The sequence below is a fragment of the Flavobacterium sp. BFFFF1 genome (genome assembly GCF_002256285.1).
GTDB lineage: Bacteria > Bacteroidota > Bacteroidia > Flavobacteriales > Flavobacteriaceae > Flavobacterium.
Window position 1 is genome coordinate 149,745 of the sequence record NZ_NKJE01000004.1, and the last position, 57,671, is coordinate 207,415.

General features: G+C 45.7%; 48 protein-coding genes and 1 tRNA gene (1 of these 49 only partly in view). 11 read left to right on the forward strand and 38 right to left on the reverse strand.

Annotated features, from left to right (window positions below; all coding sequences use genetic code 11):
* The coding region (locus CFE23_RS03960) for a urocanate hydratase (RefSeq protein WP_291084316.1) at positions 1 to 1,517 on the forward strand (1,517 nt) is incomplete at its 5' end.
* A gap of 188 nt (positions 1,518 to 1,705) precedes the next feature.
* Positions 1,706 to 2,236, forward strand: a complete 531-nt coding sequence (locus CFE23_RS03965; protein ID WP_291084319.1) for a DUF4136 domain-containing protein — start codon at positions 1,706 to 1,708, stop codon at positions 2,234 to 2,236.
* Between the two features lie 730 nt (positions 2,237 to 2,966).
* On the opposite strand, the gene CFE23_RS03970 is transcribed toward CFE23_RS03965, so the two are convergent.
* From CFE23_RS03970 to CFE23_RS04055, 18 genes are all read right to left on the reverse strand, one after another.
* Entirely contained in the window at positions 2,967 to 5,030 is a 2,064-nt protein-coding gene (locus tag CFE23_RS03970) for an alpha-ketoacid dehydrogenase subunit alpha/beta (protein ID WP_291084322.1), read from the reverse strand.
* Between the two features lie 109 nt (positions 5,031 to 5,139).
* On the reverse strand, positions 5,140 to 6,216 hold the full coding sequence (locus CFE23_RS03975) for a branched-chain amino acid aminotransferase (protein ID WP_291084332.1): 1,077 nt from the start codon (positions 6,214 to 6,216) through the stop codon (positions 5,140 to 5,142).
* A gap of 21 nt (positions 6,217 to 6,237) precedes the next feature.
* Positions 6,238 to 7,566, reverse strand: coding sequence for a dihydrolipoamide acetyltransferase family protein (locus CFE23_RS03980; RefSeq protein ID WP_291084335.1), 1,329 nt, complete (start codon positions 7,564 to 7,566; stop codon positions 6,238 to 6,240).
* Between the two features lie 144 nt (positions 7,567 to 7,710).
* The gene (locus tag CFE23_RS03985; protein WP_291084338.1) at positions 7,711 to 8,307 is read right to left on the reverse strand and encodes a transferase hexapeptide repeat family protein; all 597 of its coding nucleotides are present in this window, start codon (positions 8,305 to 8,307) and stop codon (positions 7,711 to 7,713) included.
* Between the two features lie 74 nt (positions 8,308 to 8,381).
* Positions 8,382 to 9,137, reverse strand: coding sequence for an enoyl-CoA hydratase/isomerase family protein (locus CFE23_RS03990; RefSeq protein ID WP_291084341.1), 756 nt, complete (start codon positions 9,135 to 9,137; stop codon positions 8,382 to 8,384).
* Between the two features lie 123 nt (positions 9,138 to 9,260).
* A complete protein-coding gene (gene paaZ / locus CFE23_RS03995; RefSeq protein ID WP_291084344.1) occupies positions 9,261 to 11,759 on the reverse strand; it encodes a phenylacetic acid degradation bifunctional protein PaaZ in 2,499 nt (832 codons plus the stop codon).
* Positions 11,760 to 11,797: 38 nt separating this feature from the next.
* The gene (pcaF, locus tag CFE23_RS04000) at positions 11,798 to 13,000 is read right to left on the reverse strand and encodes a 3-oxoadipyl-CoA thiolase (RefSeq protein ID WP_291084346.1); all 1,203 of its coding nucleotides are present in this window, start codon (positions 12,998 to 13,000) and stop codon (positions 11,798 to 11,800) included.
* Between the two features lie 92 nt (positions 13,001 to 13,092).
* Positions 13,093 to 13,506, reverse strand: coding sequence for a hotdog fold thioesterase (locus CFE23_RS04005; protein WP_291084349.1), 414 nt, complete (start codon positions 13,504 to 13,506; stop codon positions 13,093 to 13,095).
* Positions 13,507 to 14,655, reverse strand: coding sequence for a 3-hydroxyacyl-CoA dehydrogenase NAD-binding domain-containing protein (locus CFE23_RS04010; RefSeq protein ID WP_291084352.1), 1,149 nt, complete (start codon positions 14,653 to 14,655; stop codon positions 13,507 to 13,509).
* 60 nt (positions 14,656 to 14,715) lie between these two features.
* A complete protein-coding gene (locus tag CFE23_RS04015) occupies positions 14,716 to 15,495 on the reverse strand; it encodes an enoyl-CoA hydratase-related protein (RefSeq protein WP_291084355.1) in 780 nt (259 codons plus the stop codon).
* 67 nt (positions 15,496 to 15,562) lie between these two features.
* On the reverse strand, positions 15,563 to 16,063 hold the full coding sequence (gene paaD, locus CFE23_RS04020; RefSeq protein WP_291084358.1) for a 1,2-phenylacetyl-CoA epoxidase subunit PaaD: 501 nt from the start codon (positions 16,061 to 16,063) through the stop codon (positions 15,563 to 15,565).
* A gap of 131 nt (positions 16,064 to 16,194) precedes the next feature.
* Complete coding sequence (gene paaC, locus CFE23_RS04025) at positions 16,195 to 16,944, reverse strand: 1,2-phenylacetyl-CoA epoxidase subunit PaaC (RefSeq protein WP_291084361.1); 750 nt, start codon at positions 16,942 to 16,944, stop codon at positions 16,195 to 16,197.
* 70 nt (positions 16,945 to 17,014) lie between these two features.
* Entirely contained in the window at positions 17,015 to 17,296 is a 282-nt protein-coding gene (gene paaB, locus CFE23_RS04030) for a 1,2-phenylacetyl-CoA epoxidase subunit PaaB (protein WP_108369341.1), read from the reverse strand.
* A gap of 69 nt (positions 17,297 to 17,365) precedes the next feature.
* Positions 17,366 to 18,310: a 1,2-phenylacetyl-CoA epoxidase subunit PaaA gene (paaA, locus tag CFE23_RS04035; protein ID WP_291084364.1), complete on the reverse strand. Its 945-nt coding sequence runs from the start codon at positions 18,308 to 18,310 to the stop codon at positions 17,366 to 17,368.
* 109 nt (positions 18,311 to 18,419) lie between these two features.
* Positions 18,420 to 19,493: a 1,2-phenylacetyl-CoA epoxidase subunit PaaE gene (gene paaE, locus CFE23_RS04040; protein ID WP_291084367.1), complete on the reverse strand. Its 1,074-nt coding sequence runs from the start codon at positions 19,491 to 19,493 to the stop codon at positions 18,420 to 18,422.
* 80 nt (positions 19,494 to 19,573) lie between these two features.
* Positions 19,574 to 20,143 carry a TetR/AcrR family transcriptional regulator gene (locus tag CFE23_RS04045; protein ID WP_291084370.1) on the reverse strand — a complete coding sequence of 190 codons (570 nt, stop codon included), beginning with the start codon at positions 20,141 to 20,143 and terminating at the stop codon, positions 19,574 to 19,576.
* A gap of 299 nt (positions 20,144 to 20,442) precedes the next feature.
* A complete protein-coding gene (locus CFE23_RS04050; protein ID WP_291084373.1) occupies positions 20,443 to 24,753 on the reverse strand; it encodes a T9SS type A sorting domain-containing protein in 4,311 nt (1,436 codons plus the stop codon).
* A 74-nt stretch (positions 24,754 to 24,827) separates the two neighbouring features.
* On the reverse strand, positions 24,828 to 26,240 hold the full coding sequence (locus CFE23_RS04055; RefSeq protein ID WP_291084376.1) for an SUMF1/EgtB/PvdO family nonheme iron enzyme: 1,413 nt from the start codon (positions 26,238 to 26,240) through the stop codon (positions 24,828 to 24,830).
* 342 nt (positions 26,241 to 26,582) lie between these two features.
* On the opposite strand from CFE23_RS04055, the gene CFE23_RS04060 reads away from it, so the two are divergent.
* Complete coding sequence (locus tag CFE23_RS04060) at positions 26,583 to 26,951, forward strand: VOC family protein (protein WP_291084379.1); 369 nt, start codon at positions 26,583 to 26,585, stop codon at positions 26,949 to 26,951.
* 194 nt (positions 26,952 to 27,145) lie between these two features.
* Complete coding sequence (locus tag CFE23_RS04065; protein ID WP_291084381.1) at positions 27,146 to 28,210, forward strand: acyltransferase; 1,065 nt, start codon at positions 27,146 to 27,148, stop codon at positions 28,208 to 28,210.
* A 48-nt stretch (positions 28,211 to 28,258) separates the two neighbouring features.
* On the opposite strand, the gene CFE23_RS04070 is transcribed toward CFE23_RS04065, so the two are convergent.
* The 14 genes from CFE23_RS04070 to alaS form a co-directional block, all read right to left on the reverse strand.
* Complete coding sequence (locus tag CFE23_RS04070; RefSeq protein WP_291084384.1) at positions 28,259 to 28,903, reverse strand: response regulator transcription factor; 645 nt, start codon at positions 28,901 to 28,903, stop codon at positions 28,259 to 28,261.
* Positions 28,900 to 30,846: a sensor histidine kinase gene (locus tag CFE23_RS04075; RefSeq protein ID WP_291084387.1), complete on the reverse strand. Its 1,947-nt coding sequence runs from the start codon at positions 30,844 to 30,846 to the stop codon at positions 28,900 to 28,902. Before CFE23_RS04075 ends, CFE23_RS04070 begins: the two co-directional genes overlap by 4 nt.
* 60 nt (positions 30,847 to 30,906) lie before the next feature.
* Positions 30,907 to 31,191, reverse strand: coding sequence for a hypothetical protein (locus CFE23_RS04080; protein ID WP_291084389.1), 285 nt, complete (start codon positions 31,189 to 31,191; stop codon positions 30,907 to 30,909).
* 130 nt (positions 31,192 to 31,321) lie between these two features.
* Positions 31,322 to 31,846, reverse strand: coding sequence for a DUF6252 family protein (locus CFE23_RS04085; protein ID WP_291084391.1), 525 nt, complete (start codon positions 31,844 to 31,846; stop codon positions 31,322 to 31,324).
* A gap of 205 nt (positions 31,847 to 32,051) precedes the next feature.
* Positions 32,052 to 32,699, reverse strand: a complete 648-nt coding sequence (locus tag CFE23_RS04090) for a response regulator transcription factor (RefSeq protein ID WP_291084394.1) — start codon at positions 32,697 to 32,699, stop codon at positions 32,052 to 32,054.
* Positions 32,700 to 32,710: 11 nt separating this feature from the next.
* Positions 32,711 to 34,651, reverse strand: coding sequence for a sensor histidine kinase (locus CFE23_RS04095; protein ID WP_291084396.1), 1,941 nt, complete (start codon positions 34,649 to 34,651; stop codon positions 32,711 to 32,713).
* On the reverse strand, positions 34,644 to 36,674 hold the full coding sequence (locus CFE23_RS04100) for a tetratricopeptide repeat protein (RefSeq protein WP_291084399.1): 2,031 nt from the start codon (positions 36,672 to 36,674) through the stop codon (positions 34,644 to 34,646). The genes CFE23_RS04095 and CFE23_RS04100 overlap by 8 nt, the downstream gene beginning before the upstream one ends.
* A 53-nt stretch (positions 36,675 to 36,727) precedes the next feature.
* The gene (locus tag CFE23_RS04105) at positions 36,728 to 37,027 is read right to left on the reverse strand and encodes a hypothetical protein (protein WP_291084402.1); all 300 of its coding nucleotides are present in this window, start codon (positions 37,025 to 37,027) and stop codon (positions 36,728 to 36,730) included.
* 129 nt (positions 37,028 to 37,156) lie between these two features.
* The gene (locus CFE23_RS04110; protein WP_291084405.1) at positions 37,157 to 38,581 is read right to left on the reverse strand and encodes a hypothetical protein; all 1,425 of its coding nucleotides are present in this window, start codon (positions 38,579 to 38,581) and stop codon (positions 37,157 to 37,159) included.
* A 73-nt stretch (positions 38,582 to 38,654) separates the two neighbouring features.
* Complete coding sequence (locus CFE23_RS04115; protein WP_291084408.1) at positions 38,655 to 40,481, reverse strand: PQQ-binding-like beta-propeller repeat protein; 1,827 nt, start codon at positions 40,479 to 40,481, stop codon at positions 38,655 to 38,657.
* Between the two features lie 18 nt (positions 40,482 to 40,499).
* Positions 40,500 to 40,877 carry a hypothetical protein gene (locus CFE23_RS04120; protein WP_291084411.1) on the reverse strand — a complete coding sequence of 126 codons (378 nt, stop codon included), beginning with the start codon at positions 40,875 to 40,877 and terminating at the stop codon, positions 40,500 to 40,502.
* A gap of 132 nt (positions 40,878 to 41,009) precedes the next feature.
* Positions 41,010 to 41,522 (reverse strand): DUF6252 family protein, encoded by a 513-nt coding sequence (locus tag CFE23_RS04125; RefSeq protein ID WP_291084414.1) that lies wholly within the window; start codon positions 41,520 to 41,522, stop codon positions 41,010 to 41,012.
* 154 nt (positions 41,523 to 41,676) lie between these two features.
* Positions 41,677 to 42,633: a GSCFA domain-containing protein gene (locus CFE23_RS04130; protein WP_291084417.1), complete on the reverse strand. Its 957-nt coding sequence runs from the start codon at positions 42,631 to 42,633 to the stop codon at positions 41,677 to 41,679.
* 447 nt (positions 42,634 to 43,080) lie between these two features.
* The gene (gene alaS / locus CFE23_RS04135; protein WP_291084420.1) at positions 43,081 to 45,708 is read right to left on the reverse strand and encodes an alanine--tRNA ligase; all 2,628 of its coding nucleotides are present in this window, start codon (positions 45,706 to 45,708) and stop codon (positions 43,081 to 43,083) included.
* A gap of 195 nt (positions 45,709 to 45,903) precedes the next feature.
* Here alaS and CFE23_RS04140 point away from each other — a divergent pair, with 195 nt between their 5' ends.
* From CFE23_RS04140 to CFE23_RS04160, 5 genes are read left to right on the forward strand one after another with little or no spacing between them, the layout of a single operon-like run.
* Positions 45,904 to 46,881, forward strand: coding sequence for a M23 family metallopeptidase (locus CFE23_RS04140; RefSeq protein ID WP_291084423.1), 978 nt, complete (start codon positions 45,904 to 45,906; stop codon positions 46,879 to 46,881).
* On the forward strand, positions 46,881 to 47,213 hold the full coding sequence (locus tag CFE23_RS04145) for a MerR family transcriptional regulator (RefSeq protein WP_291084426.1): 333 nt from the start codon (positions 46,881 to 46,883) through the stop codon (positions 47,211 to 47,213). Before CFE23_RS04140 ends, CFE23_RS04145 begins: the two co-directional genes overlap by 1 nt.
* A 52-nt stretch (positions 47,214 to 47,265) precedes the next feature.
* Complete coding sequence (locus tag CFE23_RS04150; protein ID WP_291084428.1) at positions 47,266 to 47,853, forward strand: LemA family protein; 588 nt, start codon at positions 47,266 to 47,268, stop codon at positions 47,851 to 47,853.
* A 3-nt stretch (positions 47,854 to 47,856) separates the two neighbouring features.
* Positions 47,857 to 48,294: a TPM domain-containing protein gene (locus CFE23_RS04155; RefSeq protein ID WP_291084431.1), complete on the forward strand. Its 438-nt coding sequence runs from the start codon at positions 47,857 to 47,859 to the stop codon at positions 48,292 to 48,294.
* Positions 48,295 to 49,041, forward strand: coding sequence for a TPM domain-containing protein (locus tag CFE23_RS04160; RefSeq protein WP_291084434.1), 747 nt, complete (start codon positions 48,295 to 48,297; stop codon positions 49,039 to 49,041). It begins immediately after the preceding gene.
* Positions 49,042 to 49,273: 232 nt separating this feature from the next.
* On the opposite strand, the gene CFE23_RS04165 is transcribed toward CFE23_RS04160, so the two are convergent.
* Entirely contained in the window at positions 49,274 to 52,057 is a 2,784-nt protein-coding gene (locus tag CFE23_RS04165; protein WP_291084437.1) for an outer membrane beta-barrel protein, read from the reverse strand.
* Positions 52,058 to 52,278: 221 nt separating this feature from the next.
* On the opposite strand from CFE23_RS04165, the gene CFE23_RS04170 reads away from it, so the two are divergent.
* The gene (locus tag CFE23_RS04170) at positions 52,279 to 52,470 is read left to right on the forward strand and encodes a hypothetical protein (protein ID WP_291084440.1); all 192 of its coding nucleotides are present in this window, start codon (positions 52,279 to 52,281) and stop codon (positions 52,468 to 52,470) included.
* Positions 52,471 to 52,497: 27 nt separating this feature from the next.
* Here the strand turns inward: CFE23_RS04170 and der are convergent, their stop codons facing one another.
* Positions 52,498 to 53,808: a ribosome biogenesis GTPase Der gene (der, locus tag CFE23_RS04175; RefSeq protein ID WP_291084443.1), complete on the reverse strand. Its 1,311-nt coding sequence runs from the start codon at positions 53,806 to 53,808 to the stop codon at positions 52,498 to 52,500.
* 134 nt (positions 53,809 to 53,942) lie between these two features.
* On the opposite strand from der, the gene CFE23_RS04180 reads away from it, so the two are divergent.
* Positions 53,943 to 54,254, forward strand: coding sequence for a hypothetical protein (locus tag CFE23_RS04180; RefSeq protein WP_291084446.1), 312 nt, complete (start codon positions 53,943 to 53,945; stop codon positions 54,252 to 54,254).
* A 51-nt stretch (positions 54,255 to 54,305) separates the two neighbouring features.
* On the opposite strand, the gene CFE23_RS04185 is transcribed toward CFE23_RS04180, so the two are convergent.
* The 4 genes from CFE23_RS04185 to CFE23_RS04200 all read right to left on the reverse strand — a co-directional run.
* Entirely contained in the window at positions 54,306 to 54,698 is a 393-nt protein-coding gene (locus CFE23_RS04185) for a hypothetical protein (protein ID WP_291084449.1), read from the reverse strand.
* Positions 54,699 to 54,870: 172 nt separating this feature from the next.
* Complete coding sequence (era, locus tag CFE23_RS04190) at positions 54,871 to 55,752, reverse strand: GTPase Era (protein ID WP_291084452.1); 882 nt, start codon at positions 55,750 to 55,752, stop codon at positions 54,871 to 54,873.
* A gap of 56 nt (positions 55,753 to 55,808) precedes the next feature.
* Positions 55,809 to 55,881: transfer RNA gene (locus CFE23_RS04195), tRNA-Met, on the reverse strand.
* A gap of 129 nt (positions 55,882 to 56,010) precedes the next feature.
* A protein-coding gene (locus CFE23_RS04200) for a T9SS type A sorting domain-containing protein (RefSeq protein ID WP_291084456.1) crosses the window boundary here: on the reverse strand, positions 56,011 to 57,671 show its final stretch. It continues 3,796 nt past the right edge of the window; the window shows 1,661 of its 5,457 coding nt (coding positions 3,797–5,457); its start codon lies beyond the right edge, outside the window; it ends in the stop codon at positions 56,011 to 56,013.

Sequence of the window (57,671 nt, forward strand, 5' to 3'; positions counted from 1 at the left end):
ACCCGATGGGCCTGTTCCCATCGCACAGGGAAGCACCAAGGGTTGTTGTTACCAATGGCATGATGATCCCGAACTACTCCAAGCCTGACGATTGGGAAAAATTCAATGCGCTCGGCGTCACCCAATATGGCCAGATGACCGCAGGCAGTTACATGTACATCGGTCCACAGGGCATCGTTCATGGCACCACAATTACCGTTTTAAACGCCGGGAGGAAAATTGCCAAAGCAGGCGAGAGCCTTGCCGGAAAATTATTTGTTACTTCAGGACTGGGAGGTATGAGTGGCGCACAGCCGAAAGCCGGAAATATTGCCGGTTGCATTACAGTATGTGCAGAAGTCAACCCGAAAGCGGTCGAAACAAGACACTCTCAAGGCTGGGTAGATGAAGTCGTCACCGATTTGAATGAACTGGTGACCCGCGTCAACGCGGCGAGATCAGCAAAAGAAGTGGTCTCAATTGCATTTTTAGGCAATATTGTCGATGTATGGGAAAAATTTGATGCTGAAAATCTTCATATTGATTTGGGAAGCGACCAGACGTCGCTGCACAACCCATGGGCGGGCGGCTATTATCCAGCCGGCCTTGATTTTGAAGAGGCTAAAAAGATGATGGCCGAAAATCCCGACCTATTCAAGGAAAAAGTTCAGGAATCATTACGCAGGCACGCAGCGGCGGTTAATAAACACACTCAAAAAGGTACTTACTTTTTTGACTACGGAAATGCCTTCCTGCTGGAAAGTTCCCGAGCCGGCGCCGACGTTTTTGCTAAAAACCATATCGATTTCAAATACCCAAGTTATGTGCAGGACATTTTAGGACCGATGTGTTTCGATTATGGATTTGGCCCATTCCGATGGGTTTGTGCTTCTGGAAATCCCGAAGACCTACAAAAAACCGATGCCATTGCCTGCGCAGTGCTGGAGGAGATGGCAAAGACAGCACCATCTGAAATACAACAGCAAATGCAGGATAACATCCAGTGGATTAAGGGTGCGCAACAGAATAAACTTGTCGTGGGTTCACAGGCGCGTATCCTGTATGCCGATGCGGAAGGACGTATCCGAATTGCGGAAGCGTTTAATCAGGCCATAAAGCGTGGAGACATCGGGTATGTGATACTGGGCAGAGACCACCACGACGTTTCAGGTACAGATTCACCCTATCGCGAAACTTCAAATATTTATGACGGTTCCCGCTTCACCGCCGATATGGCGATTCAAAATGTCATTGGCGACAGTTTTCGCGGTGCCACGTGGGTATCCATCCATAATGGGGGCGGTGTCGGTTGGGGCGAAGTCATAAACGGTGGCTTTGGCATGGTTCTTGACGGTTCGGCAGACGCGTCACGGAGATTAGAATGCATGCTGTTCTGGGATGTCAACAATGGCATTGCAAGGCGCAACTGGGCCAGAAATGACGAGGCGATTTTTGCGATAAAACGGGCGATGGAAACGCAACCTTTATTACGGGTAACCATCCCTAACAAAGTGGACGACACAATCCTTGATTTCTGATAAATGAAGGCCAATAGCATTACTTTGTTAGTCCTTGGAACCGGGTTGCTTCCCATAGCGCTTTACGTAGAAAACCTTTACGTTCGGTTTAGCCTGGTATTTGCGTCTATATTCATTAATGTATATGCGATTGTGAGAAGTTTTAGGGAAAGAAAAGACAACAAATAAATAACTTAATATTGGACGCTATGAAAATGAACAGAATGATTCCATTATTTTTAATTGTAATCCTAAGTGCCTGCTCTTCCGTGAGAGTGGCAAGCGATTACGACAAGTCTGTAGATTACACCTCCTTCAAAACCTATGCTTTCTTAAAAAACGGCATAGATAAAGTTGAGATTTCGGATTTAGATAAAAAAAGGATTTTACATGCGATCGAAGACCAAATGACTGCTAAAGGTTTATCCAAAAGCGAGACACCCGATTTGATGGTCAATATTTTCACAAAAGCGAGGCAGGAAGTGAATGTAAACCAATTCTACTCAGGCTGGGGTTATGGTTGGGGATTCGGCTGGAACCCATGGGGATTCAACAATACCTATGTCACCACAAACACCGAGGGCACGCTATTCATTGACCTGATTGATGCCAAAAAGAAAGAACTCGTGTGGCAGGGAGAAGGCAGTGGTTACCTCACGAAGGACCCTAAGAAAAAAGACGAACGCGTTAGCGAATTCGTTTCCAAAATCCTCTCTCAATTTCCGCCCTCCAAGAAATAAATATTGCATTTATATTGACCGTAAGCAGAAGAAAACCCGCCGATAAAGATTTAGCGGGTTTTTTGTTTGGACTTCTTCAGTATAATATGCAATCGTTGCTTCATTATACTAGTTCTTTCCATTTGGCAATATCACATCTTTTTAAATTTCCTCCATTGCGCGTCGCAACTTAAAAGCAATGCCGATTCCATTAAAGCCAGTGCATCGTCACAATAAGTTATATACTCGCTCGCTTTCGACAAATGAGGAAACAAAAATTAACAAAACTTACGCAAATCCCGTACATAAAAAACACCGCCTTTTTGTAGGGATGCATCTTCCCCTTCCCTGAAGGTAAGATATAGTTTTCCCGGAACATGTCTTTACGGAAAAATCGGAATTTTTCTTAATTTACGATCGGAAGCAATTGTGATATGTAATTTGTGGAGGCAATTGTAGCCCGGATTGTAATGGAAAGCTTTTTGAAAAGACGCCGCATTTTGCGGTTTTCAAAAAGCAACCAGCGGAAGCCCTTTTGAAAGCCTGCAAAAAAGAGGGGATTTGAAAAAACCCGCAGTGAAAAGCCGACCCGAGCTCCAAAAAAGAGCGAACGGGCGATGCAATTGGCTACCAATAATTCCGATCGCTACAGCCCTTGTGATTTTAAAGTTTCATTTTTTGTTGTTCCACATTCAATGTTCAACATTTAAAACAATGTTCCATGTTGACTAACGAATATGCATGTTGAAGTTTAATACGACAACAACTCCTCCATCTTAACCTTCACCTTCTCCATGGACGGAATCATTGTTTGCTCCAAAGTCATGTTCAGCGGAATTGCAGGCATATTTTCAGAACCAATAACCATCACCGGCGCATCAAGGTATTTAAAACATTTCTCCTGAATCAGGCCAGAAAGACTCCTTGCGAACGAATTGTTCACCGGCTCTTCCGTTACCACAAGGCATTTTTTACTTTTCCGAACTGACTTTAAGATGGCCTCTTCGTCCAATGGATATAACGTCCGTAAGTCGATAATTTCGACCTTATCTTTCATGTCTTTCGATGCGTTTAATGCCCAATGCACACCCATACCATAGGTAATTACCGTCATCGTCTCTTCGGCATCCTGCGCCCAGATCTCCTGGATGACATTCGCTTTGCCAAACGGCATTATATAATCTTCCGATGGCTCATTCACACGCGCCTCTTCAGTGCCTTTCACCTTAGACCAATACAACCCTTTATGTTCCAGGATTACAACCGGATTCGGGTCATGATAAGCCGCTTTCATCAATCCCTTTAAATCAGCGCCGTTGCTTGGATAAGCAATCTTGATGCCCCGTATATTCGTCAAAACACTTTCCACCGATGACGAATGATAAGGCCCGCCGCTGCCATAAGCCCCAATCGGCACACGCAAGATCATCGATACCGGCCATTTGCCATTGGTTAGATAACACGAACGGCTGACTTCAGTAAACAACTGGTTCAATCCCGGCCAGATATAATCGGCGAACTGTACCTCTACGATAGGCTTCAAACCGACTGCCGACATACCCACCGTGGAACCCACGATGAAGGCTTCCTGGATGGGCGTATTAAATACACGGTCGTCACCAAATTTCTGCGCCAATGTCGCCGCTTCCCGGAATACACCACCGAGCCTTCCACCAACATCCTGCCCATATAACAAACATTCCTTATGTTCTTTCATCAATTCCTCGACGGCAAACAAGGCACAATCCACCATGACAACTTTATCTTCCCTGTCCGGACTTCTTTCTCCCTTCTCTTCAGTTACCGGTGTTGGGGCGAAATCATGCGTAAACAAATCTTCGGGTTTCGGATCCTCGGCCTGTAAAGCTTTATCATAATCGGCCTGTACTTTCGATACAGCCGTGCGGTTTATCTTTTCTATTTCCGATGAAGAAAATCCGGCATCTGACAGTTGTTGTTTCAACACCGGAAACGGATCCCTTGACTTCGCCTCTTCCAAATCATCGCGGTACCATTCCATTCGTACACCCGAAGTATGGTGGTTTAACAACGGTACTTTCGCATGCACCAAAAACGGCCTGCGTTCTTCACGCATCGTTTTCAACACTTTCTGTATCGTCAGGTAACTCTCCGTAAAATCCGCTCCATCAATTGTAATGGCCTCAATACCGTGAAATCCCTTCGCATATTCAAACGCATTTTGTGCTCGGGTTTCCTTGGCATTCGCCGAAATATCCCAACCGTTATCCTGTACTAGATACAATATCGGCAATTGTTTCAACGCTGCCATCTGGAACGCCTCTGCAACTTCACCTTCCGTTACTGAAGCGTCGCCTAACGAGCAAACGACAATCGGCAGTTCCTTAACATCGTCCTGAATCCCCATATTTTCTTTATACCAAAATCCCATAGCTGCGCCCGTTGCAGGAATGGCCTGCATCCCAGTCGCTGACGATTGGTGCGGAATTTTCGGTTTATCGGCAGCCCTTAAACTCGGATGGCAATAATACGTCCTTCCGCCCGAAAACGGATCGTCTTTTTTCGCCATCAACTGCAGCATTAAATCATAAGGCTGCATTCCAATACCCAACAACATCGCGTCATCCCGGTAATACGGAAAGGCATAATCCTGCGGCAATAACTGCATCGCTACTGCAATCTGAATGGCTTCGTGGCCACGGGATGTGGCATGTACGTATTTCGAAACCGTCTTGAAATTCTCCTCATACAGTTCCGTCATCGCTTTCGCCGTTGCCATCGTAGCAAACGCCTTTTCTAAAATAATCTTACTTAAAGTGCTTTCCGCAATCTCCATTTTTATTTTTTTTATGTGGGCAGCATTTCCCGCTTTCGCCTTTATCTTTTTTGCTTTGTCACCCCGAGCGCAGTCGAGGCGATCCCGCAAGCAAAAAAGGATACCGGCTCTATCGGGGCTGCGGTATTCCCAGTTCCACCGGAACAATCCAGCCAAATTTATCTTCCACTTCCTGCAACTTAATTTGATTCAGTGTTTCTTTCACATCCTCCGACACCGGATTTCCGGCAGGAAAGGTAATCCTCATATCCTGATACCCTATTTCCTCTACCATCGCAATACCAACTGCAGTTCCAGCCCCGAACGCTTCTTCCAGGCTTCCCTGCTCCGAAGCTTCAATAATCTCGTGCATCGCAATCGGTCGCTCCGTCACTTCGTATCCTTTATCGCGCAATAAATCAATTACACTCATCCTGGTAATTCCTGCCAAAACGGAACCGCCAAGATTCGGCGTAATCCATTTACCAGCGATTTTAAAGAAGATGTTCATCGTCCCGACTTCCTGTATGTATTCAAAATCCCTTGCGTCCAACCACAACACCTGGTCGTAACCTTTGGCCTTTGCCAACTCCGTCGGGCGGATGGCAGCCGCGTAATTTCCCGCAGCTTTGGCTTCTCCTGTTCCGCCATTCGCAGCACGGATAAATTTGGTTTCCGCCCACAACTTAATCGGTTTACTGAAAAATGGTCCGGCGGGCGACGCAAAAATGATGAATTTGTATTTCGTCGCGGCACGCATCCCAATAAACGCTTCATCGGCATACATAAAAGGGCGTAAATACAATGCGCTTCCTTCACTCGTCGGAATCCAATGATGCTCAATCGCTAAAAATCGTTTCAGTCCTTCCACGAACAAATCTTCTGGAAATAATGGCATTCCCATACGGTCCGCGCTGAAATTCAGTCGTTTTGCATTTTCGTCCGGACGGAAAAGTAACGGCGAGCCATCTTTTCCTAAAGTCGCTTTCATGCCTTCAAAAATCGCCTGCCCGTAGTGCAAAGCCATTGCTGCGGGATGTGTCGGAATCTCATGCAACGGTTCGATGCGCGGGTTTTGCCATTTGCCGTCTTCATAATCACAGATAAACATGTGGTCCGTAAAGGCATGCCCCATGACAATATTGTTAATATCGACTTCATGCAATTTTGAAGCGGTCGCTCTGGTCTCTTTGATGGTGTAAGACATAGTGTTTATATTTTATGCAAATCAGATTGCGGTATTGATATCAAATTGTTCTAAATAATCGCCTACTTTACGCAGGAACGATCCTCCTAAAAATCCGTCGACCACGCGATGGTCAAATGAAAGTGATAAATACATCATGCTGCGTATCGCAATTTCATCACCTCTTTCAGTTGTGATCACTTCCGGGCGTTTCTTGATAATCCCCAACGCTAAAATCGCAACTTCAGGTTGGTTGATAATCGGGGTACCCATTAAACTTCCAAACGTCCCCACGTTTGAAATCGTAAACGTACTGCCCTGTACTTCATCGGGTTTTAATTTATTGTTACGCGAACTTTCTGCCAGATGATTTACAGTGGCTGCCAATTCCGGTAACGCTTTTTCATTGGCGTTCCTCACCACCGGAACAATTAAGTTCCCATTAGGAAGTGCGGTTGCCATCCCGATGTTGATGTCCTTGTGCACGATGATATTCTTACCATCCACAGATACGTTAATCATCGGAAAATCGACAATGGCTTTGGCGACAGCATCCACGAAAATCGGTGTGAACGTGAGTTTTTGGTTGTGCTTTTCAGCAAAAACATCTTTATTTTTATTCCGCCATTCGACCAGATTCGTCACATCCACTTCAATATAAGAGGTCACGTGCGGCGAGGTCTGTTTCGAATAGACCATGTGGTCCGCAATCATCTTGCGCATGCGGTCCATTTCAACAATGCGGTCTTTTCCTTCCGTAAAATTAATAACCGGTTTCGGATAAGTAGATTTTAGCCCCTCGACTGCGCTCGGGGTGACAGTGGCAGCGATACTTTTTAACGGATATTTTCGATTTTTCAGATAATTGAAAACATCACTTTTTTGAATCCTTCCGTCAGCTCCTGAACCGGGAATGCGTTGCACTTCCTCCAATGACAGGTTTTCCTTTTGTGCAATGCTGATGATTAATGGTGAAAGGAATGCCTCCGGATTTGACTTTGGGCGTTGGTAGTTGGCGTGCTCCAATTTCGTTGCTGGTTGTTCAACATTCACAACTACTTTCTCTCCCTGAGCGTTCCGCCCTGTACCATGCTCTGTCTTTCCAATGGTTATTTTCTTTCCCGGCGTCTTTCCGTCCGTTTCGATAAGTGCTAATACCTCACCGACTTTCACCACGTCATTTTTCCCGAAACGGATTTCAGTAATGACACCGGTTACCGGCGACGGCACTTCGCTGTCTACTTTGTCAGTCGCAACTTCGAGTAACGTTTCTTCAGCCTCCACGCTGTCCCCGGCATTTTTCAGCCAGTTGATGAGGGTTGCTTCCGAAATACTTTCGCCCATTTTGGGCATTTTAAATTCTACAATCATAGTCGAAAGTTGAAAGTGCAAAGTGGAAAGATCTGGCATTGCGGCTAATCTTTGCCTTTGACTTCTCTGATTTATATTTTATTTGAAAGTGGAACGCCAGTTACCGAAAGCCTTTTGACTTTCGACTTTTGACTTTCGACTTAATTATTTCTTCCTGAACTCTTCTAACGTCATGTAATTCGTTTCCTGAATCGGTCTGTCTTTTGGGATTTCCCGTAATGGTTCAACCACTTTCAGTGTTTCATACAGGTCCTTTGGCAACTGTTGGTACAACTGTGTTCCTTTGGTCTTCCAGGCAATCATATCATCGCTGATGTCCTTGACAATCACCGCCGGATTTCCAACCACCATTTTGCGGTTCGGAATTTTCATTTCAGCCTTGATAAAAGTCAACGCCCCGACGATGCATTCGTCACCCAATTCGGCGTCATCCATAATCACCGCGTTCATCCCAACCAAACTGTTGGCTCCGATGTTGGCGCCGTGAATAATTGCGCCATGACCAATGTGTGCTCCTTTTTTCAACGTGATATTCTTTCCCGGAAACATGTGGATCGTACAATTTTCCTGCACGTTACAACCGTCTTCAATGATAATTCCACCCCAGTCACCCCGAATGGCGGCGCCAGGTCCCACATACACATCCTTACCGATAATCACGTTGCCGGTAACTGCAGCCTGCGGATGGATAAAGCTGCTTTCGTGGATGACGGGAATAAACCCTTTGAATTCGTATACCATGGTTATTCTAAAGTCTAAAGTCTAAAGAGTGCTGCTTTGGCTTTCCTCTTTTGACTTTAGACGTTCAACTATATTTATTTAAATTTCTCCAATGTTTTCTTCGTAAAATCACTCAACACCAAACGTCCGCTGATGGCGGCGCGCTCGGCTAAAAGGTTGTCCCAATCGTCAGTGCCTTTCCAGAATATTTTCTTCATTTCGGTCATGGCCTCGGGATTGTAGGTGCATAAGTGTTTTGCAAACGCGTCTACAGCTGCGTCCATTTCGTCTATACTTTCAAAAACCTGTGCAAAAAGCCCTTTGCTCCTCGCCCATTCCGCTTCATAAAATGTATTGGCATCGATAGCGATTTGTGACATCGCTGAAACGCCCATCTTTCTTTCAATTGCGGGTGAAACCACAAATGGGCCAATCCCAACGTTGAGTTCGCTCAGCTTTATCGCTGCAAATTTCGTTGCAAAGCAATAATCGGTGGAAGCTGCAATCCCCACGCCGCCGCCGACCGTCTTTCCCTGAATGCGTCCAATGATGAATTTAGGGCATTTGCGCATCGCGTTGATGACATTCGCAAAACCGGAGAAAAATACTTTTCCGGTCGCAGCGTCATTGATGTTGATCAATTCCTTGAAGCTGGCTCCGGCACAAAACGTGCGGTCGCCGCCGCTTTTGAGGATGATGACTTTGACATTGTCGTCGTTTCCTGTTTTTGTAATCGTTTCCGCCAATTGCGCGAGAATATTTCCCGGCAATGAATTCTGCTCCGGATGGAAGAATTCGATTGTCGCAATGTTGTTTTCTATGTTTGATTTTACGTATGCTTCTGTTGACATGTCGTCGATATTTAATTTATACTTGAAACCCTAGCCCCGATAGAGCCGGTATCCTTTTCAGGAATCCCCGCAGCGAAGCGAAGGAATTTACTGAAAAGATAAAGGCGAAAGCGGGAATAGCTCCTAATCCAAAATCCCAAATTGCTTAAAATGGTGGTTAAAGTGTTTCGTAGCCAACAAATCCCACTCAAATTTATCCATCATGCCAAACACCACATTCTTGGTGCGGGCTTCCGGATTTTCCTTAAAATACTGTTCATAAGCGTCCATCGCTTCCAGCAATTTCAACTTGGCAGTCGCCAGATCTGCATGTACCAAGTCCTCATTGCCTTCCGTTTTCATTAACGGATGCTTGTGGCCCAGCGGCATCGGGCGGTGGTTGAAAATCGTCTCGCGGTATTTGTCCAGATGTTCTGCCGGTGTCGCGATCTCGAAATCACCTTTTTGATTTGCGGCAAAACGGTATTGGTGCTCCATGTGCTCGACCATGTGCTGCGGTGTCATCGTACCCCAATTGGCTTTGTGGTTTACGGTAAGCTTCGTCAGGTATTCGTCAATATTACTTCTGTTGATCTCTTGAAATGGCGATTTTTTCTGTACCATCGTCAGGATGGTGGCAATCGCGGTGAGTTCGTCATTTTGGTCGAAGACTTCCACGAACCATTTTACGATTCCGCTTGGCAATTCCTCACCGCGGCTGTCGCGTTCCACTTTCTGTTTGCACGTCAAACGCACATACATCGTATCGTTGTGGTAAATCGGACGTAGGAAACGGCATTCTTCCAGTCCGTAATTCGCAGCCACCGGACCTTTATTGGGCCATACAAATAGGCCAGCAGCGGCGGCTAAAATGAAATAACCGTGCGCGGTGCGTTTTTCGAAAATACTTCCTTTCAGGGAGGTGATATCGGTATGGGCATAGAAATGATCCCAGGTTAAATTGGCAAAATTGATGATGTCGGTGTCGGTGACGGTACGTTTGTGTGTTTTTAACGACATGCCCGGCTCGATATCATCCCAATAATATTTAAACGGATGTTCCGGTGCTTCCTTGTACGCCGAATTCGGTTGGTAAATGCCGGTAATTTCCGTTAAAGTCGTTGGCGATCCCTGGATGGCGCAACGCTGCATATAATGTTTCACACCGCGCACGCCTCCCATTTCCTCACCGCCTCCGGCACGTCCCGGACCACCGTGCACCAACTGAGGTAATGGCGAACCATGGCCGGTGCTTTGCTTCGCGTTTTCGCGGTTCAGCACGAGGATTCGTCCGTGGTGTGATGCCGCGTTGACAACGTAATCTTTAGCTATTGTATCTGAATTGGTAACAATCGAAGACACTAACGAACCTTTGCCAAGTTTCGCCAATTCTACCGCTTCTTCGATGTTTTTATAAGGCATTAGTGTGGCAACGGGCCCGAAAGCTTCGGTTTCGTGAACCAGGGTATTTTTAAACGGATGGTCTTCGCGCAACAACATCGGGCTAATGAACGCGCCTTTTGAAGCGTCGGCACCTACTGTTGAAATTTTATCGTAATCGCCATACACAATCGAGGCCGTTTTAGCGATTTCTTTCGTCCTTAACCTGACTTCATTGACCTGCTCCTGACTTACCAGCGATCCCATACGGACTTCCTTCAGCCTTGGATCACCGATTGTGACTTTATCCAACGCTTTGCCAAGTGCGATCTGGACATCTTCGATGAGTTTTTCCGGAACGATGATACGGCGGATCGCGGTACATTTCTGCCCACATTTCACGGTCATTTCAGAACGCACTGCATTGACGAACAAATCAAACTCGGGTGTTCCCGGAATAGCATCTTCACCTAAAACGGAGCAGTTCAGCGAATCGGCTTCCATATTAAATGGCACGGATTCATTGATCAGCCTGGCGTTTGATTTTAGTTTACGGCCGGTATCGGCAGATCCGGTAAAAGTGACTACATCCTGCGATTCCACAAAGTCAAGAATGTTGTGTGCGCTTCCGCAGATGAGTTGCAGTGCGCCTTCAGGCAAAATTCCTGAGGCGATGATTTCTTTTACAACCGCTTCAGTCAGGTACGACGTTGAAGTGGCCGGTTTGACAACTGCGGGCATTCCTGCCATCCAGTTTACCGCACATTTTTCAAGCATGCCCCAGATTGGGAAGTTGAATGCGTTGATGTGTATGGCAACGCCGGGTTTAGGAACCAGGATGTGGTGTGCCATAAAACGTCCGCCACGGGATAAATCAATCGCGTCGCCTTCGACATCATAAGGCTGGTTTGGAAATAATTTTCGCAATGACGCATTGGCAAACAAATTGCCAAAACCACCTTCAATATCAATCCAGCTGTCTACACGCGTAGCCCCCGTCTTGTAACTGAGTTCGTAAAAGATTTCCTTTTTCTTTGTGAGGTATAAAGCCAGTTTCTTGAGCATATTGCCGCGCTCCTGGAACGTCATTTTGCGTAGTTTTGCACCTCCGGTGGTTCTTCCGTAATGGAGGATTTCGCCGAAATTCAGTCCTTCTGCGGAGGCGTTTACGATAACGTCTCCTGTCACCGAATCAAATAATGGGACCCCTTCGCCAAGGCCTTCCATCCAATGGCCGTTGACATAATTCTGTAATTTGCTCATACCTATAAATTTAACCGCAACATTTTCTGTTACTGGGTTTATGCTCTTTCTATAATCATCGCGTAGCCCTGCCCCACGCCAATACACATCGTGACCAATGCGTATTTCTTGCCTGTCAGGCTCAGCTCCAATGCGGCCGAATACGCAATCCGCGCACCGGTAACGCCAAGCGGATGTCCGATGGCTATCGCTCCGCCATTTGGATTGATCCTTGGGTCGTCATCTTTTAATCCCAATGCGCGGATGCACGCAATACTTTGTGCTGCAAACGCCTCATTGAGTTCTATCATATCGATTTGGTCTAACGTTAAGTTTGCTTTTGCCAACGCCTTTTTCGTCGCTTCAACCGGGCCGATACCCATAATTCTTGGCTCGACGCCAACCACCGCTGAACTTACTATTCGCGCCAATGGTTTTAAATTATATTTTTTTACCGCTTCCGCAGAAGCTATTAAGACTGCCGCCGCCCCATCGTTTAATCCTGAGGCATTTCCCGCAGTCACCGTACCTTCTTTTCGGAACGCGCCACGCAATTTGGCAAGTCCTTCCATGGAGGAATTCGGTTTGATGAATTCGTCCTTATCAAATACGATTGGATTGCCTTTGCGCTGTGGAATTTCAACCGCTACAATTTCTTTTCCGAGACGTCCCGATTGTTGTGCTTTCGCCGCTTTCATTTGGCTGTGCAGCGCGAATTGGTCCTGGTCTTCTCTTGAAATCTGGTATTGGTCAACGAGGTTTTCAGCAGTTTCGCCCATCGCGTCCACGCCATACATCGCCTGCATTTTTGGGTTGATGAAACGCCAGCCGAAGCTCGAGTCGTACATTTTAGAATCCGTTCCATAAGCAGCTGATGGCTTGGACACCACGAGCGGTCCGCGCGTCATATTTTCGACACCGCCCGCAATAAACAAATCGCCATCGCCCGCTTTAATCGCGCGGTTCGCATGGATTACCGCGGATAGCCCTGAACTGCAAAGTCGGTTCACGGTTTCGCCCGGAACGGTTTGCGGTAAACCCGCCAATAGTAATGACATACGTGCTACGTTTCGATTATCCTCACCGGCTTGGTTTGCGCAGCCCATGATCACGTCGTCGTAATCGCTTTGCGGAATTTCGGGATGTTTTTCAGCCAAAGTCTTTATGACCAAAGCGCCAAGGTCGTCAGCGCGCACTGCGGCTAAAGTTCCCTGGTAATTCCCGATCGGCGTCCGTACGCCGTCTATGATGTATGCTTCCATTATTTTAAATAATAATCAATAATTAATAAGGAATAGTGGCGTGAGCAGTAAATTTGACTTCAGCCGTTCTATACATTGTTAATTGTTAATTGTTAACTATTAATTGTCCATTGCCTATCGCTTCGGAACACCGTTCCCTTAAACAATGCGACGGTAATATTTCCTTTTTTTATCTCGACGGTATAAAAACCGAATTTATTCTTTAATGCATTTTCTTTGGCCACTGCCGAAATTAGATCGCCTTCCTTCAGCGATTCGATGTGGTTGATCGACGTGTCAATGCTCAACGCCTGTCGTCCATGCGAATTTGACGCAAAGGCCAAAGCGCTGTCTGCAATCGCATACGTAATCGCACCGTGCGCGATCCCGAAGCCATTCAGCATGTCTTTCCTGATGGTCATGGACAAAGTACATTCGCCTTTAGCAACGTGTTCAACGGCAATCCCCAGCCATTGGCTGAAGGCATCGTTGTCAAACATTTTATGTACGATTTCGTTCGGTGCCATTTAAAAAAACATTTTATTTTCCTGATTCATTTTCCTCAGCAACGGACTGCAGCGGTAACGGTCTTCCTGGTACTCATGGTATAAATTATCCATCGCCGCCACGCACCAGCCGATTTCCATTTCATCCGCCCAGGCGAGTAGTCCTTTTGGATAATTGACGCCTTTGGTCATGGCGTTGTCAATGTCTTTTGCGGAAGCGATATTTAAAAATAAGGCTTCGGCGGCATCATTGATCAGCATAGCCAAAATGCGCTCGAATATGTACTTGCCTAAAGCCGCATCTTCTTTGGGTTTTGGCATTTCTTCATTGTAATTATAAAATCCGCGGCCCGTTTTCCTGCCTAAGAATCCGGCTTCCGTTAAACGCTTTTGTGTAAAAGAGGGCTTGTATCTTGGGTCAAAATAAAATGCCGTAAAAACGGTTTCGGTTACGACATAATTTACATCATGCCCGATGAAATCCATCAGTTCAAAAGGCCCCATACGGAAACCACCGAAGGTTTTCATGGCCCAGTCTATCGTGGCAAAATCGGCTTTTCCTTCTTCGTAAATGCGTAACGCTTCGCCATAAAATGGACGGGCCACGCGGTTTACAATAAATCCGGGTGTGTCTTTGGCTACGGCAACGATTTTATTCCAACCGGAAATAATTTCTACTGTTTCATCCAATACTTCCATGCCTGTCTGTACCGCCGGAATTACCTCAACCAACTGCATTAATGGCGCAGGATTGAAGAAATGGACTCCGATGACACGCTCCGATTTTTTACAGGAAGCGGCAATGGATGCAATAGATAATGACGAGGTATTTGAGGCTAAAATTGTATTTTCAGAGACAACTAATTCAAGTTCGCTAAATAATTTGCGCTTGATGTCCAGATTTTCGATGATGGCTTCGATAACCAAATCGGAATCAGATAAATCTTCGATGGCATTGGCATAAGTAATATTTCCATGAATCCTCGCTTTTTCTTCGGCGTTGATTTTGCCTTTTTCCAGAAGCGTCGCCATCGTTTTTTCAAGAGCGGCCCTGCTTTTTGCAATCGCTTCCAGATTCGTATCGTAAATTTTTACAGAACAGCCGGCCGTAGCCGCAACTTGTGCGATGCCACTTCCCATGGTTCCGGAACCGATTACTGCTACTTTCATTTTTGGGTGTTGGTTTTTAGGTTTCGGGTTTTGGGCCGAAACCTGAAATTCAATTTTGTTTTAATTTCCTTTAAATTCGGGTATGCGTTTCTCTACGAAAGCGGTTACGCCTTCATTGTAATCATTGGTGGAACTGGCTTCGATCTGCAACTTAGATTCGAGGGCGAGTTGTTGTTCCAGATTGTTGGTCATGGATTCATTGAGTAATCTTTTGGTCAGGCCCAACGCTTTTGTGGGCATGGTTGCCAGTGTTGTCGCGAGCTTCAAAACTTCTGCTTCAAATGTTTCTGGTGTGAACACTTTGTAGATCATGCCCATTTGCAGCGCTTCCGCAGACGATACTTTGTCACCTAACATCATCAGCGCCATGGCTTTTTGGAAGCCGATTAATCTTGGCAAAAAGAACGTTCCTGCGCTGTCCGGTACGAGACCTATTTTACTGAATGCCTGGATGAAGGCTGCATTTTCGGAAGCGACAACAATGTCACAGGCCAATGCGATATTGGCGCCTGCGCCTGCAGCGACGCCATTTACAGCCCCTACGACCGGTTTTTCAATCGTCCTTATTTTTTGAATAATCGGGTTATAATGCTCTTCGAGGATTTTACGGAAACCCGGCATTAATTCCGGTGTGGTCACTTCTTTTAAGTCCTGTCCGGCACAGAATGCCTTTCCGGCTCCGGTGATTACAATTGCACGAACGTTGTCGTCTTTGGCGCATTGGTCTAAAGTGTCCTGCATCAAAAGCGCCATTTCCCGATTGAAGCTGTTAAATACTTCCGGGCGGTTTAACGTGATAAAACCGATGTTATTTTCAATCTTTAGAAGGATGCTACTCATTATTAATTTATTTTGCTGCGCTCCATACAATTCGGCCGCGCCTCGGGTGTTCATTATCAATTATTAATTACTTAAGGCATTTAAAATAATCAAATGGTTCCTGACAGTCCTGGCATTGGAAAAATGCCTTGCATGCTGTGGAGCCAAACTGGCTGATCATTTTTGTATTTTGTGAGCCACATTGCGGGCATTTTACTATCTTCTTGTTTCCGAGTAAAGCTTCGACATCGGCTTCCGGTTCGAGCGGGGCCGCGATGCCGTAATCATCGAGGGCTTTTCTGCCTTTCGGTGTGATCCAGTCGGAGGTCCAGGCTGGTGACAGCACCAATTTTACTTTGGCCTCGATACCTTTCTCCATCAGCGCTTTTTTGATATCGTCTCCAATCACATCCATCGCGGGGCAGCCGCTGTACGTGGGTGTAATTTGTATTTCTGCAATGCCATCATTCATTTCGGCAGACCGCACGACACCCATGTCCATAATTGACAACACCGGAATCTCAGGATCGGAGACCGAAGCGAGGATTTCGGCAAGTTTTGGGTCGATATGTTGTTGCGTTTCTGTCATTTCATTTTAGTTGGAGGCCCTAGCCCTGATGGAAGCGGCATCCTTTTAGCGGTTCTCGATACGTGCTTTACAAGCACACTCGAACTGACGCTAAAAGATACAGCGGACAGCAGGTTCCCGGCTTCTAAAAATTACCAATTCATATTTGGAAACGTGCGCTGCATGTATTGTAAATCGGCCAAAAGGTACCCCATGTGTTCACTATGGATGCCCTGTTTGCCGCCTTTCTGGAAATATTTCATGTCCGGTACCTGCAATGTCGCTTCTTCGAGCACCGCCGCTACGTGAGCATGGAATTCCGGTTTCAGCAGGGTGACATCTACCCCGATTCCTTCGCTCACCATCGCTTTATCGGCATCCGTCTGGTAAAATAATTCGTCGGTAAACGTCCACAAATCGTTGATGGCGTTTTGTATCCGTTGGTGGCTTTCTTCGGTGCCGTCGCCCAGCCTTTTGATCCAATCCGAGGAAAAACGCTGGTGGTAACTGACTTCCTTGATGCTTTTTTTGGCTATGGCGGCGAGTGTCTCGTCCTGGCTGTATTGCAATTGCTGCAACAGCAACAGGTGGAACGCATCGAATAAAAACTGCCTGCCGATGGAATAGGCGAAATCGGTATTGGGCTGTTCCACCAAAAGCACGTTTTTGTATTCGCGTTCGCTGCGCAGGAAGGCGAGCGTATCTTCAGTCGCATCTCCGCCGATGATGTCTGCAGCATATTGATAGTAGCTGCGCGTCTGGCCAAGCAGGTCGAGCGTGATATTGGTCATCGCGATATCCACTTCGAGGTTTGGGCCATGGCCACAAAGTTCCCCGAGGCGTTGGCCAAGGATTAGCGCGTTGTCTGCGATGCCGTAGATGTATTGGACGAGGTTGTTCATCAATATTGGTATTGGGTGTTGGGTGTTGGGTGTTGGTATTAAAACCCAACACCTAAAACCCAGAACCTGTTTACATGTGTTTTAACTCCTCCGGCAATTCGTAAAATGTCGGATGGCGGTAAGCCTTGTCTTTTGCCGGTTCAAAAAATTCGCCGTTGTTTTCAGGGTTTGATGCCGTAATTTCGCTTGACGGCACCACCCAGATGCTGACGCCTTCCATTCTCCTGGTGTAGACATCGCGGGCATTCTCAAGCGCCATTGTTGCGTCGCTCGCGTGAAGGCTTCCGCAGTGGCGGTGTTCGAGTCCGTTTTTAGAGCGGACAAATACTTCCCAAAGTGGCCAGTTTTTCATATTGTTGGGTGTTGGGTACTGGGTGTTGGGTGTTGGTACTAAAACCCAACACCTAAAACCCAATACCTGTTAAACTGCTGTTTCTAATTTCAATTCCTGTTTCTCTGCGTAAGCCATAGCCGCATCGCGTACCCATTCGCCTTTGCTCCAGGCGTTGCGGCGGGCGTCCATACGGACTTTGTTGCATGGGCCATGTCCTTTGACGACCTGCCAGAATTCATCCCAATCCATTTCGCCGAAATCATAGCGTTTGGTTTCTTCGTTCCATTTCAGGTCCGGATCCGGAATTGTCAATCCGATGAGTTCTGCCTGCGGTACCGTCTGGTCTACAAACTGCTGGCGCAATTCGTCGTTGGTTTTGCGTTTGAGTTTCCATTTCATGGATTGTTCGGTGTGCACGGATTCTGCATCTGTTGGCCCAAGCATCATCAGCGATGGCCACCACCAGCGGTTTAAGGCGTCCTGTGCCATGGCTTTTTGTTCCGGTGTTCCATTGGCTAATGTCATCATGATTTCAAAACCCTGCCTCTGGTGGAAACTTTCTTCCTTGCAAACACGCACCATCGCACGGGCGTACGGGCCGTAAGAGGTAGCCGTTAATGGCACCTGGTTAATGATGGCGGCACCGTCAACGAGCCAGCCGATGGCGCCCATATCTGCCCAGGTCACGGTTGGATAGTTGAAGATGCTGGAGTACTTCGCTTCGCCGGAATGTAACTGGTCGTATAATTCCTCACGGGAGACACCGAGCGTTTCGCAGGCACTGTAGAGATACAAACCGTGGCCGGCTTCATCCTGTACTTTGGCGAGCAAAGCGACTTTCCTTCTTAATGAAGGGGCACGTGTGATCCAGTTTCCTTCCGGTAGCATCCCGACGATTTCGGAATGGGCGTGTTGGGAAATCTGGCGGATGTGTGTCTTACGATACTTTTCCGGCATCCAATCTTTTGGTTCAATCTTTTGATCGTTTGCGATCTTTCTTTCGAATTCCGCTTCCAGTTCCTGTTCTGACATAACTTTTTTAATTAATAATTAATAACTAACAATTAACAATGCTTCATAAATGGGTCGTTAGCTTTCAGGCATCCCAATTATTAATTATTCATTGTAATTATTCATTAACCTAAGCGCCGAAGTCCACGACCACTTTTTCTGAAGTCGGAACAGCCTGGCAGCTCAATATATAATGTTTCGCCACCTCGTTTTCGTCGAGGGCGTAATTCACTTTCATTTCTACCGATCCTTCGATGACTTTGCAACGGCAGGTACTGCATACACCGCCTTTACACGCGAACGGCAAATCGGCTCCTGCGGCGAGGGCTCCATCGAGGATGTTGTCGTAATCGTCATCCATGATGAAATGGAATTCCTTTCCGCCGTCGATGATGGTAACCTCTGTGCCTTCTACTTTCTTTTCGAGGATTTTGTTGACGCGTTGTTTGTCTTCCTCAGATGTACCCGTATTGAACAGTTCAAAGTGAATTCTTTCTTTTGACAATCCTGCCGCCATCAGTTCATCACGGATCAGGAAAATCATTTGTTCAGGGCCGCAGATAAAACACTCGTCTACTGACGGCACATGGATGATTTTATCGGTGAGTGCCTGTAATTTTTCCTTTGTAAAACGCCCGTTCAGCAATTCGAAATTGCGGTGTTCCTTCGTTAAAAAGTGAAAAATCTCCAGCCTTCCGAAATAGCGGTTCTTGAGTTGTTCAATTTCTTCCTTAAAGATAATTGATTTGACACTTCGATTCAGGTAAAACAGCTGAAACCTGCTTTTCGGTTCCAGCGCCAGGTGGGTTTTCATGATGGAAAGAATGGGCGTAATGCCGCTTCCTGCTGCAAAAACGATGTAGTTTTTGGCTTTTTCTAATTCGATCGGTGTATTGAATACACCATTGGGCGCCATAATTTCGAGCACGTCGCCTTTTTTAAGCGTCTCATTGACATACGACGAAAACAAGCCACCGTTGATTCGCTTGACGGCCACTTTCCATTTGTCCTCTACCGGGCTGGAACACAAAGAATACGAACGCCGTACATCCTGTCCTTCTATTGTTGCTTTCAGCGTGAGGTGCTGTCCTTGTGAATATTTAAAATCCTGACGGAGTTCTTCGGGAATGTCGAAAGATACTACGGAACAATCTTTGGTTTCCTTGTAAACATCCTGGACCCTGATATTATGAAACTTTGCCATGCGGTACTCAAACGTTTTAGTCGCAACTAACACTTGTTAGTTTACAATGCAAATTTAATGATTATTTCTTAATATGAAAGTTAAATTACACCATGCAACAGAATATCCTTCAAATTCTCTTTCAGGATGTTAGCCGAGAAATCTTTCTTCTTCCCGTACCACAAATACAGTGTACGGATGGTCGAAAGGATTGTAAAAATGATAACTTCGGCATTGCGGTTTTTAATTTCTCCCGCGGCGATGCCTTTTTTAACGATGCTTCGGAAAATATCTTCGTATTCTTCCCGCATGTGAAGAAAGTACTTGAGTTCTTCCTCAGGCAGGTGCATCCAGTCGTTGTTCAGCGAAGCCAATGCATCAGGATTGCGGACGGTGATATCGATGTGGAGCTGGATGACTTTTCCGAGTTTTTCGATTGCGGAGTCTTCTGAAGCAGCGATGGTACGGATGGTGTTCGTATACTCCTCTGCGATGGCGATGACGATCAGCGCGAGGATTTCCTGTTTGGACTTGATGTGGTTGTAGAGGCTTGCGGCCTTGATGTCCAAAGCCTGGGCGATGTCACGCATTGTAACGGCGCTGTAGCCTTTTACCTTAAAAAGCGAGGCTGCAATGTTGACAATGTCGGATTTTCGGTCGGTGGGTTTCATTAAATCAAATGTAAGGTTTTAGTTCGAAAGTTGAAATGATCGGAAGATCGGAAGTCACTTACGCACTTTATGGCCCCGGAACGGTAAACTTATACGGGGACCGCGCGAGGGATGGAAGCGGCATCCTTTTTTATTTTGGAAGAAGCCCTTCGACTGTGCTCAGGTTGACAAAATAAAAAAGATAAAGCGCACAGCCCGGCCCGAAGGGCGCGCCAAAAGAAAGATTCCGTTCGCAGTGTCACCAATAAAAAAAGCCACCCGAAGGTGGCTTTTTAACAAAACAGGGAACAATTAATAGGTTACCTTTTTATAATCTTGATGGTCCTGAACAGGTTGTCTGCAGAAACTTTTACCAGGTATGTGCCTGCCGCAAGGGCTGACAGGTCCAGTTTGGTTTCTGTGCCGTTCACTTTCCTGCTTATTACAAGCTGTCCAATCATGTTGACTACTTCTACCTGCGAGATATTTTGTTCGTAGGCAATATTAAGGAAATCGGATACCGGATTAGGGTACACTTTCAATTCATACCTTTCAGGCTGGTCGACGGCGAGACATGCACCCGTAGAGACGGTCACTGCAAGCCTTACGTCACTATCACAGGAGCCATCGTTCTGGGATGCGTAGTATGTCGTGCCATCCACCAATAATGCACCATCGGCTACCAGGTTACCGCCGGTTGGGGCGTCATACCAGCTTACGTCAGTCCCGACAGTGATCAATTGACCGACAATCTGCCCGTTGCAGAAGCTCTGGTTGCTGCTGCCTGTTGGCGGCGCCACGATATTCACCGTCGCGGTAACGGGAACGCGGGTTGAATTGCAATCTCCGTTTACGGCTTCGGCATAGAAAGTCGCCGTCGCGCTTAGACTATTGGTCTGGAATAAACTGCCCGATGACAGCAATGTGCCACCCACAGACTGGTCATACCAATTTACGATTCCCGCGCTGGCAACAGCTTCGAGCATTACATCCCCAGTACCACAGCGGGTGGCGGGTGATGTGGAGATGATCGCCGGGATTGCGTTGATCGTCGCAGTAACAGCGGTCCTATTGGAGACACAATTGCCATTATCGACTGCCACATAATATGTTGTGGTAGCAGCCAGTGAAGGCGTCTGGAACGATGTCCCGGTCGCTAATACCGCGCCGCCGCTTGCCACACCATACCAATTGATGGTTCCTGCTCCGGTAGCGCTCAACGTTACGATACCTGAGCCACATCTCTCGCCAGGAATTGTGGTGGTAATGGACGGGATATTATTCACCGTTGCCGTAACTGCTGTCCTTCCTGAGGTACAGGCACCATTCGATGCTTCGACATAATAGGTCGTTGTAGTGCCAATCGAAGGAGTTACAAAGGTGATTCCGGCAGATAGCGCGGTTCCTCCTGTCGGTACATCATACCAGCTCAGCACGCCTGAAGTCGCCGTAGCGCCTAATGTTACAGTACCCGTGCCACAGGTGGCACCTGGTGTTACGGTAGCAATTACAGGAACTGGAGTGACCGTGGCTGTAACGGCTGTCCTCGTAGAAGTACAAGTGCCGTTTTTCGCTTCAACATAGTAAGTTGTTGTTGCAGCAATTGAAGGCGTTATGAACGAAGTACCGGTTGCCAAGGGTGCACCGCCGGTTGGGGCGGCATACCACCTGAGGAAGCCTGCACTTGCCGTGGCATTCAGTGTCAATGTGCCAGATCCACAGCGTGCGTCAGGGGTAACCGAAGTAACGGTTGGCGTTTCATTTACAGATGCCGTGACGGCAGTCCTTGCTGAAGTACACGTTCCATTGGTCACCTCAACATAATAAGTCGTTGAGGCGGCGATAGAGGGTGTTACGAACGTAGGTCCGGTTGCCAGAGCAGTTCCGCCCGAAGCGGCCGCGAACCAATTGATCGTGCCTGAATCCGACGCAGCCTGTAGGCTCATCGTACCCGTATCGCAACGGCTGCCAGGTGTAGTTCCGGTGATCACTGGCGTACCGGTTACCGTTGCAGTCACCAGGGTCCTTGCCGTAGTGCAATTTCCATTTGTGGCTTCTACATAGTAATTCGTCGTGGCATTAATAGAAGGCGTTATGAAAGCGGTTCCCGAACCCAGGACTGATCCTCCTGTGGGTACGTTATACCAATTCAGCGTGCCCTCATTCGCAGTAGCACCTAAAGTGACCGTTCCTGAATCACAACGGCTTCCCGGCATCGTCGCAATAATCATTGGAATCGTATTTATTGTAGCCAATACAGCGACCCTCGCGGATGTACAGCTTCCATTAACTGCCTCAGCATAGAAATTTGTGCTGCAGCTGAGGAAAGGCGTAGTGAAGGAAGTGCCAGTCCCTAAGACCGTTCCGCCGGTGGACACGCTATACCAATTGATAATCCCTGAGGTTGCACTAGCATTTAATGCCACCGATCCTGACCCACAGCGGTTGCCTGGCGTAGTTGTACCTATCATTGGCGTTGCATTCACCGTAGCGGTTACTGCAGTTCTTGGCGATACGCAGCTTCCGCTGGTCGCTTGAACGTAGTAGGTCGTTGTCGCATTTAGTGAAGGTGTAACGAAGCTATTGCCTGCTCCCAGAGAGCTTCCGCCGCTTGCAACGTCGAACCAGTTTAACGTACCTGCACTCGCGGTAGCGCTTAGCGTCACACTACCCGCATCACAACGGCTCGCTGGAACCGTGGCATTTATCGTAGGCATGATGCTGATCGTTGCAGTAACCGGTGTCCTGGCAGAAGCACAGCTTCCGTTTGACGCCTCTACATAGTATACTGTTGTAGCGCCGATGTTTGGCGTAGCAAAGCCGGTTCCGGAACCTAAAAGCGTTCCGCCCACCGCAGCACTGTACCAATTTAAAGTTCCCGCGCTGGCTGTTGCACCAAGGGTTACACTACCTGCTCCACATCGGCCTGCCGGTGTAGTAGCGGTAACTGAGGGCGTCGCTGTCACCGTTGCGATGACAGGGACACGGGTTGATACGCAGCTTCCATTGGCAGTTTCCACATAAAAGGTGGTGGTCGCTGTAAGAGAAGGTGTGATAAAATTTGTTCCATTTCCTAGAGCAGTTCCGCCTGTGGCTGCATCAAACCAACTGATGGTTCCCGCGCTGGCGGTGGCACTCAGCGTGACCGTACCGGCCTCACACCTGCCAGCAGGGGTTGTATTGGTGATTGCAGGCGAAGGACTTGCGGATGCTAAAACGGCGGTCCTTGCGGAAGTACAGTTGCCATTAGTAGCGTCGACGTAGAAATTCGTATTGCTGCTGATCGAAGGTGTAACAAATGTGGTTCCTGTACCCAAAACTGATCCGCCGCTGGCGACGTTATACCAATTTAAAGTTCCTGAGCTTGCTGTGGCGCCCAGGGTTACACTTCCGGTGTCACAGCGGCTTCCAGGTGTGGTGGAGACAACAGCAGGTGTTGCGTTTATCGTAGCCAAAACAGCTGTCCTGGCAGAGACACACGAGCCATTGGCAGCCTGCACATAATACGTGGTATCACTGCTAATGGAAGGTGTTGCAAACGATGTCCCTGTACCTAATGCAGTTCCTCCACTGGCATTTGCAAACCAGCTTAAAGTACCTGCGCTTGCGGTGGCATTCAGGGTGACCGAACCAGTTCCACAGCGCGAGCCTGGTGTGGTTGTAGCTACGGTCGGCGTTACGTTTATGGTCGCGGTAACAGGAGTCCGTGCCGAAACACAGCTTCCGCTTGCGGCCTCTACGTAGAAGGTCGTTGTGCTGTTGATTATTCCCGTTGGGAAGAATGGGCCTGAGCCTAAAATGGCGCCGCCAGTTGGGACGTTATACCATCTTAGCACTCCCGCGCTGGCCGTAGCCTGTAGTTGCACTACTCCAGCATCACAGCGTGCTCCAGGCGTAGTCGAAGCCACTGTGGGCACACCGGTAACGGTAATGTAGCCAGCGACGGTCTTGGTATCGCTTCCGTTGTAGTTGGTCGCTGTCAGTGTTACGGCATAAGTTCCCGGTGTACTGTAAATGACCGAAGGATTTTGCACAGTTGATGTGGCCGGAGTTCCCCCTGCAAATGTCCAGCTCCATACAAATGGAACATTCGTAGACGTGTCAGTGAAATCTATCGAACCGCCCACACAGGTAGCCAGTGTTGAAGCGGTAAAATCTGCGACAGGTGGTGTTACAGGGCAGCTGCCTATGGCTTCCATGGCAAAACTATCGTCCATGCCACCGAAATAAGCGTAAAACTGATTTGGTGTACCACAGGAAATGGCCAACAGGTCATCTACGTGGGCGCTGTCCTGGTCTCCGCCCATATAGGCGAAAAATGATGGCGGTATCCCACAGGAAACGGCGCTGAGCTCTTCCACTCCCGCACTATCATTGTCCCCGCCCATATAGGCGAAGAATGATGGCGGAGGTGCGCTACAGCTTGTATTCATCAATACATCGACAGTTACATTATCGTCAGTACTTCCGAAATAGGCATAAAAATGCGCGGGTACCGGACAGGAAGTCATCCCCAATTGGTCGGTGGCTGCAGCTGCAGCGTCCCCGCCATGGTACTGGGAATACGATGATGTGCCTGACAACATAAAAGTCACGAATACAATTATGTAATAGTTAATTGTTTTCATCATCTAATTTGAATTTAAAATTGTTTGTCATTTTTAACGAGATATCCCTCGATGGGATATCGGCTCAAACTAAATGATTACCTCACGCCTCTTCCTCCGTAGCTTGGGTATCTTGTCGCGTCGGCAACAGTTACGGTATTCCTGTCAGATGTACGCACCCTCGCTGCTACATTAATATAATCGCCGCCACGGAAACCAGATCCTGCGGCAGTCGTTACTGAAGGCCAGGTTGCCTGGTTGGCATCGCCATTCGGTGCGATTGTGCCATCACCATTTGTCCCGTTAAAAGAGACGCCTGCTGCACTCGTATTGACTACGCGTTCCCACAAGTTTCCTCCCATTTCCATAGCACCGTAAAAGGCCGCACCAGATGAAGCCCTACCGGAAGTACCCGAAGCAAAAGCGCCCACACGAACCGGTCCGAACGAACCACTACCGCTGCCAACACCGTACACACAAGTGCCGTTTGCCACCGGAGTAAAGGTTTCATTGGACATATAATCGTTGATCAGTCCACCCAGGGTGCTGTACACCTGATTGATGTCTGTTGTTCCCCATGGATACTCCCCAGCAACACGTGGCATCGAGCCCCTGCACACTTTTTCGAACTCCAGTTCGGTCATAGGCCTTAGTGCAGCCCAATCGAGATATGCTGCAAGATCTCCCCAGCTAAGATTGTTCGCAGCGATACTCTGCCCGTCATCGCTGTTGTTTTCTACACCGTTCGAGGCGTCGCAAGCATATACGGCAGGAATTGCCCCGTTACTTCCGGGAGTAGAGATTACGATTCCATTTCGGTAGGCAAAACTTCCGAACATCACGTAGGTGCCGGCAGCGCTTATTGGATCACTGTAAGTATGTGCTTTTTGCTGGTCATAGGTAAGGGAATTCAGGTATTCTACGTACTGTAGCTGCGAAATTTCATTTTTCATACAGTAGAAGGAGTTGTATCCGGTAGGGAATGTATTTGGAATCGTTGATGAGCCGCCGCCGATTGCTGCTGCTGAAATTCCTGCGGATTGTGAGGTCGCCGTAACGTTGATGTTGTTGAAGGTAGAAACACTGGTAGCATCGCCCAATTCAAAATTACCCTGAGGGACATTCACCATTTCAATTCCAAACACTTTATAGTTATAAGTACCTGCAGGAATGGCCATTTTCAAGGTGACCTGTGTTGGAGCGACAGTGCCTCCGCCAATAGAACTTCTACGGATAAATACACCTTTACCATCAGTCACGGGATCCACCTGCAGTGGCGCTGAAGTCGTATGATCTGACCCCACCGTGCTTAGGCCTGCATGGGCCCAAATACGCGTATTGCAATCCTGGTATTTAATAAACACCCAAACGGCATCCCAATTGGCTGGAGCAACATTCGCATTCCAGCTATTTTCCCAACTGATGGTAAATGTGATGTTGGATCCGGTGACTGATGTCCCGGTAATCTGTACATTATTTGCGCGGGAAATTCCGAACACAAACAGGAGCATAACGCTCAGTGCTAATTTTGAAAATAAAGTTTTGGTTTGGATGTGGTTGCGGAAATACGTAGTAATTCGTATATTGGTTACAAAGTCCAAAGTCCAAAGTCCAAAGTCACAAAGTCACAAAGTAACTGGGTAACGAAGCGACGAAGCGACGGAATGATAGTCCATCGGTTATTAATTGGTTTCGACAGGAAGTACTGGTGGACGTTAATGACAAACGAGCCGCCGCACTCTTGCAGCGTAACATATATCGTGGTTGAAAACAGTTTTCGCGTGAAGAATATCGAATCCTAATTTTTCATAACTTCGCGTGACAACAACAAAAAATAACCTCAACCTCCGCGCATGGAACATCATATCAAATCACTACGTCCATTTATTGGGGCGAAAGACTTTGCATTATCAAGGCAATTTTATACCGAATTGGGTTTTGAAGAGGTATCACTCGGCCCGAATATGTCGGTTTTTAAATCAGGTGACTTTGCTTTCTATCTTCAGGACTACTACATAAAAGACTGGATTGACAACAGCATGATTTTTCTCGAAGTGGATGATACGGAACGTTATTGGAACATGCTTTCGGCTTTGAATTTACCTTCAAAATATGATGGCGTTAAGCTGATTCCAATACGCAACGAACACTGGGGAAGGGAATGTTTCCTGCACGACCCTTCAGGAATCTTGTGGCATTTTGGGGAATTTTATTCTTTGTAATCGCTTAACTTAAGCCTACACCCGTCTCTTTTTACAACAAAACCTTCATCACCTCAGAAAGAATAGGATTTTTAGTGTGTTTTTATATGAACATAGTATATTTGAAATTCCCTTTCGTCAGGCAATCTGTAGAAATAAAACTATATTTTTCGGATTCGCTTCAGTAACCAAAAAAAATTGAGCGGCATAAAAACATGAGGATTGAACAACTAACTTTTTTTCGATTTCTAGCCGCTATCTGGGTAGTAATTTTTCACTTTGGCCGTGACGTATTCCCTTTTAATCTTCCTTATTTCAATAACTTTTTTAAACAAGGTGACATCGGGGTGAGTTTTTTCTTTTTCCTTTCAGGGTTTGTAATGATAATTGCGTACCAATATAAAAACAAGGTCTCGTTTGTAGATTATATGCGAAACAGATTTGCCAGGATCTACCCTGTTTTTTTGCTGGCTGCAATGTTAATCCTGCTCAATAAAATCATTCAGCAGGAAGGCCATATGAATTTAAAGGGGCTATTACTGAATTTAAGCATGCTCCAGGCGTGGATTCCCGGATATCAGCTGACTTATAATATCGCTTCCTGGACATTATCTGTTGAATTATTTTTCTACCTGATTTTCCCTTTTCTTTTCAACCGTTTCTATACAAAGCGCGCCGCTGGATTAAGTCAGGTCTTCATAGCAATTGCTGCAGTCTGGGTGATAACCCAATTGGTACTGATTCTATTTAAACCCGGGCTGTTATTAAATTTAAAAGGATTGCCTCATCTATACGATACCCTGCGTTTCTTTCCTTTAATGCACCTGAACCAATTCCTGGTCGGCAACATGGTTGGGTTATTGTTTATCAGGAGACACGCCAGCAATGGAAGAAACTATGACCTCCCCATAATATTGATACTGACACTAACATTTATTGCAGTCCAATTGAATAAGGACATTAATCTATTCGGCGGCCTAGTATTAATTTTCTTTGCGCCTTTGGTATATCTTATCGCCGCCAACAATGGAATCATAACTAAAATCGTGCGCGGCAGACTGCCGGTGTTCCTTGGCGAAATCAGTTACGGAATTTACATACTGCAATTTCCGTTATATTACTTCACTAAATACTGGCTGTTTTATATGGACGTTAAAAATAACACAGTAATCTTTTTTGCCACCTTGTTCATTTTAATCGTTTTTTCATCTGCGAGCTATGTGCTGTTTGAAAAGCCGGTCAGGGATTTTTTAAAGAAAAAAAAGTTAAAGGCTCATTAGTCGTGGCTTTAATTGTTTAACCTCTGTTTAAATTAAAGAACAAAACGCCTAAATAAGCTTGTTGTTTTTTGCCTTCTCGACCGCTTCGAGCTTATTATGCACCTGCAGTTTGGTGTAAATATTTTCGATATGCTTTCTAACGGTGCTCGGCGATAAAATCAGGTTGTCGGCAATATTGTTGTAATTGAGGCCTTTGCTCAGTTGCTCCAGTACTTCGATTTCGCGTTGGGAAAGTTTTATTTCGTCGGCATTCTCTTTTTCAAAATGGTTAGGGTCTCGAAGCAATTTCAAGGTTTTAAATGCAATGGACGGATGCATCGCCGCGCCACCATTCATGGTTTCAATAATGCCCTGGTAAAGGTCTCTGGGATTGATTTCTTTCAGCAGGTAGCCATCGGCGCCCGCTTTAATAGCATTGAAAATGTTCTCATCGTTGTCAAAAACCGTCAGCATGATGATGCGGATGTGTGGATATTTTGATTTGATAATATTGGTGGCCTCGATACCGTTCATTTCCGGCATCTCGATATCCATCAGGATCAGGTCGATGTTCCGATTGTTTTGGAGCTTATCCAACAAATCCCGTCCATCACAGGCGGTACACCGAACCGCGAAGTCTTCAAAAAAAGACAATTTCTCCTGGACCGTCCGGATCAGGAATGAATTGTCGTCGGCTATCGCTATCTTAATCATCTCTTCGTATTTAAAAGTGCTTTTTGAATATTGATACTAACTGTAGTTCCGGAACCCGGCGCCGAGTTAATATCAAAGACGCCTCCTATGCTCCGGATGCGTTTCTTCATATTGTGCAACCCGTTGCCGTTAAGGACAGTATCCTGATTAAACCCAAGCCCGTCGTCAATCGCTTCAATGCGAATTTCGTCCCCCTTGTCATAAATATGAACTCCTATCCGGATCGCGTTGGCATATTTTACAGCGTTGTTTACAGCTTCCTGTATGGTCCTGTAAATATTCATTCCGGCGACAGACGAAAAGCTTAAATCGCTTAAGCCTTCATCGATATCAAAGCCAAATGCTATGCTTTCTTTCGCAGTCTTTGCCTTTTCTATAAAGTTCATGATGCGCATTCGCAAATCCTCGAAACTGATTGCCTCACTGTTCATTGCCCAAATGGTGTCCCGCAGTTCTATAATGGTAGACTGTGTGAAATCGCTGATGTTATCAAGCTTTCCGTTAAGTTTTGAATCTTTTAGGTCAAAGGCATATTTTAAATTATCGACCGAAGAGATGATGAATGTCAGCTGTGCACCAATATTGTCGTGCAAATCACGAGAAATGCTCAGCCGCTGTTCCTGCAATTTGTTTTGCGTTTCGATTTTAGCAATCGCAGTTTCGAGACGGAATTCCTGTTCCTGCTGTTTGTTCCTCAGTTTCTGCTGCCGGTAAATCATCAAAGCGGCCACGATGGTGGTGAGCACCAAAAAACCGAGAATGAGCAGCCAAAGGTTTCGCTGCCTCGCCTCAATTTCCTTTTTAAGCAGCAATTTCTCTTTTTTCTCTGTTTGGTATTTGGCATCAAGTTCAAAGATCGCTTTCGTTTTTTCCTTGACAAACAGGCTGTCTTTGCCCATCGCGTAGAGGTTTGAAAATTTATATGCCTTTTCAAAATTTCCCAGCTTAGCATACGCTTTGGAGAGGTTCTCGTTTGCTGCATTAATTAGCAATTCCGCGTCCGACTTCATCGCGTTGGCTTTTGCTTTTTCTGATACCGCAATACTCTCATTGTATTTTTTCTGTTTGATTAGGCAAAGTGCATAACCGTTTCCGCCGTTTGCTGCCTCGTACCAATTTTCGAATTTGATATGCTGCGCGATGGATTGATGGTAATATTTTTCTGCTGAGGCGAATTGATGAAGGCTGTCATAAACCACCGCGATGTTGACTAATGGATAGGGGATATACCGGTCATAACCCAGTTTACGATAGCCTTTTGTAGCCATCTCGGAATACTTCAGCGACTCCTTATATTGCTTAAAATTAATCAGGATTGAACCCAGATTCCCGGAGGAAACCGTGATCCCGAATGCATCCTTCGCCTTCGAATAATACGCATAAGCCTTCCTGTAATAGGCGAGGGCCTTCGGATAGTCAAGGTGCGTTTTGTAAACAATCCCGATGTTGGTGTAGGTCATTCCCTGTTTCGCGATATCATTCTTTTTGTCGTAGTAGTATAACGCCTTGAAATAATTGTTCAGCGCTTCTTCGAAGTCGCCTTTTGTATCATATACGATGCCAATATTATTGTAAGTGTCAGCGATTCCCAGAGAATCCTTGATGGCGACCCTAACCTTTAAGGCTTTTCTGTGGTAACTGAGTGCCGAATCGAGTACCAGCTTGTATTGAAATGTATTTGCAATGGTGTTGTAAGCGAGCGCCAGACAGGAATCACTCTTAATACCCTTCGCGGCAAGTAGTGCCTGTTTTCCGTAGGATAATGATTTCTCAAGATCGCTGCTGCTGTATTCATCTGAAAGGTAACACAACGTCTTAAATTTCTTAGCCCCATGCTGTGTCCTGACAAGTGCTTTCAGGCTGTCGATTTTTGAATTGGGGTTTACCTGTCCGACCATCCATGAGGCTGTAAGGAGCAGCAGCATGGTTGTAAGTTGCCTCATCGTAACTGTTTTGGTTTTCCTATAAAAGTAGTTAAAAAACTGTTAAAATATACAAAACACTTATTCAAGCAAATTGTTTTCGGATAGTTTTTCGAGCAATTGGTATTGGAGCGACAAAATTTCGGCTCCGATATGGGCTCCTGACACACTTAACGTTTCCCGCAGTTCATCAGCCATTTCAATTCTGCTTTGCTGTTCATTCTGGCTTTTCAACAAGGTTACAATAATTGACTCATAGGCCGCCGTTTGAAGCCGATGGGTCCTTTTGGCTTTGTAGGAATTGATAATTAAAATTCCGATGAACAGGATGTTCAATATTAATAATGCAATTAGGAAAGGGGTCATAAGCACATAAAGAAATAAAAAATGTCCCTTCCAAACCGGTGTAGGTTTCCGCCTGGAAAGGACAAAATCACACAAAACAAGTACGTTAGGCAGTTACCGCCATGAAATGCAGCATTTTGCCAGCTATATTTTAGTTGAATTCAAGATTAAAAGCACCGTTCGTAATTTCTTTGGTGTCGTTAGCATTGTTTTGATTGGTTCCGGTGAAACGGAATGTTCCCACAATTTTAGTATCTGTAAGTTCCGAAATTGTGATGGATCCTTTTACCGCACCGCCTTCCGTAGGGGCTACATACGTTGGCGAACCCTGTGGATTTTGCATATCAAGATCTACATAAGTCCCAACGATTGCAATTAAGTTGTCACCGCCAATGTCATAAGTTCCGGCTGCTGAAACGCCGTTTAAGATGAGGCTGATGGTCTTGCCGGAAGCATTTGCGCCAAGTAAAGTGATGGTCGTCGTTCCGCCTGCGCTCACGCGTTCTGCCTGCGTGGCCGCCGCTATTGAAGTGAAGCCTGATCCGGCAATACTCGCCGTAATCGTTCCTGCTGATGCTGTTGCACCTCCGCCCCCGTCGCTGTCGCTGCTGCAGGAAAACGCAATGAACATTACTGTAAAAAGGGCGATTTTCGAGATCATTTTTAGTGTTTTCATGATAGTAGATTTTTTTGTTAGTTATACTCCAAAATTGCAATTATCATGAAAGCCATTCAATAAGGCATTTGCCGTATTTTGAAAGAGTTAAAAAGTTCGGAAGATCGGAAGATCGGAAGTACGAAACGTAAAAACTACTCGGTAGTGAATACTCAATCCTTCTTCTTACGAACTTCAAATCATACGAACTCCCCATCTTCCGATCTTAAATAAGGTTATTGTTTTTTGCTTTTTGAATCGCCTCAAGCTTGTTGTGTACCTGCAGTTTCGCATAGATGTTTTCGACGTGCTTGCGCACCGTCCCCAAAGACAAGATCAGGTTGTCTGCAATATTATTGTATTTCAGGCCTTTGCTCAGCTGTTCCAGGACTTCGATTTCCCTTGTGGTAAGCCTGATGTCCTCGTCGTTTCCTTTGGTATCAAACGCCATCGGGTTGCGGAACAATTTCAAAGTCTTCAACGCGATGGACGGCGTCATTGTTGCACCGCCGTTAAGCGTCTCAACGATACCCTGATTTAAGTCATTGGGAGCGACATCTTTTAAGAGATAGCCATCGGCGCCGGCTTTGATGGATTTAAAAATATTCTCGTCATTGTCAAAAATCGTCAGCATGATAATTTTGATATGCGGGTATTTATTTTTCACGATTTCAGTCGCTTCAATCCCGTTCATTTTGGGCATTTCAATATCCATCAATATCAGGTCGATATTGTGATTTTTCTCGAGCTTTTCCAATAACTCAATCCCGTTGACAGCGGTATAACGGCACGAAAGGTCTTCAAAAAAGGACAGCTTCTCAGCGATGGCTTTCTGTAGGAAAATATTATCGTCTACAATTACAATTTTGACCATGGTGTTTGTTTTTAAGTGTTTTGGTTTTTTAGTGAAATGCTGATCCTCGTTCCTTCCGAAATCTGGGTTTTAATCTCGAAAATACCGTCGACATCCTCGATTCGTTTGCGCATGTTGTGCAGTCCGTTTCCGTGGCTGATGGTTTCAGGATCAAATCCCAGCCCGTTATCGGTTACCGTGATATGTATCCTGCTGTCTTCTGCGGAAGCGTCAATGGTTATATTCTCCGCGTCAGCATATTTGATCGCGTTATTAACTGCCTCCTGAATCGTACGGTAAATGTTCATGCCCTCGATGGAGGTGAGCGTTATCGCTGACAGTCTTTCGTCGATGTCGAATGAAAAATGGATGTCTTCTTTAGCGATTTTTGCCTTTTCAATAAAATTCAGGATCCGGACCTTCAAGTCCTCGAATGTAATCCCGGTATTGTTCATGGCCCAAATCGTATCCCGCAATTCCACAATCGTCGATTTCGTGAATTCACTAATGCTTCTCAACTTGTCGCTAAGGCGTATATTCTGGATGTCGAACCCCTGCTTGATATTGTCCACCGAAGAAATGATAAATGTGAGCTGTGCGCCAATATTGTCATGCAGGTCCCTCGAAATGCTGAGCCGCTGTTCCTGCAATTTGTTTTGGGTTTCGATTTGGGCAATCGCCGTTTTGAGCCTGAACTCCTGTTCCTGCTGTCGGTTTTTAAGTTTCTGCTGCCGGTAAATCAATACCGATACCAGAACGATGAAAAATCCCAGTACAGACATCCCAATCAACAGGATGTTTTTGCGCCGCGTTTCTGCCTGCTGCTCGAGGATTATTTTTTCCTTTTTAGCGGTTTGGTATTTTGTTTCGAGCTCCGCGGTCTGTTTCAGCATATTCAACCGCGTCAGGTGTCCATCGAGTTTTTTATAGATGTCCTGATAATAGCTCACACTGTCTGGCTGTTGGAGATAGGCGTAGGTTGGAATGAGCAACTCGATGGTGTAAAACAGGCTTTCATCTTTTTGTTCTTTGAGAAATTTTTCCTTGATTTCGTTCAATAACTTCAATGCCTCCTGGTACTTCCCGGTTTTGACGTAATTCCTTGCAATACTGATTTTAAGGTTGTCCTGGTCGGCGTCGGAGTTCACGCTTTTCTGTACTGCCGCTGATTTCTCATACAGGGCTTGTGCTTCCTTTACATTTTTTTGGCGCGCCTTCACCAGTCCCAGGTTCTGGTAAACGATCGCAATGGCTTTTTCGTTACCGGCAAGCTTGCAATTTTTAAGGCTTTTATCGAAATTGATTTTGGCTTTTACAGTATCGTTGAGCTCCATATAAGTCGTGCCGAGATTGATGTAAAACTCACAAAGCCGGTCGGTTAGCTTGTTCTTTTCTGCATAATTGATGGATTCCTTAAGATACGCTTCCGCTTTGCGGTAGTCCCTGAGTTTAACCAGCAATAGCCCGATATTGCTTTTCGCAACGACTTTGTTTTTTTCATCGCCGGTTTTCTCGAAGTAGTTGAGCGCTTCCAAGAACGTTTTCATCGACTTCTGGTATTCGTGTTTGTCGCGGTAGATGTTCCCCAGGTTGTTGTTGATCTTCGCAACACCGGCAACGTCATCTTTCGCTTTTCTTATGGCATAAGCGTGCAGGTAGTTTTGCTCGGAATTGTCAAGATCACCTTTGCTGTAATACACAGCGCCAATGTCGCTATACACCTGAGCCAACAGGGTCGAATCGGCTAACTTAATCGCCGCATTTTCAGCTTTCTTTCCATACGACAATGCTGAATCTACAGAAACGTTGGCATAGTACCAAGTCAGGTCAGAATATATCGATGCCGTTTTCCTTGCGCTCGGGCTGTTTTTCAAGCCGGCCTTCAGCTTTTCAATGGCTACTTTCGTATTTTGGCCATTAGCGGTTCCGAAAAGCGCCATAAAAATGAAAAAAGCAATTTCTTTCCTAAGCATGATCAATATTGTTTTGTAGTGAAACCGTTACTGTAGTGCCTTCATTCAATTCCGATTTGATATCGAACTTTGCCCCAATTTCTTTCATCCTTTTTTTCATATTGCCAAGTCCATTTCCCGCATTGCTTTCCGCCATATCGAATCCGATCCCGTTGTCTCTGATCTCAATAATGGTCGTATTGCGCTCTGATTTCGCTTCAATTACAATTTTAGAAGCGTGCGCATATTTCATGGCGTTGTTTACGGCTTCCTGAATGGTTCTGTACAGGTTTATTCCTTGAAGCGAGGAGAAGCTCAGGTGTTTGAGGCTTTCATCGAGGTGGAAACGGTAATCAATATTGGACTGGGCAGATTTGGCTTTTTCAAGGAAATTGAAAATTCGCGAACGCAGTTCCTCAAATGAAATTTCGCTGTGGTTCATCGCCCAGATCGTATCGCGAAGTTCCACGATCGTTGATTTCGTAAAATCGCTGATGCTGTCCAGTTTCTCGTTCAGTTTCGTGTTCTGGAGATTGAATCCAAATTTCACGTTGTCGACTGAGGAGATGATGAAGGTGAGCTGTGCGCCAATATTATCATGCAAATCCCGTGAAATGCTCAACCGTTGTTCCTGAAGTTTGTTTTGGGTTTCAATCAGCGAAATGGCTTCCCTGAGCTGGTATTCCTTTTGCTGCTGCCCCACTTTTAATTTTTGCTGGCGGTAAATCAGGTAAGACAATACCATCAGGAAAAAGGCCAGCGCCGCAAGCATGATGATCGTCGTCGTCTTCTTTTTGGATTCTGTCGATTTCTTTAGCAGCGCAACCTTACTTTCCGCGAGTTGCTTTTCCTTGATTGCCGTTTCATATTTTACCTGTGCATCCTTAAAGAATTGCTGCTTTTCCCTACCCAGAATGCTGTCCTTGTAAGCGACGTATAATTTATGATGGTGGATTGCTTTCTTATAATCCCCGGTGGTTTCGTACGCCTGTGACAGTTCGTTATAGATTTCAGCAATGTCATCCTTACGGTCAATTTGTGTGGCTTCGCCTAAAAGTTCGTTGAGCAGGCGAATTGCCTTTGCCGATTGCCCTTCAAGGAGGTAAATTCTGGCCAGGTTTGTATTGACGGGATACTTTTCGTACGTGTTTTTCTTATACTCTTTTGCCAACAGTAATGCCTCTCCAATGAGCTTTTTTGCTTCGGTAATCTGATTTTTCGCCATAGCCAAAGTGATCTTTGACTTCAGCAATTCAAATCTAAAACCACCGAGATGCTCGGCGTCAGCGAGCTGCAATCCTGCTGAGATATACTTTTCCGCTTCGGTATTTTTTCCAGATTCCACAAGCAACGAAGACAACAGCGCATACGCCGTAAGCAGCCCCTCAGGATTGTCCTGCTTCGCACTCAGGGCGAGATGCAGGGCCTTGCGCACCACACCTTCTGCCTTTGTATTGTCACCGATTGTCCGGTAGAGTTCTGAAACGTTATTGAAGAGCGACACTTTAATGTACCGGTACTTTGTGGTGTCTACATATTTCGCTGCATCGAGCAGGTTCTTAATCGCGAGGTCGTACCTCCCCTTCACCTGATAAATATTGGCAATATTATTCTTTGATATGGCAACGCCAATACCGTCCTGCTGCGACTCAAAAACAGCATCTGCCATCCGGAAATATTTCATCGACTGATCCAGGTCCTCTTTGTTGAAACAGGCTTCTGCATACTGGCTGTAGGCGCACGCGAGCTGTTCGTAGACTTTATGATCCTTACAATATTTCTCAGCTTTCCTAAACGCAACATATGACCCTGCGTAATCCCTTTGGAAATTCTTTTCTTCAATTAGTTTGACGAGATACGTGGCGACGTGGTATTTATCCTTCCGCTTTTGCGCCTGCCTGATTCCGTTAAGGATATGCTGGTGTGCCCTTTCAGGGTACTTGACATGGTCGCGCTCATACCATTGCATCACGCTATCCGGATCAGTAGTTTGTGCTGAAACCAAGGTCTGCATGAACAAAAGAAGCAGTACTATTTTTTTCATAATCCGGTATTCGTTCCTTAAAATTAAAGAATCGATTTTAAAGTCAGCATGTTCTACCTGTCAGATTCATCTTTGAGCAGGTCATTTTTCGAGAGCAGGTCAAAAAGCTCATAGTTCAACCCGAAGATGTCTTCGTTGAGCACAATTTTGGTCTTTTTCAGATTTTCACTCATTTCATCAGACAATTTCAGTTGTCCGGACTGAAGCATCTGCTTGCGGGTAATCTGGACGATGATTTCTTCTAGCGCGGCAATTTTTTTTCGAAACAGTTTCTTTTCGCGATGGAAGTCAATTCCGAGGTAAATAATCGCCGCAAATAGGGACAGAATAATGGCAATCAGTACAAAGAGCATAAGCAGGAAATTTAATAAGTGTGTATCTTTGGTTTTGGCTGCCGCTGTTGTAAAGTATGCAGCATATCATTACAAATTTCACGCTTTGTCCCGCAGTGTGAAATACGCTTTTTTACGTATTTTACGTGCTTACACTTTCATGAGCTGTGATTTTGGCAACCGCACATGATAGATGAATGTTTTGCCGTCCACAGTTCTTATGAAAAATAACTCTTCGTTTTTCTCGTCGTACCAGGGCGATCCATCAAAACTTCCGCTGTTGATTTTACTTCCCAGATTTACCGGCTCAGACCAGTTTTTCCAACTGTCATCGAGGCGGTAAGAAACGTAAATATCATAGTCTCCGTAACCACTGAAGCCATTGCTGGAGAACAACATTGTTTTATTGTCCGAGAGCAGCCTGGGCATACTTTCCTCGCCGGCACTGTTGATTACCTTGCCCATATTCTGCAGAAATCCATACGAGCCGTCTTCTTTCCGATTGGAGAAATAAAGATCGGCGCCTCCCTGCGTCATGTCTGTTTCAATTCCCATGACAATGGTTTTCGCATCAGCGGTAATGCTCGCTTCGGAAGTGTCGTCATAGTTGTTGTAAGCCGCCACTTTCAATACACCCGACGGCTCAAAAGCTTCTCCATTGCGGTGGTAAAACATATAGCCGGTTTCTCCTGTTCCGCGATTATAGCTTTTACCGCCTTTTAACGCCCAGTCACCGCGGGCAGCATAAAGATAATTGAGCTGGTCATCATCATTCAGCGCATTCATCTCCATCGTGGGTTCAGACCATTTTCCATTTTCTTTTACGCAGGAATAAACGACTTCTTTTGCATTCGTGAATTCGGTGAAGTACATTTTGTTCCCCTCATCGGTAACCAATGGATTCGCCGGCAACAGCGTTCCTAAATTCAGGCTTTCGGCCGGGTGTAGGTTTTCGAATGCCGGTGTCGTATTGATCGTTGCCACGATAGGCACTCCTGCATCTGAAATACCGATGGCGTCCACCTGTTTTTGCCCCGGAACCAGCGCAAAATTGAATTCGATGCGTACCGCGACCACGTTATTGACAGGCTGTTCCAAAATGGCATTCTCGACGCCCGGATTTACATCCACGTCCGGTGCAGTTTGGATTCTCCTGCGCTTCCTGTTATAGTAATACCGGCGATCCGCCTGGAATGTTGCCGCATACACATCCGTTTTCCAATTGATGTTGCGCGTCCAGACGGTCTTGTATTTTCCGGATCCGTCATCCACGGCAATACGGGTGACGCAGCCGGCATTCATGTTTTCAAATACGGCGACCTGCCTGACTGTCTGCGGTTTTTCAAAACCCACTTCAACCGTCTCACTGCCGTCCAAAGCCTTTTTGGGCATCCAGGCGTTGGCACTCGGACCCGCCTGAGGAAACGCATCCGGTTTGCCCAGGATACGCTTAATCCCATTCTGTTTTCCGCCGAGATCCGAGGAGAATTTGATCAGCTTGCTGGCCCACTGCACCTGCTGGGCATGGGCATTCCATGCAAGGATCAAGCTTATTATTAGTAGTTTACTTTTCATATTGATTGCCTTTAAAAAAAGGGCTGACAAATAAATTCATCAGCCCCCACCATAAAAAACATAACCCAAAAAACTAATTGTTGACTTTAATTTTTTCCACTTTTTTACCTTTAAAAGCGAAAATAAATTCTCCGTCGGTCGTTATGTCAATACCGTCACCATAGGCCGGGCTTCCCCCTTTTCCTTTTGACTGCACCGATCCTTTGGTTTCACCGTTCGCCATGTCAATACCATAAATGATGTTTTTGCTGTTGCGTTGGTCACGAAGGAAATAATTGTCTCCAATGTGGTAGAAGTAATCCACACCCTTAATTTTCTCAGAAGCATACGCACGGCTTCCGTCTTTTTTGTTGTACGACGCCAATCCTTTCTCTGACAGGACGATCACCTTATCCCCGAAGTCAATCACGTCAGTGGCTTTTCCTACTTTGGCATCGTTGTGTTTCACATCGAAAAGCTGGTTCCCAGACTTCACATCGTAGCCGTAAAACTCATCGCCATCGCCTACAAACAACGTGTTTTTATCTTCGCTCAGGATCAGGTCAGTGATCCGCTTGTCAAAACGTTCTGATCGCCATGCGGTCTTTCCGGTGTTGTTGTCAATGGCAAGGACGCTGTTCTTTTGGTTTTTGTAATCCCAGAAGATATAAGGTACCCAGGATTTGTAGGTGCCGCCGCCAAAACCACCCATTGCCAATCCGGCTGAGAGCCCGCTAGATACTTCTTCGTACCGCAATTCCTGTACCTGGAATTTTCCGCCCACCTGCACCATCAGCTTGTCACCGGCCAGGTAAATATGTGGCATACAAAATGCCCCGGTTATTTTCTCTGATGCCCAAAGCAGCTTCCCACTTTCAAGATCGTGTTTTTCAATGTATTTCGTCTTATCGCGATTCCCAAGGATAACCAGATACACCGCATTGTCCGTAAACAATGGCTCTGCAATCAGATGGTAATACATGGTTTTCTTTTTACTGCCAAACAATCCGCCGCCATTAGATCCACCCATATCATCGTCGTAAATGGCGCTCCAAAGTTGTTGCCCGTTGCTGTAATCGTAAACGGTAAGCCCGTTCAGGTGCAAATACAGTTTCCCGCCTTTGATCCACATGTCGACGATGGGTTTGCGTGTTACCAATTCTTTCTCGATAATACCGGTAAACGTAGCATCCCACAGTACTTCACCATTTGAGGCATTCAGGCGTACCATTTGGTTTTTATAGCCCGCAAACAAGGCTCCGAGCGCCGTCGGCTTGAAGTTAATCATGACGATCTCGTTCTTTTCGGCATTGTAAATGTATTTCCCGACACCGCCTTTGAAACGGTTGGTTTCCCAGATCTTTTCACCCGTATCCGCCTTGATCAGGATCACCGAATTGCGCTGTGAAATCAGGAAGGCATCGAGTTCAAATATATACTTTACCGTGTCCAGTTCCCCCTGGTCGCCATCGGCACCGCCTTTGGGGATAAGGTTCTGATACTGTTCTGAATTCCACAATTCCTTACCGGTCGGGATGTCGATTACGGCAACCCTGTCTGTACCCAATTTCCTTTCGTCAAACAGGAACAGGTAACCGCCCTTGTCTGTCCATACGGTGTATTGGAATTCACATTTGTTGGTTTTGTTGGTGGTGATTTTCTTGTAATCACCGCTCCAGATTACTTTGCCTTCGGAATTCAATACGGTTGCCGAGTTGTCATCGGTACCAATAATGTATTTTCCCGAACCGTCTGTCAATGCGAGCCTTGTGGCCTTGTTGTCAAACTCGCCTTCCCAGACCGTTGTAAAATCGCCGGTCTTTTTTCCGGCTTTACTGCCGCCTCCCAGTAGCTTTCCAAACTGGGCGCTTGCTGTGCCGGCCACTACCAGCGATAGCACTATAAAAGTTAATTTTTTCATGGTTATTGATGTTTTTGGTTATTCAAATATGGCGTTGTAGCGTACTTTATAACGCTGCTGTTTCTGGAGTTTAAAGAAGAACTTGTGGTCAAGGATATAATCTGACATCCAGTTGATGAAATCGATATTTTTGATGTCACTGTCTACTTTAAAGAAAGTGGATACTTTTCCGTTTTGTACGACGCCCACATCAAATACCATCGTTCCTTTCACATCGGCAAACTTCTTTGCCTTGACTTTCAGGAACTCTTTCGAGGTGAACAAAGTATTGATTTCGTTGGTGACGGCTTCCTGAACCTGTTCCTCATCCGTCAATGTCTGTTTTTTCTGGGCATTAGCTCCGGTGGCAAATACCAACACCAGCAAAAAGCTCCAGATTATTTTTTTTGTTTTCATCGTAGTTGTTTTTATGGGTGATTGCTTTTACGAAACTCCGATTATTTGGGTACGGGTGCAATACGACATATGTCGTATTTTTCACATAAAAAAAGGCGCCTGTATGATCAGGCGCCTTACTGAAGACTGTTGTTAGTTTGCGAAAGTCCCTCTGAATTTTCCATTGGTCACTGCCTTTTGTCCGGTACAGTCGTCTGTTTTTCCGGTAAAGCTGAAAGTACCTTCGATTTTCGTATCGCTGATCGAAGTTACCGTGACTGTTCCCGTAGCACCCGTACAATCTGCATCGCTGGCGTAGGCCATTTGCGAAGACGTAGCGCTGTAAACCAGCGTCAGGTCGTTGCTTGGACCTGCAGGATAAGTACCCGTGGCAGTGATGTTGTGCAGCACAATCTCCATAGCATCCGTAGTAGAGGATACGCCCGTAATGGTGATAAAAGTGTCTGAACCGCTGACAATTCTCGAGGCGCTCGCAGAACTCTGTCCCTGCACTTCAAAAGTCTCAAAAGCTGTCCCATCTACGCTCGCGTTGATGTACGTGGCTGCATTGCTGCCGCTTCCGCCGTCGCTGTCACTGCTGCACGAAGAAAGTGCAATTGCTAATGCTGCCATGGCTGTGAATCCGAATTTTTTCATTGTTTTCATGATGTAAAAGATTTGTGATTATTTATTTGACAAATCTGCGACAATCGGAAAACGGATTCAATACGTAGAAATTCGTATTTTGTTTAAGATCGGGAGTTGGGAGATCGGGAAATCGGAAGTTCAAAAGCCTGTAGGTCCATTTCCTGGACATCAATCAAAATCGGATGTGAGGAAACTCGGATTTGAGCTGCGTGATTTCGTTTTGCAGCTGCGCAACGAAAGCCTGATGCTGGGCGGTTTCAGGATTGAAAGGCCGGTGTGCCAATCCTTTCTGGATGCGGTCGACTTTGTCCATAACCGCATACGCTTTTTGGTCCACATAGGCCGTCTTAAACCGTTCCCAGATGTAGTCGACCGCGGTCTGGCTCGGGTGCAGCATGTCTTCCGCATAGAAACGGTAATCCCGCAATTCGTCCATCATGATTTCATAGGACGGAAAGTATGACGCCGATTCCTTGTCGGTTAAGCCGTTCAGAACCGTGTGGACCGCGGCAATCAAATGGGATTTGCTCCATTGGTTTTCGGGAAAGCCGTCCTTGATGTGCCGGACAGGTGATACCGTCAGGATGATGTGGCAATCGGGATTCAGAAACCGCGCGCCGGCGATGATTTCCTGCAGGCTTTCCGCAATCGCATCCACCGAAAGCAATTCCTTCCGAAACGATTTTGCGGGCAGCTTATGGCAGTTGGCCACCGCTTCGTTTGTGTCACTATGCCTGTAAATCCAGGAAGTCCCCAGCGTCACAATCAGGTGCGACGCGCCGGACAATGCCTGCCTCAATTGCTGTGCCGCATCGTTGAGATTGTCGAGTAACTGCGCCTTGTTGCTGTTGCTTAGTGCGGAATGGGCATCGAAACAGTGCCAAACGTCATGGTGCATAAACACATCCGAGGCTGTAAACTGTTTCCCAGTCACTGCAAAGCTGATGATCTTCGCCAATGCCAACGGCTGGAAGATGATGCCAAACGGGTTCACGGTATTCGAGAACTTATAATAGCCGAATTGATCCGCCATATTTTCTGCAAAACACGACCCCAAAGACACGACTGCTGAATGGTAACCGATTTTATGACTACTTTCCGGAATGGTAATTTGGGTGGTGAACTGCATAGGATCGAGCGTATATAAATAGTTAAAATCTTCGTTGCTACTTTAATGAATACCACACCAGGTCGGTCTAAAGCCCCACCGATCGCGTTGCCACACGCCACAAATGGGGTATCTAACCACACCAACGAGGTACTGAGCCACACTTACGGGGTTCCGAACGCCACTGATGGGGTTACCCAACGTAGTAAACAGGGTTCCGAACGCCACAAGTGGGGTACTGAGGCCCACGCACGGGGTTCCGAACGCCACTGATGGGGTTCCCCAACGTAGTAAACGGGGTTCCGAACGCCACACACGGGGTTCCGAACGTCACTGATGGCGTTACCCAACGTAGTACACGGGGTTACAGACGCCACGCATGGGGTATGTCACGCCACGCACTTAGCCTTTGACGCCGCAAACGGGGCTGCCGGTACCATCAATATTTCGAAGAACACCGATAGGGTATTATTTTATAAAATCGGCGGCTTTTTCCAACGCTTCCGCGATGCCCAACACATCTTTCCCGCCGGCTGTGGCAAAAAATGGCTGTCCGCCGCCGCCGCCTTCGATATATTTTCCGAGTTCGCGCACTACTTTTCCTGCGTTCAGGTCTTTGGACGCAACGAGTTCTTTGGAGATGTAGCAGGTCAGCATCGGTTTGCCTTCATCGGCGGTGGCCAACACCAGGAAGATGTTGCTTCCGGTCGCGCCGATTTCGTATGCCAGGTCTTTCGCGCCGGATGCATCCAGATCGACCTGAGCCGCCAAAAACTGCACCCCGTTGATCTCTTCGAGCTGCGACACAAAACTACCTTTCATATTCTTGATCTTGTCCTTCATCAGGAACTCGACCTGGCGCGCCAATCTGGCGTTTTCGTCCTGTAACGAGAGTACTGCTTTTAGGGAATCCTGCGGGTTTTTCAATGCGGCTTTGATATCGTCCAATGCTTTCTCCTGTGCTGCAAAAAACCGTTGTACCGCTTCGCCCGTAATGGCTTCGATACGGCGGATTCCTGCGGCTACGGCACTTTCACTGATGATCTTGAAGTACCAGATATCGGCAGTGTTCTGCACGTGGATACCGCCACAAAGTTCGATACTGTCCCCAAAGCGGATGGCACGTACATGGTCACCGTATTTCTCCCCGAACAAGGCCATGGCACCTTCCGCCACGGCATCGTTAAAGGCCATGTTTCTTTTTTCTACCAAAGGCAAATGCTCCTGGATGCGCGCGTTGACGAAGTTTTCGACTTCCCTAAGCTGCTCGTCGGTCACTTTTGAGAAGTGTGAAAAGTCAAAACGAAGGTAATCGGGGCTCACCAACGAACCTTTTTGCTCCACGTGTGTACCTAAAATGGTGCGCAGTGCCTGGTGCATCAAGTGCGTGGCCGAATGGTTTCCGGCGGTTTCAGCGCGGAGTTCGCGGTTTACTTTGGCGATAAACGTCGCGTTGACGTTCTCGGGCAACGTACGTGTAAAATGCAGGATCAGGTTGTTTTCTTTTTTGGTATCGATGATGTCGATGCTTTCATTTGCTGTCGACAAGGTCCCTTTGTCGCCTACCTGCCCTCCTCCTTCCGGATAAAATGGCGTGTGGTCGAGCACGAGCTGGTACAATTGGCCGTCTTTCTTCGAGTCGACCTTGCGGTATCGGGTAATTTTGACTTCGTTGACCAGCAAATCATAACCTACAAATGTTTCGGTATTGCCTTCGGTCAGGATGGTCCAGTCGTCGGTAGACACTTCGGAAGCGGCGCGGGAACGGGTTTTCTGTTCGAACATCGCCTTGTCAAAATCGGCTTCGTTGTACGCCATGCCTTTTTCTTTCAGGATCAGCGCGGTTAAATCTTTTGGAAAACCGAATGTATCGTATAATTCGAACGCCTTGTTTCCGGAAACTTCGCTGCCTTCAGTGCCTTTAACGACATTGTCAAGCAGTTGCAATCCCTGATCGAGTGTCCTTAGGAACGAATTCTCTTCCTCTTTAATCACGTTCATCACGAGGGATTTCTGAGAAACAATCTCTGGGAATGACGCTCCCATCTGGCTGGCCAGTGTTTCGACCAATTGGTATATGAACGCTTCCTTGGTTTCCAAAAACGTGAAGCCATAACGGATGGCACGGCGCAGAATCCTGCGAATGACATAGCCGGCACCCGTATTCGATGGCAGTTGCCCATCAGCTATGGCAAAGGCCACGGCACGCACGTGGTCCGCAATGACACGGATCGCGATATTGGTTTTTCCTTCGGCGTCGTTGGCCGCTTTCATCGTATATTTTTTTCCGGTCACGCTTTCGATTTTCTGGATCAGCGGCGTGAATACGTCGGTATCGTAGTTGGATTGTACCCCTTGTAACACCATGCAAAGACGCTCGAAGCCCATTCCGGTATCGACGTGCTGTGCAGGCAGTTTTTCAAGCGAACCGTCGGCTTTGCGGTTGAATTCCATGAACACGTTGTTCCAGATTTCAACGACATGCGGGTGGTCGGCATTGACGAGTTCCTTTCCGGGTTTCAGCGCTTTCTCTTCGGCAGAACGGATGTCGACGTGGATCTCAGAGCAGGGTCCGCACGGTCCCTGATCCCCCATTTCCCAAAAGTTGTCTTTTTTGTTTCCGAGCAGGATGCGGTCTTCAGAGACCAGCGTCTTCCAGATGTCCCAGGCTTCCTGGTCGAAAGGCACGTTTTCCTCTTTGCTGCCTTCAAAAACGGTAACGTAGAGGATGTCTTTATCGATTTTATAGACTTCGGTCAGCAGTTCCCAGGCCCAGTGAATCGCCTCTTTCTTAAAGTAGTCCCCAAAGCTCCAGTTGCCGAGCATTTCGAACATCGTATGGTGGTAGGTATCGATACCGACTTCCTCAAGGTCATTGTGCTTTCCGGACACGCGCAGGCATTTCTGGGTATCGGCGATGCGTTTGCTTTTCGGGACGGCATTGCCGAGGAAGTATTCTTTGAATTGTGCCATACCGGAGTTGTTGAACATCAGGGTGGGATCGTCTTTTAAGACGATGGGCGCCGATGGTACAATGAGGTGGCCTTTACTTTGAAAAAAATCGAGAAACTGTTGTCTTACTTCCTGTGATTTCATGGGTTTAATGAGATAATGAGATAATGAGATAATGAGATAATTGTGTATCGATATAGATTGGCGCAGGGAGAAATAATCAAGCCTAATGCGTCCCCGCAAGCATTTTCTAATTGTCTAATTATCCTATAATCTAATTATCTTTTCGTAATATTGTTATCCTTAATTTTTATAAGGTGCAAAAATAGCATAATTTATATGAAGAGGGTAAAATATTATTTCGATTCGGAAAGTCTGGCTTACAAAAAGATCAGCCCGAAAAAGCGCCGGAGTTTTGCCTATATTTCGTTGTTTTTATTGTCGTCAGGGTTGTTTGGTGTGCTGGCGTTTGTGGTACTCCTGAACACGCCCTACTTTGAGACGCCGAAGGACAGGCTCCAGGCGCGCGAGATTGACAACCTGAAGATCCGTTATGCGATCCTGAATAAGAAGATGGACCAGATCGACGAGGTTTTGGCGGGCATTGAAGAACGGGACAACAATATTTACAGGATTTATTTCAACACCTCGGCAATTCCGGAAGAACAGCGTAAAGCAGGGTTTGGTGGTGTAAACCGGTATAAGGAACTCGAAGGATATAACAATTCGGAACTGGTGATCAACACCACTAAACGCGTGGATGTGCTTTCAAAAGAACTTGTGGTACAGTCCAAATCATTGGATGAAATCATGAAACTCGCAAAGGAAAAGAACAACCTGCTCGCGGCAATTCCTGCGATACAGCCGGTGCGCAATGAGAACCTTCGTGCGGTGGCGTCAGGATTTGGATACCGGAATGACCCGTTTACCAAAGTCAGGAAGTTCCATGCCGGCATGGATTTCTCGTCAAAAACGGGTACGCAGGTGTATGCGACAGGTGATGGCGTGGTGGAACGTGCAGACAATACGGCATCGGGGTATGGCAACCATATTGTGATCCGGCATGGTTACGGCTATGAGACATTGTATGGCCATTTGAGCAAATATAAAGTGCGTGCAGGGCAACGCGTGAAGCGCGGTGATGTGATTGGGTTTGTAGGCAGTACGGGGCGCTCAGAAGCACCCCATTTACATTATGAAGTACACAAGAACGGGGAAGTCGTAAACCCAATTAATTTTTATTACGGCAATATTTCGGCAGCAGAATATGTGGCCATTTCAAAATTAGCAAACCAGGAAAACCAATCTTTAGATTAATGCATATAGACTTACCACCGGGAAAACGATATTACAGCATAGGCGAAGTGTCTAAGGCTTTTGATGTGAATGCCTCTTTGATCCGTTTCTGGGACAAGGAATTTGACATCCTTAAACCGAAGAAAAACGCCAAAGGCAACAGGATGTTTACGCCTGAGGATGTGAAAAACCTTCAATTGATTTACCATTTGGTGAAAGAGCGAGGCTTTACGCTTGACGGTGCGCGAACGCACTTAAAAGAGGGACAGAAAAAAACGCTGGATAAATTTGAAATCATCAGTAAACTCGAGGGTATCAAGGTACAGTTGCAACAGATTAAAAATGAATTGTAACTTTTTGGTGTCGGTATCCGTCTAATAAGCACAATTTAAAAACAAAAAAACAATGAGAAAATTTTTGCCTTGGATTATCGTGATTGGCGTAGTGCTGATCCTTTTTGTATGGATTAAGGGAATTAACAATACGGCCGTACAGATGAACGAAGACATTGGAGAATCGTGGGGAAATGTTGAAACTGCTTACCAAAGAAGGTCAGACCTAATCCCGAACCTGGTGAATACCGTAAAAGGAGTTGCTAATTTTGAGAAAAGTACCTTGGTTGAAGTGACACAGGCACGTGCTAATGCCACTAAAGTAACTGTAGATCCATCGAATATTACCCCTGAGCAATTTGCACAGTTCCAACAAGCACAATCTGGTGTTTCCTCTGCCTTAGGAAGGTTGTTGGTTACGGTAGAAAAATATCCGGAACTGAAAGCGAACCAAAGCTTCTTAAAATTACAGGACGAATTGGCCAGCACAGAGAACATGATCCTGACCGCGAGAACGCGTTTTAACGAAAACGTTAAGCCTTATAACAACCACATCAAAAGATTCCCGAACAATCTTTTCGCGGGTATGTTTGGGTTTAAGGAAAAAGCATATTTCGTTGCTGACAAAGGTGCGAGTGCTGCCCCTAAAGTAAATTTCTAAGCAATGGAGAACATTGACCATTTCCTGAGTAAAGAAGAAGAGCAGGAAATCGTGCAGGCCATTCAGGCTGCTGAAAAAGAGACTTCAGGTGAAATCCGGGTCCATATTGAAAAAACAACTTCCATCGACGCGGTAGACCGCGCGGTGGAAGTTTTTCATTTGCTTGAGATGCATAAAACGAAACTTAAAAACGGTGTTTTGATTTATCTCGCCGTAAACGATAAGGTTTTTGCGATTTGTGGCGACAAGGGCATCGACGATGTGGTTCCCGAGCATTTCTGGGACAGCACCAAAGAAGCGATGGCGGCGCATTTCAGGAATGGAGACTTCAAGCAAGGCCTTATTGACGGTATCCGTAAAGCAGGCCGGCAATTGCAATCGCATTTTCCATGTGCTGACGACGACAAAGACGAATTGTCTAACGAAATATCCCGAGGCTAAATGAAAAATACAATAAGAATTATACTGGTATTTTTCATTACCAATATCATCAGTGCGCAGTTTGAGATTCCGGAGAAGCCGGAGTTCCAAACCAGTGTATATGATTATGCACACCTGCTCAGCGATTCAGACAAAGCCCAATTGGAAGCAAAACTGATTAAGTATGCGGATACTACATCCAACCAAATCGTAATAGCCATCATTGAAAGCCTTAAAGGTGAAAACATAGAAACCCTTACCCCTAATTGGGGGCACAAATGGGGTGTTGGCGGGACCGAAAAAGATGATAATGGCGTTTTTATTGTACTTGCAAAGAAAGAACGGAAAATATGGATTTCGGCTGGCTATGGACTGGAAGACCGTTTAACCGCTGGTATCGGAGGCGAAATTACACGAGATGTAATTGTCCCTGAATTTAAGACCGGGAATTATTATGCGGGTCTTGATAAAGGAACTAATGCCATCTTTGAAGTCATCAAAGGAAAATATAAAGGAGAAAGGAAAGAAAAAAGCAATTCTGGAAAATCGATCCCGTTTGGCGTGATCATTTTCGTTATCATTTTCATCATTATTGCCGCATCAAAAGGCAAAGGCGGTCGCGGTGGACGCGGCGGCGGCGGCGGAATTGGCCTCGGCGAGATGATTATCCTAAGCAGCCTTGGGCGCGGCTTCGGCGGCGGCGGCGGTTTCGGCGGCGGGTTTGGCGGCGGCGGTTTTTCCGGCGGTGGATCCGGGGGAAGCTGGTAACTTATCAATTAATAATTGACAATTAACAATTGATAATTGTCGAGAAATATACACACAAGCCGGGAGTTGATTCCGGCTTTTCGATTTCTACCCTCAACGGCATCGATAATCAATAGTTGACTAACAATGAATAACTATTTTTAAGATATAAAAATGGGGAGGTTGATTTCGGATTTTCATTTATCACTGCCAAGGCGCTATTAATTATTAATTGTCAATTATTAATTATGAATTATTCTTCCATCTCCCATTCATTCTTTTTCTTTCCGCCGAATTTCTCAATCTTATACGTCAGTGAAAACATCACATAGCGCTTTAAGACGGTGTTCTGCATGTCCGAAATAAATTCCGGTGTGATTTGGCGCGAGGTGTTTGTATTCTGGTTCAGGATATCGTAAACCTTTACTTTCGCCAGCAATTTGTCATTTAGGAAATTGTAGCCGAAACTTGTATTTAACAAATAGAAATCCTTTTTAAATCCATCGGCAATATTCGAATTGTAAGTATAACCGAAATCGGTACCGAAAACAACATGCTTCGGCCAGCGCACGGTGGTTTCCATTTTAAACACATGCCTGAAGGCCGAGGATTTATCCACCGCATAATTTTCATAATCTGTCTGATTGAACTCGTAACGATAATTTGGCTGAATCGTCAGGATTTCGCCGTATTCATACGAAAGCCCCAACTCGGGTGTAATGCTGTAACCAAACGCCTTGTACAATTTGTTATTGGTAAGTCCCCTGTTGTAATTGTAATTGCCACTGAAACCACCGCTTGGCTTAAGCTTGTGGGCGCCAAATTTAATAGACTTATCCATACTAAATCCTAAATAGCCGGAATAGGAATTGTCGATGTTGGCGTATGAAATCTGGTTGATTAAATTGGTCTCATCGAAAATACTGGTGCTGATGATATCTTTCGTTTTATAGTTAATGCCGGAATACAGATAAAAACCAGAGCGCGATGCATAATCGTAGTCGTTGTAGTTCAGGTAAAAATTGTGCGTCTCCGATGGGTCAAGGTCTGGGTTTCCTGTCAAGATGGTTAACGGAGAACTAAAATCGCGAATTAACAATTGATCTGCCGTTGGCATCTGCACATCGTAATCGTAATAGATGTAAATGGATTTTGATTTCGTAAGACGATAATTAAACCATCCACTGGCGTCGGCATAGATATATTTTTTACCCAAAGCGGTATGAACTCCCTCAAAATCTCGGCTGTTATCCAATGATGTGAATAAGGTCCCCAAAGTAAACCCGGCACTTACCTTCTTTTTTCGTAAAGAAATTGACGCAGATGGAATAAAATTCGTTGCGTTAGTTTGCAGTCCATAGGAAAGGGCGTCCTGAAAATTCGTATAGTCTCCCGTAAAATCATTCCGGCTAAACGTATTCTTTGAATTCCCTGAATTTTTCCAGTTGTAACTCGCCCTTAAAGTCACACTCACAGAATCGGTAATCGGTTCCGAAAATCCGATACGCGTATAATAATCGTCCGACCGGTTGTGTTCGAGCTGGCGTTGGTGCCTTATATCGCTGGTGCGGTCGGGATCCTGGTAATAAAAGGTCTCCGAGTCATTGAATTCATCTGATTCGCTGCTTTGATGGGTGTTGTTGAAGGTAATCCCTAACGTACGACCCTTCTTTTTAAAATTTTTGTTGAAGTAAAGTTCATCCCCAATTTCGCCGTCGTTTGCCGTAGAACGCTCTGAGCCGCTGTTATCATAGACCACTCCCAGATCGTTGATCGCCTTTCTGGTTTCAGTATTTTCATTTTGATCGAAGCTCCTTTTAATACGCGGCCTGATGGAAAGTGTTGTCAGTGAGTCGATTTTATATTCAAATTCAAGGTTCATGTTGTGTCCTTCATGGAGCCTGTCTGATTTTCCTGCCGATTCTGTAAGGAACGATTTACTTTCTCCGGGAGCTGTATTGGTCAACAACCGCTCCGTCCTGCTTTTGTAGACATTCGCGGTTTTTGCATTGGTATACATATAGCTGCCATTTGTTTCCAGCTTTTTAGCGTAAGTATCCGCGTAGTTAACCCCAGCAAGCGCCGACTGTGTGATGCCGCTTCCGCCACCGTACTGCTGCCCATCGATGTTAAAACTGCCATCTCCACTCATATACACATTGCGACCGCCGCCCATGGAGTCAAAAACCTCATCCATTGAAAATCCGATGGAATTCACATTGTTTGACGAGCCGAGGAAACTGAACTTCTGCTCATCCTTAAAATAATTAAGGAGTCCGCTGGCTTCGTATCGGTGGTCTGAACCCTTCCCAGCACTGAACTTTCCAAAGAGACCTTTGTTCATGTCCTTTTGGATTGTCAGGTTAATTGTTTTCTCATCCTTACTGGCGGCCTGACCGGAAAGCTCCTCCTCCTTCGTCTTGGTGTCAGTCACCTGTACTTTGTCGATGAGTTCCGCGGGTAAGTTTTCAGTGGCAATTTTCCCATCTTTCCCGAAAAAAGGTTTTCCGTTGACGAGGATGTTATTCACTTCTTTACCGTTTACTGTAATTTTCCCATTGGCATCAATCTCTACCCCGGGTAATTGTTTCAGTAAAGATTCCACATTGGCATCCGGACGGACCTTAAACGAAGACGCGTTAAACTCGAGGGTATCCTGCTTGATCCTAACGGGTGGCGCTTCTGATTTTATGACTACTTCATTGAGCGTGCGCTCAGACTCCGCCATTTCAATAGTCCCGAAATCCTTATCAGCGACCAGTTCATCGACTTGTTGTTTATATTCCGAAAAACCGGTAAACGAAACTTTAAGGAAGACCGGCTGTTTTATTTTTTTCGTAGTTAAAGTGAATGTGCCGTTTTTGTTCGAAATCGTGTAGTCAACAATGGTGGAATCCTTTACTGTAGTCAGGTAAACAGTTGCGGATTCGAGGGGGAGCTTGGAACTTCTTTCGGAGATTTTACCACGGATGGTAACATTTTGGGCATGGGAAATGAAACAAAAAAGCATTAGCGAGAGGCAGAGTAGTCTCTTCATTTGTTTTGGTTTTGGTTAAGGTTTGGCGAAATAAGGAAATTCTGGCGTGAAGCAGTACTCCGTTATAAAATATTTAACACCCAAAATGGCGAATTAGTATTCGTAATCTGTTAAAATGAATGGCGTTAGAACTGATATTGAAAAAACATACAACTCGGAGGAAATCATATAAAAGGACGTGATGCCGGTTTGCTAATTTTAATTCTTTAAAAATCAAGCCAATGAATACCACAGCAACAAGAACAGTATGGATCGTTTCCTTATACGTTGTCGCTTCCACACTCGTCGCAATAACAGCGCCATCGGTAGAAATAATTATGGCGATGTTTTCGCTTGGGATTTTGTTAATTCCATATATGGTCATTAAAGTCCTGAAAGAGGCCTCCCACAGCACAAAAACGTTTTCTGACTGAAACCAGGATAAACCAACGGAAAATTAACTATTTTTCCCTGATGTAGATATCGATAGGCACTCCGGAAAAATCCCATTGCTCACGGATTTTATTTTCGAGGAAACGCTTATAGGCTTCTTTCACATACTGTGGAAGGTTTGCAAAGAAAACAAACTGTGGTGTCGGTGTAGGCAATTGCATGCAATACTTTATCTTCACATATTTTCCTTTGAGTGCAGGTGGTGGGTAGCTTTCGATTACCTTTAACATGTGGTCGTTAAACTTAGATGTGGCGATACGCTGGCTCCGGTTTTCAAACACCTGAACTGCAGCCTCGAGTGCCTTAAGTAACCGCTGTTTTGTAAGTACTGAAACGAATAAAATCGGAACATCAGTGAAGGGTTCGATTTCCTTTCTGATTTTTTGTTCGTAATCCCGGGTGGACATCGTATCTTTCTCAACAAGATCCCATTTGTTAACCAGAATCACAATTCCTTTTCTATTTTTTTCTGCGAGCCAGAAAATACTCTGGTCCTGCCCTTCAAATCCTCTCGTAGCATCGATTACCAATATGCAGATATCGGCGTGTTCGATAGCCCTCACGGACCGCATTACAGAATAAAACTCAAGGTCTTCCTTTACTTTTGCTTTTCTCCGGATTCCCGCCGTGTCCACAAGGTTGAATTCAAACCCAAAACGGTCAAATTTGGTATCAATAGAGTCACGTGTGGTTCCTGCAATATCAGTAACGATATAACGGTCTTTACCAATCAGCGCATTGATAAAACTTGATTTTCCTGCATTAGGGCGTCCTACTACAGCAAACCGTGGCAATTCGACTTCCTCCTGCATAGGTTCCGGCTTTTCAGGAAAGGCATCAATCAATGCGTCTAAAAGTTCTCCTGTGCCACTTCCTGAGATACTGGCGAATGTATAGTAATCTCCAAGACCTAAATTATAGAATTCGATTGCGTCTTTTTCACGCATCGCATTGTCCACTTTATTCACAGCCAACAATACCGGTTTCGTGACTTTGCGCAGCAGTTTTGCCACGGCATCATCCATTGGTGTAATGCCCTCTTCAACATCAACAACAAAAATGATCACATCGGCTTCATCAATGGCCAGTTCTACCTGCTTACGGATTTCTCCTTCAAATACATCATCAGATCCTCTTACGTAACCGCCTGTGTCAATAACCGAAAATTCCTTTCCGTTCCATTCGCTTTTACCATAATTACGGTCGCGGGTTACCCCGGAAACCGCGTCTACGATCGCTTCCCTCCTCTTGATCAATCGGTTAAACAACGTTGATTTTCCTACATTTGGCCTTCCTACTATCGCAACAATATTGTTCATGGTCTTTTTTCAAATATTTTGCAAAGGTAGTGTTTTTAATTGGTTGCGGCAAAGGCGATTCGCGCTTACATCGGCTATGACAACCGTGCGGTTTCTAATTCGATTTACTATCTTTATAAATCAAAACAGTAAAAATGGAAAAAAGGAACATGACTACGCTCAGTTCAATCCTCGCCCGGCTTGAATCTGAGGGTTATACCAACCAGTTTAAAGCGACTGAAGCCGGATTGCTTTCGTTACAAAGCCATTATACTTTTTCGCCGGATGAACTCTGCGTGACGCATTTCTATCGATTTGAAGGGGAATCCAACCAGGACGACAGTGCGATTTTATATGCAATTGAAACCAATAATAATGAAAAAGGCACATTGGTTGACGGATATGGCCCTTCGGCAGACACACTTGTAGGCGACTTTATGCAGCGTGTGCAAGGCATCCACAAATAAACAAAAAGCCCGCATCCATCAGAATTCGGGCTAAAAAAACAGATCTTAAATTTATTTAATCGGCGGACCAGTTGGCTGTGGTGTTTGGTTATTCTTAGTATAAGGGTTGCCGTCGTGATTCTCCGCATCAGTACCATCTTTGGTACGCGTAATCAGGATATCGGGATCTTCGTTGCTTTTACTTTTGCCTGATTTGACAGTAGCTTTGGACTTCGTATTTGCAGTGACATCCTTTTTAGCCGCACTGTTGCTTCCGGATTTCATATTTGTGGTAACTCCATTTGCGGGAGCGGGCGGATCGGTAATCGTTGTTTCTGTAACCGTGGTGGTGGTGGTGGTGGTCGAATTGCTCTCGGTAACCGGCTTTTTATCGTCGCTCTTACAGGAAACCATCACGGCCGCCGTGGACAAAACCGCGATTCCGATTAAAATTATCGTTTTCATAACATTGCATTTTAGGAATTTATAGTGGTAAATTTCCGAAATGATGCCAACGAATAGGTTACAAAATTGTAAGAAAAAGTTACTCTATTTCGACAAGATTTCAACGATGCAGACGCCTTTAAAACGCTCGTCCGGATACATTTCCTGCCAAGCTGTAAGTGTAATTTCAATCTTACTGATTGTACCCGAAACGCCTCAATTGCCTTGCGTCGCTGCGCCAGTTTTTATTGACTTTTACGTAAAGCTCTATGTGAATCTGCTTACCAAAAAACTTCTCAAGATCCGCGCGTGACTCGATACCTACTTTTTTCAATGCGGCGCCTTTATGCCCGATGATGATTCCTTTTTGGGTATCGCGTTCGACCATAATGACAGCACGAATCCTGATAATATTATCGTCTTCAACGAATTCTTCGGTTTCAATTTCCACGGCATACGGAATTTCCTTACTGTAATTCAGTAGGATTTTCTCGCGGATGGTCTCGTTTACAAAAAAACGTTCCGGTTTATCGGTCAACGCGTCTTTTGGATAATAGGGTGGCGATTCCGGTAACAATTCCAATATGCGCCCGAAAACTTCCGGCACGTTAAAATTCTTTAATGCAGAGATTGGAAAAATTTGCGCGTTAGGCACTTTCTCCGTCCAGAAATTTACCTGTTCCTCTAACTGTTCCTGATTGGAATTGTCAATTTTGTTCAACAGCAACAGCACTGGGATTTTAGCATGGATAATTTTATTGAAAAAAGCCTCATCTTTGAGTTCCTTCTCCCCTATTTCCACCATGTAAATCAGGATGTCGGCATCTTCAAAGGCGGATTTAACAAAAGTCATCATGGACTCCTGCATTTCGTAAGCAGGTTTGATAATTCCCGGCGTATCTGAAAGGACCACCTGGAAATCTTCGCCGTTGACGATGCCCAGAATGCGGTGTCTTGTGGTTTGCGCCTTGGAGGTAATGATAGACAAACGTTCTCCCACGAATGCATTCATGAGGGTTGATTTTCCAACATTTGGATTGCCGATAATGTTAACGAAGCCAGCTTTGTGTGCCATAGTGAAAATTTTAAAAACCAAAAAAGCCACCCAATAATGAGTGGCTTTGAGTTTAGTAGCGGGAACAGGACTCGAACCTGTGACCTTCGGGTTATGAGCCCGACGAGCTGCCTACTGCTCTATCCCGCGCTGTTCGGGTGCAAATATACAACCAATATTTGTATTTGCAACAACAATTCAGGAAAATGTTTAAAATCGGCATTTTCGCCACAAAAAAAACCCGACGTTATGCCGGGCTTTTCCTGAAGCATTGATAAACTAGTTCAGTATCAACTTTTTAATAAGCTTTAAATCACTTTCTGTTTTGATTTCAACCATGTACATTCCTTTTGCCAGACCAGAAACATCGACAGTTGTGTGTTGTGGATTGTTTGCTTTCACCTGCCTTACTGCTTTACCCAGCATGTCAAACAGGGTGACCTGCACCAAATTTTCTGAAGTATACTGGAGGTTGATGTTGACGATAGTATTTGCCGGATTTGGGTACAAAGCCACATTTGAATTATCAAATACAGGAGTTCCGAGTGGTGTTGAAACTTCCGTCTGGACTGTATTTGTAACAATTGCAGGGTTGGTATCAAAATAAATTTCAGCGGTATTGGAAATAATGTCACCAACAGCGTAACCTTGTTTAGGCTTTACTTTAAATGTAACATAACCATGGCTTTCCGGTTCATTGTCGAAAGCTGTAGGCAAATAAATATTGTTGAACTGCCAGGTCAGCTGGTTTAGTGTGCGAATAAGACTGTAATTGTGACTTGTAGACAATACCCGTACGCTGCTTTCATCCAGCTTTTCGTCCAACGTATCTTCAAGTCTTACGTCAGTAGCATAGTAAGTCCCAGTATTCTGGAAACGGATAGTGTAATAAAGATACCCGCCGTTGTCAAGCTCATTGATGCCTATTTCTCCGCCATGTGATTCCATTTTGTCATTCGGATCATATGAGCCAACAATTGTACTGGTTCCAGAAAAGGAATTATCCGCCGGGTGGACATCCGTTACAGATGTAGTAGCCGATACCGAGTTGATTACTATTTGTCCCAGACTTACTTGCGGTATGGCTGGAACGCTCATGTTGACATAAATTACTGCTGTCTGATAAGCGCCCAATCCCGTAAAATCATAGCTAAATCCGTTGCTGTTGTTCACAATTCCTGGCTGACTCACATTGACTATTTCAAGTTCGGGGTCCTTGACGAAATTTATAGTTCCGGAGGCGGTTTGAAGCCCTTCGTTCTTACACACAATTTTGACTTCATAGTTCGAACCCGGTCTTGCAACGTTCATAGGTACGACTGTCACGGAAACATCGTTGTATGGTTGGGTTTGAACGATAGGAAAATACAACAATTGGCTTCCACTATCAGTTTGTACGGTGATATTGTTGAAACCGGCTGATACAGTTGAGTAATATGCCGAAAATTCCGTGAAAATATGGTAGGTAAAGTCATAACTATCAGCTGGGTTATCGCTGAACAAATCGTAAACCCCTGTCTGAGAGGATATGTTTCCAAATGGTCCGGAATCATTTTTCTGGTACGCAAAAGTTCCTTCGGTAAAATTCAATTCTCCGACGTCTTTTACACCGTTGTTATTTGCGTCGACATACGCAATGAGGCGGATTTTATCGGTGCAAACCGTCGTCCCTGCCCCCGGAGTTGCCGCATTGGTTTGCGTAAGCCTAATGTATCCATCGGCACCATTAAAATTGGTAATCAGTGCTACATAGTATTGTCCGGCAACAGCGCCGTTGATGGTCATGGTTTCAGTGTATGAGCCGTCGTAGCTGCAATCCACGATATTTCCAAAAGGATAAAATGCGGGGTTATTAGTGTTATTTGGGCAGGTGGTGCAGTCGCTGAAGTCGATATCACTGCAAAATGATGAATTATTTTCGAACGGGCCCCAAAGGACAA

What these genes read in the sequence shown, in the direction of transcription:
- CFE23_RS04170 (WP_291084440.1), top strand. Translation starts at nt 52,279, where the DNA reads ATGAATACCACAGCAACAAGAACAGTATGGATCGTTTCCTTATACGTT.
- CFE23_RS04155 (WP_291084431.1), top strand. Translation starts at nt 47,857, where the DNA reads ATGGAGAACATTGACCATTTCCTGAGTAAAGAAGAAGAGCAGGAAATC.
- paaC (WP_291084361.1), bottom strand. Translation starts at nt 16,944, where the DNA reads ATGAACAACCTCGTCCAATACATCTACGGCATCGCAGACAACGCGCTA.
- CFE23_RS03975 (WP_291084332.1), bottom strand. Translation starts at nt 6,216, where the DNA reads ATGTCTTACACCATCAAAGAGACCAGAGCGACCGCTTCAAAATTGCAT.
- CFE23_RS03990 (WP_291084341.1), bottom strand. Translation starts at nt 9,137, where the DNA reads ATGTCAACAGAAGCATACGTAAAATCAAACATAGAAAACAACATTGCG.
- CFE23_RS04070 (WP_291084384.1), bottom strand. Translation starts at nt 28,903, where the DNA reads ATGATTAAGATAGCGATAGCCGACGACAATTCATTCCTGATCCGGACG.
- CFE23_RS04115 (WP_291084408.1), bottom strand. Translation starts at nt 40,481, where the DNA reads ATGAAAAAATTAACTTTTATAGTGCTATCGCTGGTAGTGGCCGGCACA.
- CFE23_RS04100 (WP_291084399.1), bottom strand. Translation starts at nt 36,674, where the DNA reads ATGAAAAAAATAGTACTGCTTCTTTTGTTCATGCAGACCTTGGTTTCA.
- CFE23_RS04110 (WP_291084405.1), bottom strand. Translation starts at nt 38,581, where the DNA reads ATGAAAAGTAAACTACTAATAATAAGCTTGATCCTTGCATGGAATGCC.
- CFE23_RS04045 (WP_291084370.1), bottom strand. Translation starts at nt 20,143, where the DNA reads ATGAAACCCACCGACCGAAAATCCGACATTGTCAACATTGCAGCCTCG.
- CFE23_RS04125 (WP_291084414.1), bottom strand. Translation starts at nt 41,522, where the DNA reads ATGAAAACAATGAAAAAATTCGGATTCACAGCCATGGCAGCATTAGCA.
- CFE23_RS04180 (WP_291084446.1), top strand. Translation starts at nt 53,943, where the DNA reads ATGGAAAAAAGGAACATGACTACGCTCAGTTCAATCCTCGCCCGGCTT.
- CFE23_RS04005 (WP_291084349.1), bottom strand. Translation starts at nt 13,506, where the DNA reads ATGGCACCGAACGAAATCGTACATAAAATGTTTGACAACGATGCCTTC.
- CFE23_RS04075 (WP_291084387.1), bottom strand. Translation starts at nt 30,846, where the DNA reads ATGAGGCAACTTACAACCATGCTGCTGCTCCTTACAGCCTCATGGATG.
- CFE23_RS04150 (WP_291084428.1), top strand. Translation starts at nt 47,266, where the DNA reads ATGAGAAAATTTTTGCCTTGGATTATCGTGATTGGCGTAGTGCTGATC.
- CFE23_RS04080 (WP_291084389.1), bottom strand. Translation starts at nt 31,191, where the DNA reads ATGACCCCTTTCCTAATTGCATTATTAATATTGAACATCCTGTTCATC.
- CFE23_RS03965 (WP_291084319.1), top strand. Translation starts at nt 1,706, where the DNA reads ATGAAAATGAACAGAATGATTCCATTATTTTTAATTGTAATCCTAAGT.
- CFE23_RS04185 (WP_291084449.1), bottom strand. Translation starts at nt 54,698, where the DNA reads ATGAAAACGATAATTTTAATCGGAATCGCGGTTTTGTCCACGGCGGCC.
- alaS (WP_291084420.1), bottom strand. Translation starts at nt 45,708, where the DNA reads ATGAAATCACAGGAAGTAAGACAACAGTTTCTCGATTTTTTTCAAAGT.
- pcaF (WP_291084346.1), bottom strand. Translation starts at nt 13,000, where the DNA reads ATGGAAGCATACATCATAGACGGCGTACGGACGCCGATCGGGAATTAC.
- paaA (WP_291084364.1), bottom strand. Translation starts at nt 18,310, where the DNA reads ATGTCAGAACAGGAACTGGAAGCGGAATTCGAAAGAAAGATCGCAAAC.
- paaD (WP_291084358.1), bottom strand. Translation starts at nt 16,063, where the DNA reads ATGACAGAAACGCAACAACATATCGACCCAAAACTTGCCGAAATCCTC.
- CFE23_RS04015 (WP_291084355.1), bottom strand. Translation starts at nt 15,495, where the DNA reads ATGAGTAGCATCCTTCTAAAGATTGAAAATAACATCGGTTTTATCACG.
- CFE23_RS03980 (WP_291084335.1), bottom strand. Translation starts at nt 7,566, where the DNA reads ATGATTGTAGAATTTAAAATGCCCAAAATGGGCGAAAGTATTTCGGAA.
- paaE (WP_291084367.1), bottom strand. Translation starts at nt 19,493, where the DNA reads ATGGCAAAGTTTCATAATATCAGGGTCCAGGATGTTTACAAGGAAACC.
- CFE23_RS04130 (WP_291084417.1), bottom strand. Translation starts at nt 42,633, where the DNA reads ATGCAGTTCACCACCCAAATTACCATTCCGGAAAGTAGTCATAAAATC.
- CFE23_RS04160 (WP_291084434.1), top strand. Translation starts at nt 48,295, where the DNA reads ATGAAAAATACAATAAGAATTATACTGGTATTTTTCATTACCAATATC.
- paaZ (WP_291084344.1), bottom strand. Translation starts at nt 11,759, where the DNA reads ATGAGCAAATTACAGAATTATGTCAACGGCCATTGGATGGAAGGCCTT.
- CFE23_RS04065 (WP_291084381.1), top strand. Translation starts at nt 27,146, where the DNA reads ATGAGGATTGAACAACTAACTTTTTTTCGATTTCTAGCCGCTATCTGG.
- der (WP_291084443.1), bottom strand. Translation starts at nt 53,808, where the DNA reads ATGAACAATATTGTTGCGATAGTAGGAAGGCCAAATGTAGGAAAATCA.
- CFE23_RS03985 (WP_291084338.1), bottom strand. Translation starts at nt 8,307, where the DNA reads ATGGTATACGAATTCAAAGGGTTTATTCCCGTCATCCACGAAAGCAGC.
- paaB (WP_108369341.1), bottom strand. Translation starts at nt 17,296, where the DNA reads ATGAAAAACTGGCCACTTTGGGAAGTATTTGTCCGCTCTAAAAACGGA.
- CFE23_RS04090 (WP_291084394.1), bottom strand. Translation starts at nt 32,699, where the DNA reads ATGGTCAAAATTGTAATTGTAGACGATAATATTTTCCTACAGAAAGCC.
- CFE23_RS04055 (WP_291084376.1), bottom strand. Translation starts at nt 26,240, where the DNA reads ATGCTCCTGTTTGTGTTCGGAATTTCCCGCGCAAATAATGTACAGATT.
- CFE23_RS04085 (WP_291084391.1), bottom strand. Translation starts at nt 31,846, where the DNA reads ATGAAAACACTAAAAATGATCTCGAAAATCGCCCTTTTTACAGTAATG.
- era (WP_291084452.1), bottom strand. Translation starts at nt 55,752, where the DNA reads ATGGCACACAAAGCTGGCTTCGTTAACATTATCGGCAATCCAAATGTT.
- CFE23_RS04050 (WP_291084373.1), bottom strand. Translation starts at nt 24,753, where the DNA reads ATGATGAAAACAATTAACTATTACATAATTGTATTCGTGACTTTTATG.
- CFE23_RS04145 (WP_291084426.1), top strand. Translation starts at nt 46,881, where the DNA reads ATGCATATAGACTTACCACCGGGAAAACGATATTACAGCATAGGCGAA.
- CFE23_RS04165 (WP_291084437.1), bottom strand. Translation starts at nt 52,057, where the DNA reads ATGAAGAGACTACTCTGCCTCTCGCTAATGCTTTTTTGTTTCATTTCC.
- CFE23_RS04095 (WP_291084396.1), bottom strand. Translation starts at nt 34,651, where the DNA reads ATGCTTAGGAAAGAAATTGCTTTTTTCATTTTTATGGCGCTTTTCGGA.
- CFE23_RS04105 (WP_291084402.1), bottom strand. Translation starts at nt 37,027, where the DNA reads ATGCTCTTTGTACTGATTGCCATTATTCTGTCCCTATTTGCGGCGATT.
- CFE23_RS04010 (WP_291084352.1), bottom strand. Translation starts at nt 14,655, where the DNA reads ATGAAAGTAGCAGTAATCGGTTCCGGAACCATGGGAAGTGGCATCGCA.
- CFE23_RS03970 (WP_291084322.1), bottom strand. Translation starts at nt 5,030, where the DNA reads ATGGAGATTGCGGAAAGCACTTTAAGTAAGATTATTTTAGAAAAGGCG.
- CFE23_RS04140 (WP_291084423.1), top strand. Translation starts at nt 45,904, where the DNA reads ATGAAGAGGGTAAAATATTATTTCGATTCGGAAAGTCTGGCTTACAAA.
- CFE23_RS04120 (WP_291084411.1), bottom strand. Translation starts at nt 40,877, where the DNA reads ATGAAAACAAAAAAAATAATCTGGAGCTTTTTGCTGGTGTTGGTATTT.
- CFE23_RS04060 (WP_291084379.1), top strand. Translation starts at nt 26,583, where the DNA reads ATGGAACATCATATCAAATCACTACGTCCATTTATTGGGGCGAAAGAC.